A 49,940-nucleotide genomic window follows, 5' to 3' on the forward strand; every position below is an offset into this window, starting at 1 on the left:
CCGCACCGCCCCGCCGGTTGTGGGGCCCCCCCCCCGCGGCACCGCCCCCCCCCCCCCCCCCCCCGCCCGGGGGGGGGGGGGGGGCCCCGCGCCCCCCCCGCCTCCCGTCCGTCGGTGGTCCCGCGCGTCCGCCGCGCACGCCCGGTTTCGGCCTGAGCGACAGTTCACGCGCTCCGGAGCGCGTGAACTGTCGCTCAGCGCGAAACGCGCCGCGCTATGCGACAGCGACCTCCGGCTCCGGCTCGGCCGACCGCTGCTGCACCCGCTGCCCGACCACGGCGGACACGCCGTCCTGCCGCATCGAGACGCCGTAGAGCGCGTCCGCGATCTCCATCGTGCGCTTCTGGTGCGTGATCACGATGAGCTGCGACGACGCCCGGAGCCGCTCGAAGACGCTCAGGAGCCGCCCGAGGTTGGCGTCGTCGAGCGCCGCCTCGACCTCGTCCATGATGTAGAACGGCGACGGCCGGGCGGTGAAGATCGCCACGAGGAGCGCCACCGCCGCCAGCGACCGCTCGCCACCGGACAGCAGCGTCAGCCGGTCGATCTTCTTGCCGGCGGGCTTCACCTGCACCTCGATGCCCGTGTGCAGCAGGTCGTCGGGGTTCGTCAGCGTGATCGACCCGGAGCCCCCGGGGAAGAGGATCGGGAAGATGACGTCGAACGCCTCCTTCGTGTCGTCGAACGCGGACTCGAAGATCGTCTGCATCTTCCGGTCGAGCTCGTCGATGATCGTCATGAGATCGGTGCGGGTCTTCTGCAGGTCCTCGAGCTGCTCGGCCAGGAAGGCGTGCCGCTGCTCGAGCGCCTGGAACTCCTCGAGCGCGAGCGGGTTCACCTTGCCGAGCTGGCCGAGGTCGCGTTCGGCCGCCTTCAGCCGCCGCTCCTGCTCCGCGCGCACGTACGGCACGGTCTCGACGTCCGCGGGGTCGACGTCGTCGGTGGCGTCGAACTCGGGCAGTGCGGGGCCACCGGGCAGCGTCGACTCGGCGTCCACCAGTTCGGGCAGGTCCCCGTCGGCGTCGCCGTCGGCGGTCGGGTCGACGTCGGAGACGGGGTCGGCGCCGGTCGGCGAGTCGTCGGACGGGAGGCGCGGCTCGGCCCCGTCGGCCACGGTCGCGTCCGGCGCGATGGCGTCCAGGGCCGCGGCAGCGGCCGCACGCTCGGCGTCGCGGTGCTTCCGCGCGAGGACGCGGGGGTCGATCAGGACGTCCACCGGCACCGGCACGTGCGGGCCGTACTCGGCGACCAGCACGGCCTCGACCAGCCCCAGCTCGCTCTGCGCCCGGTCGAGCACGCCGGACACGTGCAACTTCTTCTCGTAGATCTCCATCTCGAGCGAGTGCACGCCGTCGGTGATCGACTGCAGGCGGTCGCGGAGTTCGCGCTCCTCGTTCCGGATCGTCTGCAGCTCGGTGTTCCGCTTCGACCGCTCGGACTCCTCGGTGGCGAGCTGGACGCGGGCCTCGGCGAGCGATCGGTCCACCGCGCCGAGCAGTCCGGGCAGGTCGGCCAGCACGTGCTCGGCGACCGCGATCTGCCCGCGACGGATGACGGCGAGCCGGGCCGCCTCGGCAGCCGCGGCACGCTCCGCCTCGAGCTGCCGCGCCAGCTGGTCGGCGCGGCTCCGCTCCGCGCGCACCCGCTCACGGACGGTCTCGACCTGGATGCGCTGCTCGATCTCGGCGGCGCGAGCGGCCTCGAGCGCGTCCTGCAGCGCGGGTCGCTCCGACGCGTCGACGACGGGTCGGGGGCGGTCGGCGAACTCCTGACGTGCGCGTTCCGTCTCGGCCAGGACCGCCTCGGCCGACGAGGTCGCACCGTCCGTCTCGGCGAGGGCCGCGCGGAGTCGCTCGACCTCGGCCGCGGCGTTCTCCACCTTCGCGCGGGTGGACGCGCTCGTCCGGTCGTAGTCCGCCTTCGCTCGGGCGTGCGCGCGCGAGGCGGCGTCCGCCTCGTCGGCGACACGACGGGTCTCCTCGACGGCGGTGCGGGCGGCCCGGAGGCGCGTGGCCTGGTCCTCGGCGTCCCGCGCGATCGCTTCGCGGCGGGTGACGGCGTCGTCGCGCTCGGCGACGAGCTCGATGCGCGAGGTCACGCGCTCCCCGCCGCCGGTCACGCGGACCGCGCGCACGAGGTCACCGGAGCGCGTGACCACCGTGGCCTGCGGGGCGGCGGCGAGCACTGCCTCGAGGTCGACCGCGTCGGTGTCCGCGACGAGCGTGTCCCGCAGGATCGCGGCGATCGCCGGCGGCCCGTCGACGAGGTCGAGCGCGCGTCGGACACCGGCCGGCAGTCGCGTCGGCAGGTCCGACGGCAGGGCACCGGCGTCGGCGACCACCACGTCGATGCGGCCGATGTCCTCGGCGCGGGCGTGTGCCACGGCGTCGAGGGCGACGGTCCGGTCGTCGGCGAGCACGGCGTCGGCGAGGCCGTCGAGGGCGATCGCGATCGCCCCCTCGAACCCGGGGATCACGGTCAGCCGGTCAGCGAGGCGACCGACGATGCCGTCGCGACCGGCGTCGATGAGCGCCTGCGATCCGTCGCGGACGGCGATCGACATGCCGAGGGCGGCGACACGGGCGTCGAGGGCGTCCCGTTCGCGTTCGAGGGCGTGCAGGCGGTCGCGGAGTTCGTCGCGCGCGGCCTGGGCCGCCTCCTGCTGCTCGCGTGCGGCGTCGAGCGCCGTGGTCATCGCCTCCTCGTCGACGCCCTCGGAGGGGTCGGTCCCGAGTTCGGCGAGGGCGGCCGCGGCACGGTCCGCGCGGTCCCCGGCCTCGGCCAGGGCGCGCTCACGACGTTCCCGGTCGGCCACCGCGGACTGGCGCTTCGAGGTCGCGACGTCCACCGCCGAGGCGAGGCGCTGGGCCTCGAGGTCGTGCTGCGAGACGAGCGCAGCCTGGGCGGCGATCCGCTCGTCGAGGGCGTCGAGGGCCGCGCGGGCGGCCTGCACGCGCTGCGCCGCCAGGGCCGTGCCGCCCGCCATGTCGGCGGCCTGGGCCTCGAGCCGGTCGGCCTCGTCCCGCACGCCCTGCACCTGCTCCGGGGTGATCGTCGGCCCCTGCTGTGGAGCGTCCGCCTGCTGCGCGAGGAACATCAGCCGCTGGTTCGCCAGGCTCGACAGCCCGCGGAGCCGCTCCTGCACGCTCTCCAGCCGGTGCACGACGGTGCGGGCGCGGTCCACGTCGTCGCCGACCATGCTCTGCTCGACGTGCTGCTGACGGGCACGGGTCTGATCGAGACGCTCCTGCAGCACGATGCGCTCGGACTTGCGGCCGGCCTCGACCTCCTGGTGCTCGTGGAGCTCGCGGCGGAGGCGGACGACCTCGTCGGCGAGGATGCGGGCCTTGGCGTCACGGGCGACCGCGGCGACGGACTGGGCCTTGCGGGCGACCTCGGCCTGGCGACCGAGCGGCTTCAGCTGGCGGCGGATCTCCCCCGCGAGGTCGGACAGCCGCGTCAGGTTCGTCTGCATCGCGTCGAGCTTGCGGAGGGTCTTCTCCTTGCGGCGACGGTGCTTCAGGATGCCTGCGGCCTCCTCGATGAAGCCGCGGCGGTCCTCGGGGGTGGCGTGCAGGACCTTGTCGAGCTGGCCCTGGCCGACGATGACGTGCATCTCACGGCCGAGGCCGGTGTCGCTCAGGAGCTCCTGGACGTCGAGCAGGCGGCAGTTCTCGCCGTTGATCGCGTACTCGCTGCCCCCGTTGCGGAAGAGCGTGCGCGAGATCGTCACCTCGGAGTACTCGATGGGGAGCAACCCGTCGGCGTTGTCGATGGTCAGGAGCACCTGCGCGCGCCCGAGCGGCCCCCGCGTCGAGGTGCCGGCGAAGATGACGTCCTCCATCTTGCCGCCGCGGAGCGTCTTCGCGCCCTGCTCCCCCATCACCCAGGCGAGGGCGTCCACCACGTTGGACTTGCCCGAGCCGTTCGGCCCGACGATGCACGTCACGCCGGGCTCGAACGCGAACGTCGTCGGCTGCGCGAAGGACTTGAACCCCTTGATCGTCAGGCTCTTCAAGTACATGCGGTCTCCGGATGCTCTGGTTGGGCGTCAGGCTAACGCGTGCGCGGGCGTGGACGCGGTTGGCACACGGGGCAGATGTGGCTCGACCGGTTCATGAAGGCCTCGCGCACGATCGTCGTGCCGCACCGGGGACACGGCTTCCCCTGCTGTCCGTAGACGTTGAGTCGCTGCGAGAAGTACCCGGACTGCCCGTTCACGTTGACGTACTGCGCGTCGAAGCTCGTGCCGCCGTCCTCGAGCGCCCGGCCGAGCACGTGCCGGACCTCGGCCAGCAGACCACGGAGGTCGCCGCGCGTCAATCGCTCCGCCGGTCGGTCGTAGTGCAGCTTCGCGGCCCAGAGGGACTCGTCCGCGTAGATGTTGCCGATGCCGCTCACGACCCCCTGGTCGAGCAGGATCCGCTTGATGCCGCTCGACCGCTTCCGGGCCGCGGCGATGAAGCGGTCGTCGTCGAACGCGGGGTCGAGCGGGTCGCGGGCGATGTGCGAGACCTGCTTCGGGATGCTCCGGCGCCACACGGCGTCCGGATCGGTCTCGTCGACGTGCCCCGCTGACCCGGCGGGGGCGCCGTCGATCGTCGGGACCATCTCGTCGATCGCCATCGAGCCGAAGGTGCGCTGGTCGACGAACTCGAGCTCGACGGGCGGCTCCGGCGTGCCGTCGCGGCCGGTCGCCGCCGGCTGGACGTCGAGGAGGATGCGGCGGTGCTTCGCCGCCTCACGCCCACGGCCGAGCAGGATCTGGCCGCTCATGCCGAGGTGCGCCACGAGCGCCTCCGGCCGGTCGCCCTCGTGCTCGGGCCGCAGGGGCATCCAGAGGAACTTGCCACGGCGGACCGCGGCCGCGATGGTGCGACCGGTCAGCCGCTCGGCGAAGTCCTCGGCGGGGCCGTCGTGCCGGGTGAGCGCACGGTCGTCGACGACGTCCACGTGCAGGACCCGCGCGCCGCTGACGGCGGGTTCGAGGCCGGCGCGGACGACCTCGACCTCGGGGAGTTCGGGCACGCGGTCAGGCCGCCCGGCCGGAGAGCTGCGTCCACGCCTGGAGCGCTGCCGCCATCTCGGCGGTCTTCTTGCTCGACCCGGTGCCGGTGGAGACGTCCTCGCCCTGCAGCACGACCGTCGCGTGGAAGGTCTTGTCGTGGTCGGGACCGGCCTCGGTCACGCGGTACGACGGGTTGCCGAGCGACAGGCTCGACGCGAGTTCCTGCAGGCTGGTCTTCGGGTCCATCGCGGCGCCGAAGCGGTCCGGGTCGACGAGGAGCGGCTCGACGAGCCGGAGCACGAGCTCGGTCGCGGGGTCGGGGCCGGCGGAGAGGTAGGTCGCGCCGATCACGGCCTCGACGGTGTCGGCGAGGATCGACGACTTGTCGCGGCCGCCGGTCTGTTCCTCGCCCTTGCCGAGGCGCAGGTACGCGCCGAGCCCGATCATGCGGGCGATCTCGGCCAGGGCGACCGTCGACACCAGGCTCGCACGCCGCTTGGCGAGGTCACCTTCGTCGAGGTCGGGGAAGGACCGGTAGAGCTTCACGGTCACGGCCTGGCCGAGGATCGAGTCCCCGAGGAACTCGAGGCGCTCGTTGTGCCCGATGCCGCCGTGCTCGTACGCGTACGAGCGGTGCGTGAGGGCGAGCTGCAGGAGCTCGAGGTCGATGTCGGCCCCGAGGATCCCCTGCAGGCGAACGACGTCCGGCCCCACGGGGCGGGACCCCGTGGTGCCGGACGTCGCGGTCATGCGTGTGGTCCGATCAGACGTCGGCGACCTTGCGGCCCTTGTACTCCATGTACAGGGGCGTGCCGGCGGAGTCCTCGACGACCTTGGCACGGTGCGGGAGGCTGTAGGTGACCTTGCCGTTCTCGATCGTCTTCACGAGCTGGACCGGCGCGGCCTTCCACTGCGAACGACGGGCGTGCGTGTTGGCACGGGACTGCTTGCGCTTGGGAACGGCCATGGTGGTTCTCTTTCGGTTGGTCGGTGGTCAGTGGCGAGGGGCGGCGGTCAGTCGGCCTGGTCGGCGTCGGACCGCTCCTGACCCTCGGTGGTCTGGGGCGTGGTCGTGCTGGCTGTGTCCGGGGTCTCGCCGCCGCTCGTCGCGTCGTCGAGGGTGAGGCCACCGAGGGCGGCCCACCGCGGGTCCAGGACCTCGTGAGCGCGCTGCTCGCCGATGTCGGCCAGTCGCTCGCCCGTCACCGGGTCGAGTCCTGGGCAGTCCGGTCGGCAGACCGGCTGGAACGGCAGCGCCAGCACCACCGCATCTCGAACGACCTGTTCACAATCCACGTGGTCATCGTGAACGAAGAAGTCGAAATCCTCCGAGGCATCATACGCGAACAGCTCGGCGAAATCGACCTCGACGGGTTCGCTGATGTCGATGAGGCACCGTGAGCACTCGCCCTCGGCCTCGGCGCTGGCGTGCCCGGAGACCAGGACGCCCTCGTGCAGGCCCTCGAGCCGGAGGTCGATGCGCATCTCGGCGCCCTCGCGGACGGCGATGACACCGGCTCCCATCGCATCGGGCACCTCGATGTCGAGCGAGTGCTCGCGCATCTCACCCGGCCGGTGCGCGAGGTCGCGCACGCGCAGGGCGTAGGGGCTGTTCACGTGGGAAGACACGATCGACGAGCCTACAGCCCTGCGGCCTGCGAGTCGAGGCGGGGACGGGCGTGTCCCGAGCGGGTCAGCGCCCGGTGTGCGCGTGCAGGGCCGCCGCGACGACCGCCGGGACGTACGGGGCGACGTCACCACCGAGGGACGCCACCTGGCGGATGAGCGAGCTCGACACGTGCGCACGCGCGGCCTCCGGCAGCAGGAACACCGTCTCGACGTCGGCGAGGTGCCGGTTCATGATCGCCATCGGTGTCTCGTAGGCGACGTCCTCGCCGGAGCGGACGCCCTTGACGAGCACCTTCGCCCCGACCTGCCGGCAGTAGTCGACGAGCAACCCCGAGGTCCACTCCCCCACGCGCACATTGTCGGACACGCCCGTCTCGACGAGCGATTCCTCGATGAGGCGGACGCGGTCGACGGCGTCGAACATCGCCGGTCGCTTGTCGGGGTTGTGCACGACGAGCACGTGCACCTCGTCGAAGAGCCCCGCGGCACGCCCGATCACGTCGAGGTGCCCGAGGGTCACGGGATCGAACGAACCGGGGACCACCGCGATCTGCGCCATGGCAGCGACGATACCCGGCGTTCAGTTCTTGCCGAGGAACGCGGCGTCGGACTCGTCCAGCCGTCGCGCCAGGGCGTCGCGGAGCGCCGGGTGGCCGTCGAGCTGCGGATCGGGTCCGAGGACGCGCTCGGCCTCCTCGCGCGCGTCCATGATGAGGTCCGCGTGCTCCACGACGCGCAGCAGGTTGAGCGACGACCGACCGCCGGACTGCCGTTCGCCGAGCACGTCCCCCTCGCGCCGGAGCTCGAGGTCGACGCGTGCGAGCTCGAAGCCGTCGTCGGAGGCGGACACGGCGTCGACGCGCTCCCGCGAGGTGGTCTCGGACTCCGCCGTCGTCACGAGCAGGCACACGCCGGCGTACTGGCCGCGGCCGATGCGCCCGCGGAGCTGGTGGAGCTGCGAGACGCCGAAGCGGTCGGCGTCGAGCACGGCCATCATCGAGGCGTTCGGGACGTCGACCCCGACCTCGATCACGGTCGTCGCGACGAGCACGTCGACGGCTCCGGCCGCGAACGACGTCATCACGCGGTCCTTCTCGTCCGCCGACATGCGGCCGTGCAGCACCTCGATCCGGCGGTCGGCGAGCACCGGCATCGTCCGCATCCGCTCCGCCGTGGCGAGGACGGTGGCCGGCGCGTGCTTCGGCGTGTCGTCGTCGGGCTCGGGGTCGGGTCCGCCGTCGTCCTCGGCGTGGGCGTCGTCGATCGCCGGGCACACCACGAACGCCTGACGACCGTCGGCGAGTTCCTCGGCCATGCGGGTCCAGATCCGGGACTCCCAGCCGGGGTGCTCGGCGAGCGGGACCGTGAACGTCTCGACGCCGGCACGTCCGGAGGGCAGCCCGGTGATCGTCGAGACGTCGAGGTCGCCGAACACCGTCATCGCCACCGTGCGCGGGATCGGCGTGGCGGTGAGGACGAGCACGTGCGGTGGCGTCACCCCCTTGGTGCGGAGGGCCTCGCGCTGCTCCACGCCGAACCGGTGCTGCTCGTCGACGACGACGAGCCCGAGCTCGGCGAAGTCGACCCGGTCGCCGAGGAGCGCGTGCGTGCCGACCACGAGTCGCGAGCTGCCGGACGCCGCCGCGAGCAGTGCCCGGCGCCGTTCGTCGGTCGACTGCGACCCCGTGAGGATCACCGGCCGGAGCTCGGCGGCGAGGTCGGGGCCGAGGAACTTCACGATCGACCGGAGGTGCTGCGCCGCGAGGACCTCGGTCGGGGCGATCAGCGCGGACTGCCCACCGGACTCGGCGACCGTCAGCATCGCCCGGATCGCCACGAGGGTCTTGCCGGAGCCGACCTCGCCCTGCACCAGGCGGTGCATCGGCCAGTCGCCGGCGAGGTCGTGGGCGATCTCGGCCCCCACCGACCGCTGGTCGTCGGTGAGCGTGAACGGCAGCGCCCGGTCGAAGCGTTCGAGGATCCCGCCCGGTGCGGCGGACCGTGCCGTGGCCGCGGTCGCGCGGGCCGCGATCCGACGCTGCACCAGGGCCGTCTGCAGCACGAACGCCTCGCGGTAGCGGAGGGCATCCTCGGCCCGTTTGAAGTCCGCGACCTTCTCGGGGCGGTGCAGCAGCTCGAGCGCTCGGCGGAACGGCACGAGGTCGAGCCGGTTCCGGACGCGCGCGGGGATCGGGTCGTCGACGTCCGGGAGCGTGTCGAGCACGATCGCCATCGACTTCGCGATCTGCCACGAGGTGAGCGTCGACGTCGCCGGGTAGATCGGGATCGGCTGGCGCGACCACCGGATGGCTTCTTCCGACTCGGGGTCGGCGGTCGCCCGGGGGTCGTCGCGGTCGAAGAGCTCGTAGTCGGGGTGTGCGAGCTGGCGGGCACCCCGGTAGTCGCCGACCTTGCCCGAGAAGATCCCCCGCGCGCCCGGCACGAGGTCCTTCGTGCGCCAGCCCTGGTTGAAGAACGTGAGCGTGAGGAGCCCCTTGCCGTCGCCGATCTTCGCTTCGAGGATCGAGCCGCGACGAGCACGCATGGTGCGTTCCCGGACGTCGACGACCTCGGCCACGATCGTCACCGACTCGCCGATCGCGAGCGAGTCGAGCGCCGTCAGCGCACCGCGTTCGGCGTAGCGCCGGGGCGCGTGCTCGAGGAACTCACCGACGGTGCGGTACCCGAACGCCTTCTCGATCGCACCCGCGGTCCGGCCGCCGAGGACGTTCGCGAGCCGCGCGTCGAGCGGGGCGGGGCCGAGGTCCGGCACCGCGTCGTCGGTCGTCGTTCCGGTCGTCACCACACGTCAACGGTACCCGGCGGCACCGACGCGATCCGCGCCTCCCGGACCGCCTGTGGAGAACGCCTGGAGCGTCCGGCGGCCCGCTACGGTGGCAGCATGACCCGCATCATCGCCGGTGCCGCCGGCTCCACGACGCTCCGGGTGCCGAAGTCCGGCACCCGACCGACGAGCGACCGCGTGCGCGAGGCACTGTTCTCCTCGCTCGAGGCACGTGGGCTCGTCGACGACACGTCGGTCGCGGACCTGTACGCCGGCACGGGGGCCCTCGGGCTCGAGGCCGCGTCGCGCGGTGCGGTCGAGGTCGTGCTGGTCGACCGGGCGTCGGCGGCGGCCGAGGCCTGCCGGGCGAACGCGAAGGCCGTGCAGCGGCGGGTCCCGGGCGTGCGGATCGACGTGCAGCCGCAGCCCGTCCTCGGGTACCTGCGCGGGACCGTCCGGACCTTCGACCTCGTGTTCATCGACCCGCCGTACGACGTGACCGAGCACGAGCTCGCCGAGGTCCTCGAGACGCTCGTGCCCCGGCTGACGGCAGCCGCGGTCGTGGTCGTCGAGCGGAGCAAACGCTCCCCCGAGCCGACGTGGCCCGCGGGGCTCGAGGCCTTCAGCAAGCGCAGCTACGGCGAGACCGTCGCGTGGGAGGCCGTGGTGGCCGCCGCCTGACGCAGGTGCGGCCTCGGGGGTTCGCTGGTGGCGCGCCCGCTGTGGTGCGACTTCGTCGTCGTCGTACGACATCGGTGATGTCGCATACCCGCGCTCGCAACAGTTGCACGCGCGCAGCGACGACTTCGTCGTTGTCGTACGACGTCGACGATGTCGCATACCCGCGCTCGCAACAGTTGCACGCGCGCAGCGACGACGTCGTCGTCGTCGTACGACGTCGACGATGTCGCACGCCCCGCAGCCCCGGACACACACGCCGGACGACGCGCGTGCCACGCCGCTCAGCCGGCGGCGCCGTCCCAGTCGGCGTAGGGATCCCAGCCGGTCGTCGGCACGGGGACTCCCCCGCGCACCAGGTCGTCGTCGCCACGGTCGAGGACGATGCCGACGCGGCGGAACCCTCCGGGCAGCGGGACGTCGGGCGGGAACGTGGCGAGCAGCCCGTGGTCCTCGCCGCCGTGCAGCGCCACCTCGTCGAGGACGGCCGTCCCCTCGGACCGGTCGGCGTCGAGCGAGAGGGTGACCCGGCTGGCCCGCGCGAGCCGCCCGGCGTCGATCGCGAGCCCGTCGGACAGGTCGAGCATCGCCGTCGCGCCACCGGCAGCAGCGGCCGGGCCGTCCGCGATCGGCGGGACCGGCCGCCGCTGTCGTCCGACGTCGGGGTCCGTGTCCGCACCGCTCGCCACGGCCGCACGGCGAGACGGCTCACCGTCGGCGTCGACGCCCTCGCGGAAGAGCCGCGTCAGCCCACGCGCCGCCGGCCCGAGCTCCCCCGAGACGGCCAGGACGTCGCCGGGGCGGGCTCCCGAGCGGACGACGGGCGCACGACCCCCGAGGTCCCCGAACGCCGTCACCGACACCGTGAACGTCGCCGACGTCGAGAGGTCGCCGCCCACGACGCCGCAGCCCGGCACCAGGGCGTCCACGGCCAGCCGCACCCCGTCAGCGAACGACTCGAGCACCGCCACCGGGGTGTCCTGCGGCGCCGCGAGGGCGATCACCAGGCCGGTCGGCACCGCGCCCATCGCGGCCACGTCGGACAGGTTCGTCGCCGCAGCCTTCCACCCGACGTCCTCGGGCGAGGACCACGCCCAGCGGAAGTCCGGTCCGTGCACCATCATGTCCGTCGTCACCACGAACCGGCCGTCCGGCGCCGCGACGACCGCGCAGTCGTCCCCGGGACCGAGCAGCGGCGACCCGACCGGCAGTCGGCGCACGATGCGGTCGAGGACGACGAGTTCGCCGAGGTCCCCCACGGTCGGTCCGGCCCAGGCGTCGTACGTCGCGTCCACACGAGAACGGTAGCCTGGACGTCGATGGACACCGTGCGCCGCCCCCTCCGGAAGCTCGCGACCGCGGGCGTCGTGATCGCCGTCGCCGCCGGGCTGACCGGCTGCACGAACGCCGTCGCGATGTCCCCGGCCCCCTCCGCCGACGCCGCCGCGTGCGCCGCCGTCCAGGTCCGGCTGCCGGCGGCGGTCGACTCGAAGTTCGACCTGCGGAACACGAACGCCCAGTCGACCGCGGCGTGGGGCGATCCCGAGGTGGCGCTGTACCACTGCGGCGTGGCGGTGCCGACGGTGTCCGACCTGCCGTGCTTCTCGCTCGGCGACGTCGACTGGATCCGCGACGACCGCGGGAAGCAGATCGTCTACACGACCTTCGGTCGGTCCCCGGCGGTCCAGCTCGTCATCGACGCGACGAAGACCACGAACCAGGTCGTCCAGGACGTCACCGACGCGGTGTCGACCCTGCCGAAGGACGGGCACCGCTGCCTCGACCCGTCCGACGTCACCGGCTGAGCCGCGGGCACGTCACCGGCTGAACCGCGGGCGCGGCTCCGGCCGCACGCGGGTGCAGGCACCTCAGCGGACCGCCGCGCGCCCCAGCTCGATGAGTTCGCGGACGAGCTCGCCGTAGGACACCCCGGACGCCGCCCAGCAGCGCGGGTACATCGACAGCGGCGTGAACCCCGGCATCGTGTTGACCTCGTTCACGACGAAGCCGTCGTCGGTGAGGAAGCAGTCGACCCGGGCGAGGCCGGCGCCGCCGATCGCCTCGAACGCACGGGCACCGATCGAGCGGATCTCGTCGGTCTCCGCCTCGGTCAGCGGGGCCGGGCAGAGCAGCGACTCGTCGCCGCCCAGGTACTTCGAGGGGAAGTCGTAGAAGCCGTCCTCGGCGACGACGATCTCGCCCGGCAGGCTCGTGCGCGGCACGCCGTCACGGCCCTCGAGCACCGCGACCTCGACCTCACGGCCGATCACGCGGGGCTCGACGATGACCTTGGAGTCGTGCTCGAACGCCAGGTCCATCGCCGCGCCGAGCTCCTCGGGACCGTCCACGCGGGACACACCCATGCTCGAACCCGCACGCGCAGGCTTCACGAACAGCGGCCACCCGTGCGCGGCGATCGTCTCGGCGACGTCGACCGGGTCGGCCGACCACTCGCGCCGGAGCACCGTCGTCCACGGCGCGACGCGGAGCCCGGCGTGCTCGAGGACCGCCTTGGCGACGTGCTTGTCCATGGCCAGGGCGCTGGCGAGCACCCCGTCCCCGACGTACGGCAGACCGGCGATCTCGAGGAGGCCCTGGACGGTGCCGTCCTCGCCGAACGGACCGTGCAGGATCGGGAACACGATGTCGACGGCGATCGTCGAGACCGATCCGTCCGGGTGCGACACCACGAGCTCGTTCGACGCGGGCGAGGTCGGGAACGCCACGCGGGTGCCGTTGTCCGGGACCGTGGGGAGCGTGCCGCCCCGCAGCGCCCACTGCGCCGGGTCGTCGGACTGGAGCGTGAACGCGCCGTCCTTCGTGATGCCGATCGGGACGAGGTCGTACTCGGCCCGGTCGACGACGTCCATGATCCCGCCCGCGGTCACGCAGCTGATCTCGTGCTCGCTCGAACGGCCACCGAACAGCACGGCGACGGTGGTCGTGGACACGGGTGTCTCCTCGGCGATCGTGGGCATGGCAGTCCTCTTGGTGGTCGGGGCCGGACCGGTCACTCGCCCTGGGGCTCGTCGGTCTCGGTGAGGTGCGGCGCGATGTTGCGCGGATCGAGCCTACCGGCGAGGACCTCGGCGACCTGCCCCACGATGGGCATGTCGACGCCGTTGGCAGCGGCGAGCTCGAGGATCGGTGCGACCGACGCCAGCCCCTCTGCGGTCTGGTTCATCTGCCGGACGACCTCGTCGAAGCGGTACCCCTGACCGAGCAGCCGGCCGGCGGTGTTGTTCCGCGAGAGCGGGGACTGGCAGGTCGCGATGAGGTCGCCGAGGCCGGCGAGCCCGGACAGCGTCGACGGCTGCGCGCCGAGCGACACCGCGAAGTCGGTCATCTCGGCCAGACCCCGGGTGATGATGGACGCCTTGGTGTTCTCGCCGTAGCCGACACCGTCGACGATGCCGATCGCGACGGCGATGAGGTTCTTCAGCACCCCGCCGAACTCGGTGCCGATGACGTCGGTGTTGATGAACGACCGGAAGTACGGGTTCGTGGCGACGGCGGCCACCGCGCTCGCGGTCTCGGCCGACGACGACGACACGACGGCCGCGGTGGGCTGCCGCCGGGCGATCTCGAGCGCCAGGTTCGGGCCGCTCGCCACCGCGATGCGGTCGCGGTCGATGCCGAGGCCCTCGTGCAGGACCTCGCTCATGCGGAGTCCGGTGCCCTTCTCCACGCCCTTCATCAGGCTGACGACGGGGACGTCCGGCGCGAGCAGCTCGCGGATCGCGGCGAGGTTCGAGCGCAGGGACTGCGACGGCACCGACACGTACACCTGCGACGCGCCGTCGAGCACCTCGGCGAGGGACGTCGACGCGGTGAGGGTGCGGGGCAGGTTGATCCCGGGCAGGTAGTCCGAGTTCCGCTTGGTCTCGGTGATCTCCCGCGCGACCTCGGCCCGCCGCGCCCACACGACGGTCGACGCTCCGCCCTCGGCGAGGACCTTGGCGAACGTGGTCCCCCAGCTGCCGGCGCCGATGACGGCGACGCGCGGCTTGTCGGTCGACTGCATGACCACGCGGATCGCGGCCGTGTCCACCGCTCCGGGGGCTGCGACCGCGGGGTCCGGGTGGTCGTCGTGCGGGCGGAGGCCCGGTCCGTGCTCACTCAAACCGGCCGGTCTCCTTCTGGTTGTTCGCCGCCGGGTCCCAGCGGGTCTCGGGCGCCTGCTGCCCGCGGATCTCCTCGAGCAGCGCGGTGATGTGCTGCATCAGGAGCTCGGTGGCCGCGACGAGCGTCTGCTGGTCGATCGGCTTGCCGCGGTACGGCGAGAGGTCGACGGGGTCGCCGACGATGACGTCCACGCGGGACGGCGGGATCAGCCGGAGCTTCTTGCCGTACCGCGCCATGATGTTCTGGGTGCCCCAGTGGGCCATCGGGATGAGCGGGACGTCGTTCTCGAGGGCGATCCGCACCGCACCGGTCTTGCCGCGCATCGGCCACAGGTCCGGGTCACGGGTGAGGGTGCCCTCGGGGTAGACGATGATCGCGCCGCCCTGCTCGATGAGCGACCGGCCGCCGCCGAGCGGGTCGCTCAGCCGGGTGCGCCCGGAACGCTCGACGGGGATCTGGCCCATGCCGGACATGATCTTGCCGAAGACCGGGACCTTGAACAGCGACGCCTTCGCGAGGAAGCGCGGCGCCCGACGGGAGAGCCAGACCGCCGTGCCCACGACGAGCGGGTCGATGTTCGTGAAGTGGTTCGGTGCGAGCACGAACGCGCCCTCGGCCGGCAACCGGTTCGGACCGTGCCAGTGGTACCGCGCCGAGAAGCGGAAGGTCGGGATGACCACGGTCGCGAGGATCCGGAAGGCCGTGTTCAGCTCGCCACGGCGCCACCGGCGCCCGGGGACGGGCATGCCGGTGGTGACCTGCGAGGCGAAGGCGCGCCGCGCCTCCTGGCCGTCACCAGCGGGAGTCGACACCGCGCCTACCCCGCGAAGTCGAAGTCGGCGCCGAGCTTGCGGAGCTTCGGGATGAAGTGCTCGTAGCCGCGGCTGATGATGCCGACGTTGGAGATCCGCGACTCGCCCTCGGCGGTCAGGGCCGCGATGAGGTGGCTGAAGCCGCCGCGCAGGTCCGGCACGCGGACGTCCGCCGCGTGCAGCGTCGTCGGGCCGGTGATGACCGCGGCCTGCTCGAACGGACGACGGGCGACCCGGCGGTCGTGCCCGGGGAGCCCCTCCTTGTGGACGACGATGTCGGCGCCCATCTCGTTCAGCGCATCGGTGAAGCCGAAGCGGTTCTCGTACACGGTCTCGTGCACGATGCTCTGCCCGTCGGCCTGCGTCAGCGCCACGATGAGCGGCTGCTGCCAGTCGGTCATGAACCCGGGGTGCACGTCCGTCTCGACGACCACGGGGCGCAGGACCTCGCGCTCGCGGTAGAAGCGGATGCCGTCCTCCTGGATGTCGAACCCGCCGCCGACCTTGCGGAAGACGTTGAGGAACGTCATGAGCTCCTGCTGCTTCGCGCCCTCGACGAAGATGTCGCCGTTGGTCGCGAGCGCTGCGGAGGCCCAGCTGGCGGCCTCGTTGCGGTCGTTGATCGCACGGTGGGTGTACCCCCGGAGCGACTCGACGCCCTCGATGAAGATCGTGCGGTTCGGCTCGACCGTGACGATCGCACCCATCTTCTGCAGGATCGCGATGAGGTCCATGATCTCGGGCTCGATCGCGGCGTTGCGGAGCTCGGTGACGCCCGTGGCGAGGACCGACGAGAGCAGCACCTGCTCCGTCGCCCCGACGCTCGGGTACGGCAGCTCGATCTTCGCGCCCCGGAGGCCGTCCGGCGCGGTCAGGTGGATGCCGTTGACCTGCTTGTCGACGACCGCACCCATGGCGCGGAGGGCGTCGAGGTGGAAGTCGATCGGGCGGTCGCCGATGCGGCAGCCGCCGAGGTCGGGGATGAACGCCTCGCCGAGCCGGTGCAGCAGCGGGCCGCAGAACAGGATCGGGATGCGGCTCGAGCCGGCATGGGCGTCGATCTCGGCGAAGTGCGCCGACTCGACGTTCGACGGGTCGAGGATGAGCTCGCCTCGTGCAGGATCGGTGATGCGCACGCCGTGCACCTCGAGCAGCCCGCGGACGACCTTGACGTCGGAGATGTCCGGGACGTCCTTGAGGATCGACGGGGTGTCACCGAGCAGCGACGCCACCATGGCCTTGGTCGCGAGGTTCTTCGCCCCACGGACCTCGATGCGTCCCACGAGCGGCTTGCCCCCGCGGATGACGATCTCGTCCGACTTGAGGCCCACGCGCGCCCCTGCGGCCGCTGCGTCCTGTACGAGAGAGTTCACTACTTCACCGGCAATGTCTTCGGCCGCCATCTGGAGCGGCGGGATTCGAACTCCGTGATCGAGGTCTCGTCACGGAGGGTGAGCCCGATGTCGTCGAGCCCTTCCATCAACCGCCAACGAGTGTAAGCGTCGATCTCGAACGGGACGTCCACCTCGCCGAGCGACACGCGCTGGGCCACCAGGTCGACGGTCGCCTCGATGCCGGGGTTCGCCGCGATCTCGGCCCAGAGCCGCTCGACTTCCGGTTCGGTCACGATCGCGGTGACGAGGCCCTGCTTGCCCGCGTTGCCCTTGAAGATGTCCGCGAACCGGGGCGAGATGACGACCCGGAACCCGAAGTCGCGGAGCGCCCAGACGGCGTGCTCGCGCGACGACCCGGTGCCGAAGTCCGGTCCGGCGACCAGCACCTTGGCGCGCTGGTACGCGGGCTGGTTCAGCACGAACTCGGGGTCCTGACGCCAGCCGGAGAACAGGGCGTCCTCGAAGCCCGTCTTCGTCACCCGCTTGAGGTAGACGGCGGGGATGATCTGGTCGGTGTCGACGTTGGACCGCTCGAGCGGTGCCGCGATGCCGGTGACGGTCGAGATCTTGTCCATCAGTGTGCCCCTTCCAGGACGGCGTTCGACTCGGACGTCTCCAGGTCCCACGGGCTGGAGAGCGTTCCGCGCACGGCGGTGGCCGCGGCGACGAGCGGCGACACGAGGTGGGTGCGACCGCCCTTGCCCTGGCGTCCCTCGAAGTTGCGGTTGGAGGTGCTCGCGCAGCGCTCCCCCGGCGCGAGCTGGTCGGGGTTCATGCCGAGGCACATCGAGCAGCCGGCGAACCGCCACTCGGCACCGAAGTCCGTGAACACCTTGTCGAGTCCCTCGGCCTCGGCCTCGAGCCGCACCCGGGCGGACCCCGGCACGACCATGACCCGCACGCCGTCGGCCTTCGTGCGGCCCTTGATGACCGACGCGAAGGCCCGCAGGTCCTCGATCCGGGAGTTCGTGCACGAGCCCATGAACACCGCGTCGACCGCGATCTCCTTCATCGGGGTGCCGGCGACGATGTCCATGTACTCGAGGGCACGCTGCGCTGCGGCCTGGTCGTTGGGGTCGCTGTAGCTGGCCGGGTCCGGGACGTTCTCGGAGAGCGAGACGCCCTGACCGGGGTTCGTGCCCCAGGTGACGAAGGGCTCGAGGGCGTCGGCGTCGATGAACACCTCGGCGTCGAACACCGCGTCGTCGTCGGTCGACAGGGTGTCCCAGTACGCGACGGCGTCGTCCCAGTCCTGCCCCGTGGGCGCGTGGTCGCGGCCCTGCACGTAGTCGTACGTGGTCTGGTCGGGGGCGACCATGCCGGCACGGGCACCGGCCTCGATCGACATGTTGCAGATGGTCATGCGGCCCTCCATCGAGAGGGCACGGATCGCCGAGCCGCGGTACTCGAGCACGTAGCCCTGCCCGCCACCGGTGCCGATCTTCGCGATGACGGCGAGGATGATGTCCTTCGCCGTGACCCCGGGTCGGAGGGTGCCCTCGACCGTGATCGCCATGGTCTTGAAGGGCTTGAGCGGCAGGGTCTGGGTCGCGAGGACGTGCTCGACCTCGCTCGTGCCGATGCCGAAGGCCATCGCACCGAAGGCCCCGTGGGTCGAGGTGTGCGAGTCGCCGCAGACGACCGTGATGCCCGGCATCGTCAGGCCGAGCTGCGGGCCGACCACGTGGACGATGCCCTGCTCCTTGTCGCCCAGCGAGTGCAGGCGGACGCCGAACTCCTCGCAGTTGCGGCGGAGCGTCTCGATCTGGGTCCGGCTGGTCGGGTCCGCGATGGGACGGTCGATCGCGAGCGTCGGGGTGTTGTGGTCCTCGGTCGCGATGGTCAGGTCGAGGCGGCGCACCGGCCGACCGGCCTGGCGCAGGCCGTCGAACGCCTGCGGGCTCGTGACCTCGTGCACGAGGTGGAGGTCGATGTAGAGGAGGTCGGGGTTGCCGTCCTCGCCCTTGACCACGACGTGGTCGTCCCACACCTTCTCGGCGAGCGTCTTTCCCATCGGGTGCGACCCTTCCTCGTTGTCGTCGACGAACCGCTGTCGCGGTTCGGTGCGGCGAGTCTAGCAGGTTGGTATACCAACGTGCTCCCGCGCCGACCGGCGGCCTGGAGGCGCGGGCCGACTCCGCGACACCCGTCGCGGTGGGAAGATGGTCACGACATGACGACCCCTGCGCACTCGACCCGGACCATCAACCTCGAGGGCGCGGCCCGCGCCGCGGTCGCCGGCGGCGCCCCGCTCGCACTGCTCATCGCCCTCGACATGCCCGGGTACGCCGCCTTCGCCATGTTCGCCGGGTTCACGGCGATCTTCGGCGCCACCGAGCCCTACCGGCAGCGCGCGGTCACCACCGGGGTCGCCGGCGGCATGCAGGCACTGTGCATGACCGCGGGCATCGGGGTCGCCCTCGCCGGCGGGCAGCTCTGGATGCAGGCCGTGGGGCTGGTCCTCGTGCTCGTCGTCGCCGTCGGCACACTGAGCGTGCTCCGCACGATCCCGGCCCAGCCGATCTTCCCGGTGTTCGCGTTCCTCGTGTCATCGCTCGTCCCGGTGCGCCCGGCGGACGTCCCCGTCATCGCGACGATCATCGTCTGCTCGGTCGTGTGGGCGTGGCTCGTGGCGATGTCCGGCTCGGTGCTCCGGCTGGTGCTCCACCCGCGGGCACCCCACCGGTTCCGGCCGCTGGCGGAGCGCAAGCACCGTTCGCTCGCGGTGCTCCGGACGCCCGCGCTGTGGGAGACCGTGGCCCTCAACGTGGTCGGAGCGCTCGTCGCCGGGGCCGTCGCCGAGACGATCCCGGGGCTCGGGCACCCGTACTGGGCGGTCATCGCGGTCGTGTCGACGCTCCCCGCGCTCCGGCAGCGGCACACGGTGTTCCGCGCCTTCCAGCGGTTCATCGGCACGATCGGCGGCACCGTGATCGCCGTGGGGATCCTGCTGCTGGAGCCGTCGGCGTGGTGGATCGTCGTGATCGCCGTCGTCGGCCAGTTCTTCGCCGAGATCTTCGTCGCCCGGCACTACGCCGTGTGCCTGCTCTTCCTCACACCGCTCGCCCTCGCCGTGTCGTGGCTGAGCCTGCCCGAGGCGCCGGAGTTCCTCGCGCTCGACCGCGTCGCGCAGACCACCCTCGGAGCGCTCGTCAGCGTCGCACTGTTGTTCGTGGGGCGTGGGATCGAGCGGCGGCGCGGTCGCGCGCTGGGCGCGACGAGCGCGATCCGCACCGTCTGACCCGCGCGGTCGCGCCCGACGTACCTGGTCGAATCGGGCGTACCTGGTCGTTCCTTCCGACCAGGTACGCCCGGTTTCGCTCGCCACCGCGTGCGACATGGGAAGGAACGGGCGCTGACGACGGACGGGAGGCGCGTGGCGGCGCCGACCCGCGCCTCCCGTCCGTCCGTGGTCGCGACCACCGCGCCGTGCCTCCGCGAGGCGGACCACCGCGTCAGTCGCGCGGCTGGATGTTCCAGGCGTCGATGACCGGGCGGCCGTGCTCGTAGCCGAGGACGCTGACGGTGGCCGTCCCGAGCTTCAGCACGGCGCCGTCCTGGGGGGCGAGCCGGATCCACGCGGCGCCGAGGGCACGCAGGACGTGACCGTGCGCGACGATGACGGCGTCCTGCCCCTCGGCGAGCACCGGCCGGACCTGGTCGAGCACCCGCTCCACGCGCACCCGGACCTCGGCGGCGTTCTCGCCGGGGGTGTCACCCGCGGGGACTCCATCGGCCCAGAGGTCCCACGGGCCGTGCCGGAGCACCTTGATCTGCGGCGTGGTGAGTCCCTCGTAGGCGCCGTAGTCCCACTCGTAGAGGTCCTCGTCGAGCTCCGGGTCGAGCCCGATCAGGGCGGCCGTGTCTCGGGCGCGCTGCAGCGGGCTGGACAGCGCCAGCGCGAACGTGCGGTCCGCCAGGTACCGGCCGGCGCGCTTCGCCTGCTCGATGCCGTTGTCGGTGAGCGGGATGTCGGTGCGGCCGGTGTGCTGCCCGCTCTTCGACCACTCCGTCTCTCCGTGACGGACGAGGACGAGTTCGCCGGGGCGTTCCGAGGTCATGTGTTCCTTCCGAGCCAGAGGCCGAGCGCAGCTGCGCCGACCGAGACGACGAGCATCCCGAGGCCGTTCAGGACGGCGAGCCGGGGCTTGCCGGATCGGAGGAGCTGTACGGTCTCGACGCTCGCCGTCGAGAACGTCGTGTACCCACCCATCATGCCCGTTCCGAGCACGGCGACCGACGCGAGCGGGATCGTCCCCGCCTGGCCGAGGCCGGTCAGGACCCCGAGGACGAGCGATCCGGTGACGTTGATGACGAGGGTGCCGAGCGGGAAGCCGGAGACGCGGGCCTTCACGGCGCCGTCGAGGACGAACCGCAGCGCGGCACCGACGCCCCCGCCGACCGCGACGAGGAGCAGTTCGAGGGGGCTCACCGGTCGCCCCCGGTGGTGTCCGCGGACCGCGCCGGTGCGGCGGTCGCCCGGGGCCGGACGAGCGCCGCGACCCACAGGCCAGCGACGACCGCGACGAGCCCCGCCGCGACGCTGAGCAGCGCGTACCCGCTCCCGGCGCCCCAGCGTCCGGCGTCGAGCAGCTGCGCGGTGTCGTCCGCCAGCGTGCTGTAGGTCGTGAAGCCGCCGAGCACCCCGGTGCCGACGAACAGCCGGAGGGTCCGGCGTCTGCCGACGTCCGGCCCGCGGTGGGCGAGTGCCTCGAGCAGCAGCCCGAGGACGAAGGCCCCGGTGACGTTGATCGCGAGGACCGCCCAGCTGACGCCGTCGTGCGCCGGGAACGCCTCGGCGAGGACCGCGCGGACGCCGGTGCCGAGGGCGCCGCCGACCGCGACCGTGGCGAGGGCGGACCAGCGGAGGTGGACCGGTCGGTCCGGACGGGTGTCGGTCTCCTCGACCTCGACGTCCGGGTCGATCGGGATGCTGCCGGAGTCGGTCGGGCGTCGTCGGTGGTCGTCGGTCACGGTGCTCCTATCGCCGAGCACGCCGGATCGTCTCCGCGCGTGCGGTGTTCTCGGGATAGGGACCGTTGGCGGGTGACCGCGGTTGGGTCCGGCAGGCCCCACTGCCGGGTCTGACGACGGGATCAGACTAGCGCGTCGGCGCGGGGTGGTCCGCGACGGCCGCGATCCCCTCGATCTCGACGAGCTGGTCGTCGTACCCGAGGACGGTCACCCCGAGCAGCGTGCTCGGCACGTCGTGGTCACCCATCGCGGCGCGGACGACCTGCCACGCCGCCACGAGGTCCGCCTGCCGCGTCGAGGCGACGAGGACCCGGGTCTGCGCGAGGTCGGTGACGCCGGCACCGGCCGCGGCGAGCGCGGTCGTGAGGTTCTCGACGCACTGCGCCGCCTGGGCGCGGACGTCGCCCACGCCCACCGTGCGGCCGTCGGCGTCGAGCGGGCAGGCTCCGGCGAGGAAGACGAGCCGGCTGCCTGCGGGGACGGACGCGGCGTCCGCGTACTCCGCGACGTCGCTGAGGGCACCGGACCGGATGAGCTGCACCACACTGGTCATCGGCCCAGTGTGGCCGACCCGCCGATCGGCTGGCACCGTGGGCACCACCAGACCCGGCGCGGCGGCGATCCGGGGCGCTCGACGTCGTCACGTGCCAGGACGGGCGTCCGGCACCGCAGGCACGGTCGGCCGGCGCGACCGACGACCCAGTGGCGGGTTCCGCGGCCCGGGCGCCCGGTGGTGACCTGGTACGCGGACGGCACCGTCGCCGAGTGCACGAGCATCCGGCGGGCGAGGTCGAGCATCGCCGGCAGGTCGACCCGCTCCACCGGGGTGTCGGGGTGGACCCCGCGGAGGAAGCAGAGCTCCCCGACCCAGAGGTTGCCGAGCCCGGCGACGGTGCGCTGGTCGAGCAGTGCGGCGCGGATCGTCCGGCCCGGACGAACGGCGAACCGGGCGACGGCGGCGTCCCGGTCGAAGTCGTCGTGCAGCAGGTCGGGTCCGAGCGGTCCGAGCACGCATGCCTCGTCGGCGGTGGCGACGTGCTCGACGACGGGGAGTGCGATGCCCCACAGCGTTCGGCCGTCCTCGAACGCCATCCGCACCCGAGCCTCGGCCACGGCGTGCGCGGGGAGCCGTCGACCGGGTGCGGTGAGCGTCCACGAGCCCGTCGTGCGCATGTGCGTGTGCAGCGTCGTCCGGTCGTCGAACCGCGTGAGCAGGTGCTTGCCGTGGGTCGCGTGGCCGACGACGGTGCGGCCGCCGAGCGCGCGACCGGCAGTGGGCCCGCCACGGAGTTCGCCGGACCGGATGAGCGCACCGTCGACCTGCCGCAGTCGCGCGGCGAGGCGGAACACCGAGTCGCCTTCGGGCATGCGGCGACCGTACCGGGGGCGACTGACACCGGCGACGGAGCCCCGTGGACGACGAAACGCCCCCCGGCGGACCGGAGGGCGTTCGTGGTGGTGTGACCCCAGCGGGATTCGAACCCGCGTTACCGCCGTGAGAGGGCGACGTACTAGGCCGCTATACGATGGGGCCGTCACACATGGGAATCCCCCGCCCTGGAGCGGGGGTCATGGTCGTTGCCGGAGTCGGAGGCTAGCCACCTGTGGTGACCCCAGCGGGATTCGAACCCGCGTTACCGCCGTGAGAGGGCGACGTACTAGGCCGCTATACGATGGGGCCGTTCCGACAACTCGACAAGTATGGCACAAGCGGTCCGCCGTGCCAAAACGAGGCGTGTCGCCCGGGTGCGCCGCCATGCCGCGGCGGGCATGTGCGCTCAGATCGTGAACGATTCGCCCGGCTGCAGCACGACGAGTGAGCCGGACGGCTCCACCGCCTCGCGGAGGCGACCGGTGTGCATGTCGAGGCCGACGTCGGACAGGGTCGCCTCGTGCACGGGGTAGGCCCGCCGGGGTGCGACCGCGAGCACGTAGTCCATCATCTCGGCGACCTTGAGCCACGGGGCACCGACGGGCGCGGCGAGGACCTCGACCGGCACGTCGGGGACGGTGTACGAGTCACCGGGGTGGAACAGCCGGCCGTTCACGAGGACACCGGTGTTGTCGACGACCGGGACGCTCGAGTGGATCACGTTGTGCCGCGTGCCGTGGAAGGTGAGGCCGAACGGGCCGACGGTGCGCCGGTCCCCGGCCGTGACGACGTCGACCGCGACGACCCCGTCGAGGGCACGCGCGACCCCGGCGGGGCCGATGACGACGGCTCCGGGACTGCCGTCGAGGATGCGCCGGACCTGGTCGGGCGTGACGTGGTCGGGGTGCTCGTGGGTGACGACCACGGCGACGACCCCGGTGACGTCGACCGGGCGGGTGAAGCCACCCGGGTCGAGGACGAGGCGTGCGGTGCCCTCGGTGACGACCTGGCAGGCGTGCTCGAGCTTGGTGACCTCCATGCCGGCGACCCTACGCGGCCGGTGGGTCCTGGAGCCGAACCGGCCCGGTCGTCGACCGCACCACGAGGTGTGCCGGCGACGCCGACAGCGGGCCCGCGACGCCGCCGTCGACCTCCTCCAGCACCGCCCGGGCTGCGACGCGCCCCTGCGCCACCGGGTCCTGGGCGATCGTGGTCAGACCGGCGACCTCGCCGTACTCGTGGCCGTCGATGCCCATCACGGACACGTCGCCGGGCACCTCGAGGCCGGCTCGACGTGCGGCGAGGACCACCCCGAGCGCCATCTCGTCGGACGCGCAGAAGACCGCGGTCGGGATCGCCGCACCGCGGGTCCGGTCGAAGAGCGCCGCTCCGGCGTCGGCTCCCCCGGCGAAGGAGAACCGGCCGTCGAGGATCCAGTCCTCGCGGACGGCGATCCCCCGTGCAGCCAGCGCGTCCACGAAGCCGTCCCGCCGCAGCCACGGCACCGCGACGTTCATCCCGGCCTCGTCCTGCCCGCCGACGTACGCCACGTCCCGGTGGCCGAGGCCGCACAGGTGATCGACGGCGACGGCGGCGACGACGACGTCGTCCACGCCGACGTTCCGGAGCCCGGGCGCCGGCCCGCCGATCACGATCATCGGGTGGCGTGTGAGCTCGAGCTCGGCGCGCTCGGTCTCGTCGAGCACGAGCGAGAGCAGCACGAGCCCGTCGACGCGGTGCCGGAGCATCGAACGGCGGAACGCCCGGTCCCGGTCACCACCAGGACCGCCGAGGTTGTACAGCACCAGGTCGTAGCCGGCCCGCCGCAGCTCGGCGTCGACCCCGCCGAGGGCCTTGACGTAGAACCACCGGTCGATCACGGGGACGACGACGCCGATCGCCCGCTGACGTCCGGTGGCGAGACCGGCCGCCGCCGAGCTCGGGACGTACCCGAGCTCGTCGGCGACCCGTCGCACCTCGTCGATCGTGGTGTCCGCGACCGTCGACATCCCCCGCAGTGCGCGGGAGACCGTGGACTTCGACAGGCCCGTGACGGTCGCGATCTCCTGGATGCCCATGGACCGGCCCGGGAGGCCCGTCACCGGTCCGACGGCCGCCGCACGTCGGCGACGGGGCCGGCCTGCGCTCGCGCGGACGTCGGCGCACGGTCCGCCCCGTGGAACGCGTCCGCGTCCCGGCGCGTCCGGACGGCCCGGCGACCCGCGGGTGCGAGCTCGTCCCACCCGACGTGCCGGTGGACGCGTCCGTCCGGGCTGGAGGACGTCCGACGGACCGGGACCGCCGGTGCCGCGGGGGCCCCGCCGATGCCGTCGGTCGACGCCGTGCGGCGGAGCACCGACACCCGCCACCGGTCGAGGGCGACCACGCCGAGGACCGAGGCGAGGAGGGTGAGCGCCCAGCCGAGGGCCGGCCGGCCGGTGACCTCCGAGAACACCGTGACGCCGAGGAACAGGACCCCGAACATCCCGACGAAGCCGATGGCCTCCTCGATCCGGGCCGTGGGCCGGGTGGGACCGCGCTGCGCCATGACCGTCAGCCCTTCACGCCGCCGGCGGTGAGGCCGGCCACGATGCGCCGCTGGAACACGAGCACGAGGATCACGAGCGGGATCGTCACGATCGTGCCCGCCGCCATCACCGCGGTGTACGGCTCCTGGTGCGGCTGCGACCCGGCGAACGACGCGATGGCGACGGTGACCGGCTGGGTGGCGTCGCTCGAGAGCTGCGACGAGATGAGGTACTCGTTCCACGACGAGATGAACGCCAGGATCGCGGTCGTGAACACGGCGGGCGCGGCCAGCGGCATGATGATCCGCCGGAACGCCTGGATGCGCGTGCACCCGTCGATGCGTGCCGCCTCCTCGAGGTCCCACGGCATCTCGCGGAAGAACGACGCGAGCGTGTAGACCGTCAGCGGCAGCACGAACGAGATGCTCGGCAGGATGAGCGCCTGGTACGACCCCATCCACCCGATGTCCGTGAAGAGCTGGAACAGCGGGGAGATGAGCGCGACGCCGGGGAACATCGACGCGGCGAGGATCGCGCCGGCGATGACCGACTTGCCCTTGAACTCGAGGCGGGCCAAGGCGTACGCGGCGCTCGTGCCGACGAGCAGCGCGATGATCGTGACGACCGCTCCGATGAACACACTGTTGAGCAGTGCGCGTCCCAGGTGGTTGCCCAGGGCGGTCGAGAACGCCGTCGCGTAGTTGTCCAGCGTGACGTGCGTGAACCACGGGGTCGGGTCGAACGTGAACCCGACGTCGCGGAAGCTCGTCACGACCATCCAGTAGAACGGCAACAGGCACCAGACGGCGATGACGGTCGCCTGGATCCCGGTGCGCAGCTTCCGCCCGGTGTGTCGTTGCACGCGCACCTCGGTGCGGTCGACCTCGCGCTCGCGGGACCGGGTGGCGGATCGGGGTCGGTCGGCTGCGAGGCTCATCGGAGTTCACCCTTCTGCTGTGCTGCCTGGGTCTGGACGACGTTCGCGCCGAGGAACCGGACGAAGACGAACGCGACGATGAAGACGACCAGGAAGGTGATGGTGGACAGGGCCGACGCGGAGTTGAAGCCCTGCCGGATCTGGTCGACGACGAGCACCGAGAGCGACACGGTCGCGTTGCCGGAGCCGCCGCCACCGCCGGTCATGATGGCGATCAGGTCGTAGATGCGGAGGGCATCGAGGACACGGAAGAGCACCGCGACCATCAGCGCCGGCTTCACGAGCGGGAGGGTGATGTTCCAGAACCGCTGCATCGTCGACGCGCCGTCCATCTTCGCGGCCTCGTAGACCTCGTCCGGGATCAGCTGGAGCCCCGCGAGGATGAGCAGCGCCATGAAGGGGGTCGTCTTCCACGTGTCGGCGATGATGATCGCCCACCGGGAAGCCCACTCGCCGGAGAACCAGAGGACCTGGTGCCCGATCACGTGGTTGAGGACACCGTTCGCGTCGAAGATGAAGTACCAGAGCTTCGCGGTGACGGCGGTCGGGATCGCCCACGGCACGAGGATGGCCGCGCGGACGAAGGCGCGACCCTTGAAGTCGCGGTTCATGATGATCGCCATCCACACGCCGATCACCGTCTCGAGGGCGACGGTGACGACCGTGAAGAAGAACGTGTTGCCCATCGCGGTCCAGAACTGCGAACCGAGGTTGCCGGGCGGGCAGGCGGTGTTGCCGCACTGCTGGCCGAGCCAGTGCACGTAGTTGGTGACGCCGGCGAAGCCGCCCTGCACGAACAGGCCGGTCGCCTTGTCGAGTCCGGCGTCGAGCTGGAACGACTGGATGACCGCGCTGACGACGGGGTAGCCGATGACGACGGCGAGGAGCACGATCGTCGGACCGATGAGGTACACGGCCCATCGGCCGTGCTCGGCGTTGAGTCCGCCCTTGCGCCGCTTGTGCGGCTCCATGCCCGTCGGGTTGGGGATGGCGGCGGGGATCTCGGTTGCTGCTGACACGTGACGGCCTCCTTGCCGGGTGTCGGGACGCAGGATGAGGAGGACGGGAGGCGCGGGGCGGGGTCGACCCGCGCCTCCCGTCCGGTGCGGCGTGCGCCGCGGTGGACCGGCTAGTTGCCGTTGCCGCTGGTCGCCGTCTTCAGGGCGTCCTGCATGTCCTTCAGGGCTTCGTCGACGCTCTTGGAGCCCTTGAGGGCGGCGTAGGTGTTGTCCTGGATCGCCTTGGTCACGGCCGGGTAGAACGGCGTGACCGGGCGCGGCTCGGCCGACTCGATCGACTTGAGCAGCGTCGGCAGGTACGGCAGCTTGCTGGTGAGCTCGGAGTCCGTGTAGAGGTCACCGACGACCGGGGCGAGCGAGCCCTGGGTCGCGAAGAACTTCTGCGTCTCGTTCGACTCGAGGAACTCCAGGAAGTCGTGCGCGGTCGCCTTGTGCTTCGAGTACACGCTGATCGCGGCGTTGTGCCCGCCGAGCGTCGAGGCGCCGGTGCCGTCCTTGCCGGGGATCGGCGCGATGCCGAAGGTGTCCTTGACCTTCGACGAACCGTCGGTCTTGGCGAGGTTGTACACGTACGGCCAGTTGCGCAGGAAGAGCAGCTTGCCGGACTCGAACGCGGTGCGGCCCTGCTCCTCCTGGTAGGTGATCGCCTCGGCCGGGATGTTCCCGTCCTTGAACGCGTCGACCAGGTTCTGCAGACCGGCCTTGGCGTCCGACGAGTCGACGTCGGGCGAGCCACTCTTGCCCAGGACCGAGCCGCCGGAGCCGTTGATCGCCTCGGAGGCGTTGACCGTGAGCCCCTCGTACTTCGCGAACTGGCCGGCGTAGCAGCCGATGCCGGCCTGCTTGGCGATGTCGCAGTCCTTCATCATGTCCGCCCACGTGGTCGGGGGCGTCTTGACGAGGTCCTTGCGGTAGTAGAGCAGCGCGCCGTCGGAGGTCTGCGGTGCCGCGTACAGCGTGTCGTTGTACGTCGCCGTCTTCACGGTGGCCGGCAGGAGCTTCGACGTGTCGATCTTCATGCTGCCGGTGAGCGGCGTGAGCCAGCCCTTCGCGGCGAACTCGGCGGTCCAGACGACGTCGACGTCGACGACGTCGTAGTTGGCGTCCTTCGCCTGGAAGTGCTGGACGAGGTCGTCGTGCTGCTGGTCGGCCTGGTCGGACTGCTCCTTGAAGGTGACCTTCTCGTCCGGGTGGGCCTTGTTCCACTTCGCGATCAGCGGGCGGACGACGTTCGAGTTGTCCTTGCCCTGCACGTAGGTGATGGGTCCGCGGCTGTCCTGGCCGCTCTTGGCGTCGTCCGATGCCGAGCTGCCGCTCGAGCACCCGGTCAGCACGAGGCCGATGACCGCGACCCCAGCAACGGATGCGAACCGCACCCTGGCGCGTGTTGTCTTCACAGCGATGTCTCCTCATCGAGATCACCAGGAGACGTCGATCGGGTGACGACGACGCTGCCTGGAGCAGGCGACGCTGCCTGCTGGAGGAGGAAGCTACGCCCGCTCTCAGCCGTACGCAACCGGTTGCAACGACTCCGTGACCTGGTCGTGACCTCCGTGCGATGTTCGGTTTTCCAGAGTGAGCGCTCACCGTTCCCGCGCCGACGTCGCCCGGTCGTGCGGGGTTCCGCACGATCACCGCCAGCGGCACCGCTGCCCGTTGTCGCGGTCACCCCGGCCGACCTAGCGTCCACACCATGGCCACCACCAGCACCGCTCGTGCACTCCCCGCACCCCGACGCGTGATCGACGTCGACCTCGACGCGCCGCTCCCCCGCCTCGTCGCGGACGGGACGGGTTCCTCCGCGCTGGTGATCGGCTACCGCGGCGGACACCCGACGGGCACGCTCGACGTCGAGCTGACCGACGACCCCGCGGACGCAGCCCGGGCCCTCGGAGCACTCCGCGAGACGGTGCTCGCCGACGTCGAGCCGGTACCGGACGCCCTGCTGCCGGTGATCTCGGTGGTCGTGTCCACCGTCGTCGACCGCGTCGAGGACCTCGGCGACCTGCTCGACGTGCTCGAGCACCTCGACTACCCCGACCACGAGGTCATCGTGGTCGACAACCGGGTCCGCGTACCCGCCGACGACCGGCTGCCGGCACTCCTCGCCGGCCGGGACGTCCGCCTCGTCACGGAGCGCCGGCCAGGACTGTCCGCCGGCCGCAACGCCGGCGTCGCGGCCGCGCGCGGCGATGTGGTCGCGTTCACCGACGACGACGTCCGGGTCGACCCGCAGTGGCTGCGGGCGCTCGGCGCACGGTTCGTCCGCGAGTCCGACCTCGACGCGGTGTCCGGCGTGATCCTCCCGACCGAGCTCACGACCCCCGCGCAGATCTGGTACGAGGCGTACTACGGCGGGTTCAGCGGCGAGCGCACCTTCGCACCCGTCACGATCGTCCCCGACGACGTCCCCGGCACCATGCGGCACGCGCGGGTGCAGGCGGTCCGCCCGGACGGCTCCGTCGCGAAGCACTTCGCCGTCTACGGCATCGGTGCCTACGGCGCCGGTGCGAACATGGCGTTCCGACGGTCGGTGATCGAGGCCGTCGGCGGCTTCGACACCACGCTCGGCGCGGGTTCACCGGCCCGCGGCGGCGAGGACCTGGCGATGTTCGTCGAGACGCTCTGGCGCGGCGGACGCGTCGGCTTCGAGCCCCGGGCGGTCGTGCACCACCGGCACCGCCGGACCATCGAGGACCTGCACAAGCAGCTGCACGGCAACGGCGTCGGGTTCACCGCGCTGATGTGCGCCCTCGCCGCCAAGGACCGCCGCCACGTCGCGGTGCTCGCCCGGCTCGTGCCCGCCGCCGCGATGGTGAAGCTCCGCGAGACGATCGGCCGCCTCCGCTCCGGCAGCGCCCCGGCCCCGGCTCCCGCGACGGCCAGCGTCGACACCCCGCGCGTCGACACCCCGCGCGTCGACACCGTGCCGGTCGCGGCCGTCCCGGACGCCGGTGTGCCGCGGTCGCTCGCGTACCACGAGCTCCGGGGGTTCCCGGCGGGCCCGGCAGCGTGGTTCCGCAGCCGCCGTCGGTGGCGCGACGTCGAGGCCGGCCGCTTCCACGCCGGCTGAGCGCCCTGCCGCCGCCGGACGCGCGTCCTCCTGCCCCGTAGGATCGGTGCAGTCACCCGTACCGGACGGGTCGGAGGAGGACGCATGCCGCTGGGGCCCACACCCGTGCTCGAGGCGACGACCGCGCCGGTGCTCCGGGTCGCGACCGAGACCGCCGTCTGCGTGTGCGGGCACGTGCAGGACGCCCACGAGCACTACCGACCGGGCAGCGACTGCGCCCTCTGCGACTGCCCGCGGTACCGTCGCAGCCGGTGACCGCCGCGGGCTGCGTCCCGTGCGGACGGTGACGGTCCGGACGTCACCCGCTGCGGGAAACCGCCGCTTCCCCGCACCCGCCCCGGAGCCGCCTTGTCGGTGCCCGGACGGCCCTGTTCACTCGAGACATGGCCAACTCCCCCGCGTCGCTCGCGTGCATCGTCCTCGCCCACGAGGACCCGCAGCACGTCCGCCGACTCGTCGAGGCTCTCGACCCGTTCCCGGTGTTCCTGCACGTCGACGCGCGGACGCCGGCGGAGGTGCACCGCGCCATGACCGCGGGACTGCCGGACCGCGTCCGGCTGCTCCCTCGGCTCCACACCGGCTGGGCGAAGTGGGAGAACGTCGCCGCCGAGGTCTCCGGCTACCGCGCCGCGCTCGCTGAGACCGGCGCCGCGCACGTGGCGGTGCTCACCGGCAGCGACTACCCGCTCGCGAACCCCGCCGAGATCACCGCGCTGCTCGACGCCCACCCGGACGAGTCCTTCCTCATCCCGCACCCGCTCCCGCACGCGGCGTGGGGCGCCAGCGGCGGGGTCGCCCGCATGCGGTACCCGCACTGGGCGTGGCGGAAGCACATGATCCGCGTGCCGATCCCCCGCCGGATCCCCCGCGACGTCACGCTCACCGGTGGGTCGCAGCTGAAGGTCCTCAGCGCCGCCCACGCGGCCGCGGTGGTCGAGGTCGTCGACACCCGCCCCGACCTCGTCCGGTTCTGGCGCCGCACCTGGATCGCCGACGAGTCCTTCGTCCCCACGGTCCTGAACTCGCCGGCACTCGTCGACGGCTTCGCCGAGGAGCACGTCCCGCACACCCTGTGGTGGATCGGGTGGGACGGCTCGAAGATGAAGAGCCCGCCGTGGCTCACGCTCGCGCACGCGGGTCGGCTGCTCGAGCGCTGGACCTCGGACCCGACCGCGATGCCGCACCTCTTCGCCCGGAAGTTCTCGACCGCTGCGAGCTCGGAGCTCCTCGACCTCGTCGACCAGGCGTTCGAGCTGCGCCAGCACGTCCGGACCCCGGAGGTGGGTGTCTCGTGACCGTTCCGCAGACCCGTCGCGAGGCCCGCCACGCCGCGGACTCCCCGCTCGACGCCGCCACCGCTCCCCCCACCGCCGCCTCCGCTCCCGGTGCCGCTCCCACGGCGAGCGCCCAGGCCGCCGCAGTCGAGGCGGGCGAGGCGGCTGCCGCGGTCGAGGCCGCCGCGCACGCCGTGCCGGACACGGGCAGCACCGCCGTGCAGAAGGGCGCCTCGGTGCTCTTCGGCCGCGGGCTCCTGTACGTCGTCGTGTGGTCGATGCAGCTCGTCGTGAGCTCCCTTATCTCGCCGATCCTCGCGCACCTCATGCCGCTCTCCGAGTTCGGCGTGCTCGCCTCCGCGATCGCGCTGTACCAGGCGCTCGTCGTGCTCGCGGTCGCGGGACTCGACCAGGCGTCCGTGCTGCAGCGTGCCGAGGACGGTGACGACCGCAAGGCCCGTGGGCTCATCGCGGTCGGCATCGTCCTCGCGGCGGTCGTCACCGCGACCGCGATCGCCACGATCCCGGTCTGGGGCGACATGGCCGGGTTCGTCGACGAACACCCGATCCTGCTCGTCGCCGTCCTCTGGATCTTCCCCGCCGCGGTCGTGCAGCTGTCCCTGGCGATCCTGGTCGCCCAGGACCGGATCCGCGTCTTCGCGGTCACGAGCCTGCTCTCGTCCGTCGGCGGCTCGATCATCGGGCTCGGCCTGCTCGTGTTCGTGCACGCCGACGCCACCACGTACGCGTGGGGCGGCGTGTTCGCCCAGGCCGCGGCCATGGTGATCGGCTTCGCGGCGACGCGGCCGCGGTTCTCCGGCCTGCTCGACCGCCGGACCACCGCCCGCGCCTTCAAGCTCGGCATCCCGATCGCCCTCGGCAACCTGTCCTACTTCGTGCTGAACGCCGGCGACCGCATCGTCGTGCAGCGGCTGCTCGGCCCCGACGAGGTCGCGCGCTACCAGATCGCCTACGTCGTCGGGTCCGCCGTGATCCTCCTGCTGACCTTCACCAACCAGGCCTGGGCACCGCACTTCGCCGCGCTCCGGGACGCCGTCGCCCGCCGTCACCTCGCGCTGCACGCCCGCGACCAGCTCTACCTGCTGCTCGCCCCGGTGCTGCTCGCGGTGACCCTCGTGTCGCCCGTGGCGCTGCCGATCCTCGCGCCGGCGTCGTACCGTGTGCACGAACTCACCGTCGTGGTCTTCATCGTCGCGCTGACCGCCTTCCCGGTGATCGCGAGCGGTGCGACCGGACGCCTGCTCCTCGTGGAGCGGCGCGGCGTCGCGGTCGGCGTGATCGCGGCCGTGGCCGGTGCCGTGAACATCGGCGCGAACCTGCTCCTGGTCCCGCTGCTCGGCATCGCCGGCGCCGGGGTGTCCACGGTGGTCGCGTACATGGTGCTCGCCGCCCTGCAGCAGTTCTCGCTGCCCGACCGCCGTGAGTGGCGCGGCCCGCGGGCGCGCACGGTCCTCGTGCTCGCCGCCGTCGTGGTCGTCGCCGGGGTGTCCGTCCTCGTGCCGCAGGACCTCGCGTGGAACATCGTCCGCGTCGTCGGTGTCGTCGGCTGCCTGCCCTGGTTCGTCAGCCGTCTGAAGATCGCCCGCGGAGGGACGCCGTGACGGACTCGCCGCCCCGCTCCGGGCGCCGGCTGCGGATCGCCGCCGTCACGAACGGGCTCGCCATCACCGGCGGGGTCGAGCGCTGCGTCCTCGAGGACACCCGCGAACTCGTCCGCGCCGGACAGGACGTCGAGGTCTGGCACCGAGGCCACCTCCCACCCGCGACGGACGGCACCGAGCCCGGCAGCGAGCTGTACGACGACCTCGGCGTCACGACGCACCCGACGCGCGACCGGTCCTTCGGCGTCCGCACCGCGGCCCGCGACGTCTGGAGGTTCGTCCTCGACGGCGTCCGCCTCCGCCGCTCCCGCCCCGACGTCATCTGGCTGAACCGGCCGGAGCACCTGCCGTGGGGTCGTGTGGCATCGGTGGTGTCCGGCGTCCCCCTCGTCGTGCACCTGCACCACGCACCGAACTACCGACGGCTGGGCCCGATCGCCGGGGGCCGCACCCACTACCTCGCGGTGTCGCACGCGATGGCTCGCGCCTGGGCCGCAGCCGGCGTCCCGGCCGCCCGGATCACGGTCGTCCCGAACGGCGTGGACACCGCGTTGTTCCCCGCGGCGACGCCGTCGGCCGCCCTGCGTGCCCGCCGGTCCCTCGGCCTCGACGACGACACCCGCACCGTGCTCTACTACGGACGACTCACCCGGTCCAAGGGTGTCCTCGCGCTCCTCGACGCCTGGCGTCTCGTGCTCGAGCACGACGCCGCGCACCAGCGTGCGGTCGTCGCACCGACGCCCGCCGAGGGGCGCTCCTCGACGCCCGGCCCCGTCCACGCACCCGCCGCCCTGCACGCTCGTCGCCCGCCCGTGCTCGTGCTCGCCGGCGCGGCTGGCCCGGACGACGCCGAGGAGGTCCGACGCGCCGTCGCGTCCCTCCCCGCGGGCTCCGTCGTGCTCCTGCCGGAACGGGACGACGTCGTCCCCCTGCTGCACGCGGCGGACATGGTCGTCGTCCCCTCCATCGAACCGGAGGGCTTCGGCCGGGTGGTCGTCGAGGCGATGTCCGCCGGACGGCCGGTCGTCGCCGCCGAGAGCGGTGGCACCGGCGAGATCCTCGCCGGTGCGTGGGCCTCGTCGACCGTCGACCCGACCGACCCCGAGGCGCTCGCCACGAAGATCCTCGAGACCCTCGACCGCGCCGAGCGCGACCCCTCGGTCGGCGATCGCTGCCGCGCCTGGGTGCGCGACCACTACGGTCGGGGCCCGCACATGGCGGGTCTCCTCCGCGAGCTCCTCGCGCACGCCCGCCACGCGGGCCGACCCGAGCAGGTCCACTGAGCCAGACGATGTGAGAGAGTTCGCCCATGACGTCGGAATGGGACGGGGTGGGTGCTGCGCAGGCGTACGGGGCGACCCTGCTCGAAGGGGATCTCGTGCGGTTCCGTGCCCTGGACGATGACGACCTCCCCGACCTGGTGCGTTGGTGGCAGGATCCCGCGTGGGCGGTGCTCCAGCAGATCATCGTCCGTCCCCGCCCAGCGGACTCGATCACCGAGATGTTCCGCAACTGGAGCAAGGGCGAACGCAGCGGCGACGTCGGCTTCAGCGTCGTCGACCGCACCTCGGACACGCTCGTGGGGCACGTGACGCTCTTCGGCGCGACGCTCCCGGTCCGCGCCGCGACCCTCGCGGTCATGATCGGCAGCGAGCATGCTGGACACGGCTACGGCACGGACGCTGTCCGCCTCCTCACCGACTACGGCTTCCGTGAGATGGGACTGAACCGGATCGAGATCCAGGTGCACGCGTTCAACGACCGAGCACGCGCCGTGTACGCCAAGGTCGGCTACCACGTCGAAGGCGTGCGTCGCGAAGCGACCTTCCACGACGGTCGCTTCCACGACGAGGTCATCATGTCCGCACTGGCACGTGACTGGTCGAGCGAGCCATCCGGCACGACGCCCTAGACACCGCACCGCACCGCACCGCACCGCACGGACGGAAGGTCCTGTCGCGTCGGCAGTGTTCCCGTGGCACGACTGACCGTTCCGGTTCACGATCGTCGGTGATCACGAACCGGAACGGTCACAGAGCCGGCAGGAAACCGCCGTCCCCGGTCCGCACGGGTGGTCAGCCGGCGAAGGCCCGGACCTCAGCGAGACCGACGTTGCGGGTGCTCGCCGACACCCCGGTGACCGTGAAGCGGACCCAGGTGACGTTCCGCGCGGCGAAGTCCACCGTGAGCGGCGACGCGTCGTTCGGGAGCGTCCCCACGGGCACCTGACTTCCGTCGGAGAACGTCAGCGTGCCGCTGGTGACCTGGTCGTCGCCGTTCGGGCGGTCGTACAGGACGACGCGGCTCAGCGCCTTCGACGAGGTCCAGTCCAGCTGCAGCCAGACCCCGGTCGTGCCCCAGGGCGCGACCCACTCGGCCGAGGTGTTGTCCGGGTACCCGCTGACGATCCCGTCGATGGCCTTCGCGGCGGTCTGTCCGGTCGAGGCGTCGTCCCAGGCGGCGGTCGCGGTCGCCGAACCGGTGACGTCGGTCGGACCGGTCGGGGTCGGGGTCGGGGTCGGCGTCGGCGTCGGCGTCGGAGTGGGCGTCGGCGTCGGCGTCGGCGTCGGAGTGGGCGTCGGCGTGGGCGTCCCTGTCCCCGGTGCGAACGCCCGGATCTCGGCGAGCCCGACGTTGCGCGTCGTCTGGCTGACAGCGGTCACGGTGAACTTCACCCAGCTGACCTGGCGCGACGAGAACGTGACGCGGGTGAACGCGCCGCCGTTGTCGAGCGTCGGCACCGCCACGCTGCTGCCGTCGGAGAACGTCAGCGTCCCCGCGGTGACCTGGTCGTCGGCGTTCGGACGGTCCGACAGGTCGACGGCCCCGAGCGTGACCGGGCTCGACCATGCGAGCTGGAGCCACGAACCGGTCCCGCCGCCGCGCGTCGCCCACTCGGCGGTCGGCGCGTCGGGGTAGCCGCTCGCGACGCCGTCCACGGCCTTCGCGGCGGTCTGTCCGTCCGCAGGGTTCTCGCTGCTCGCCGTGACGGCGGCACCGGCGGTCACGTCCGCGCCGACCGAGCCGCCCGACCCGGTCCCCGGGTCGGTGGGGGTCTGGGTGCCGACGGTGTACTCGCGGCTGAGCCACGATCCCTCCGGCCGCGAGGAGCAGGCCGCGACCGACGCGCACGTCTCGGCGTCGTGGGCGGAGTAGGCGAAGAACGCGTTCCCCTTCGCCTGCGTCTGCGCGGCGGTGAGGTTCGAGGGCTTGTCCGCGATCGGGTACCCCATGTACCCCGTGAGCGTGCTGGCGGTGGTCAGCTGCTGCTGCGCGGTCTTGGTGAGGTACGCGACGGTGTGGTGGTCGCTGTGGTCCCCGTCGCCGTAGGTGCCGACGTGGTCCAGCGTGTGCACCTCCTGCGGCGCGTACCCGTTCATCAGCGCGAGGACGGTCGCCTGGAGCTGCGCGAGCGTGTAGCTGGTCGGGTAGTTCGCGCCCGACACGGTGCTCATGCTCGTGATCGACCGCTGGTACAGCTTCTGCAGGCTCTGGTACCGGGTCGCGGCGAAGCCGGAGCCGTCGATGTTGCCGTCCGGCAGCTGCAGGTACACCAGGCTGAGCCGCGGGGCCGCGGTGAGGGTCCGCGTCACGACGGTCTTGCCGCCGGCACTCACCGATCCCGACGTCCACGCGTTCGCCACGCCCGCGAGGTTCGCGTACGCGGCCTCGAGGCCCGTCTGACGGCCCTTCCAGTAGGTCGCCGACTTGCCGGCGTCGCCGGCCGTCACGATGACCGAGCGGACGCACTTGCCCGCGTCGATGTCCTTCCGGAGCTCCGTCCCCTCGAACAGCAGGTCGTCGTCGGCGTGCGCGACGACGGTCAGGACGCGACCGGCGCTGCAGTCCGCGGTGGTCGCCGCACCGGCGCTCGACGAGGCGACGAGACTCGGCGCGGACACGACGCCGCCCATCACGACCGCGGCCGCGACCGCGAGGGCCACCTTCCAACGGCGTCGGATGGTGGCACTCGGGGTCGTGGCGTCTCGCGGCATCTCGGTCTTCTGTACGGGTGGCGGGTGGTCGGTCCGGTGGTGACCGGTCAGGGGGTGTGGACGGGCTGCTGCGCGGGCGCGGCGACGGGCGCGGGGGCGCGGACGACGACGGTGCCGAAGACCCGGCCGACGGCGTAGCCGAAGACGGTCGAGACCGCCGAGGTCAAGATCGCCAGGGCACGCAGCCCGCCGCCGCGGCCGAGGGCGCCGAGCTCCCGGAGCACGGCTCCCGGCAGCACCCGGGTGAGGTACGTCGACTCGCTGGAGAGCGAGTCACGCGCACCGACACGGCGGCTGAGGACGGCCTTGGAGATGCCCTCGTAGTAGCTCCGGCGACGCAGGTACCGCATCGTGACCCGGTCCGGGGAGACCCGGTGCGACACGTTCGAGCGCGGCTCGAAGCGGATCCGGGCGCCGGGACGGATCCGGGCGATGCGGATGCAGAGCTCGGTCTCCTCGCACCCCAGCGGGTGGTTGCCGACACGGCCGATGCCGGAGCGGAAGCCGCCCGCGGCGAGCACGACGTCGCGGTGGAAGGCCATGCTCGACCCGATGACGTTGCGGACGTCCGCGGACTCGGTGGGGAGGCCGGCGTAGCTGCAGCCGACGATCCAGAGCAGCTCGTCCGGGTACGGACCGGCACCGGTGGCGGTCGGCCACGACGGCGTCGCACGCCCACCCACGCCGACGACGTCCGGCAGCTCGAGCGCCTCGACGAGGTGCATGAGCCAGTCCGGGTCGGCGGTGGCGTCGTCGTCCAGGAAGGCGACGACGTCGGCGTCGGCCAGGGCGACACCCGTGTTGCGTGCGCCCGAGAGACCACGGTCCTCGGTGTTCTCGACGACGCGGAGTTCCGGCCACCGGGCGGCGGCACGGCGGAACAGCTCCGGCTCGTGGTCGATCACGACGATCACCTCGGTCGCGTCCGGCTGTCGCTTCGCCGACTCGACCGCGTCCTGCAGGTCACCCCAGCGCTGCTGCGTGTAGGCGCAGATGACGACGGCGACCGTCGCGACGCTCACGCCGCTTCCTCGTCCATCGCCGGCACGGCGGCCGGGACCACGAGGCCCGAGACCGGGGTCGGCATGAGGCGCATGCGGGCCTTCGCCTCGCGGGCGCGGCGACGCTCGTGCATGATCGACTTCAGGACGCGGATGCCGTCGCTGACCGCGTTCAGGTTGCTGGTGCCGTGCACGCGGAGCTTCTCGTGGCTCGGCACCTCGGTGATCGCGAACTCCGCGGCGGACCAGCGGCAGGTCAGGATCGTCTCGATCTCGAAGCCGTCGCCCCAGCGCATCGAGCCGTCGGTCGGCTGCGGGAGCGTCGACGACAGGAGCCCGATGGTCGGCAGGGTGTCGGCCCAGAAGGCGTTGTAGCCGTAGCAGAGGTCCGTGTAGCGCGCGCGGAGCAGCACGTTGGAGATCATGTTGAGCCCCTTGTTGCCGAGGCCGCGGATGATCGTGATGTCGTCGCTGCCGCCACCGGGCGCGTAACGGGACCCCTTGGCGACGTCGGCGCCGTCCACGAGGGCCTGCACGAAGCGGGGGATCTCGGCGGCGTCGGCGGAGCAGTCCGCGTCGAACATGACGACGACGTCGCCCGTCACGGCCTCGAAGCCGCAGGCGAGCGCGTTGCCCTTGCCCTTGCGCGTCTGCTGCACGACCTTGATCGTCGGCATGAGGCGCTGGGCGGTGGCGATGGTGTCGTCCACCGAGTTGCCGTCGACGAGGATGACCTCGTACACGGGCGGGAGCTGCGGGAGGATGATCTCGAGGTTTCGGGCCTCGTTCCTCGCGGGGATGACGACCGAGACGCGGGGGTCTCGGGGTCGGGCGGTGCTGGCGGACATGGTGCTCCTGTCGGTTTCAGGCTGCATGCGGAAGTGGTCGAGGGAGGACCCGGCGCTGGGTGGGCGTCGGAACGGGGGTACACCGTTCCCTGGGCTTGGACCAACCATCGTCCGGCCTGAGGGGCTGGTCAATGCGGGTCGGCAGGGGTTGCGGACCCCCGAGTGCGGATACGGAAACCCGCAAGGCACGGTCGGTGGGTGTGTCGGGACGCACGACGGCCCTGGAGGCGCGGGGCGGGCCCGCCCCGCGCCTCCAGGGCCCGTGCTGGTCACGTCAGGGACGCGACGCGTGCGTCGTGAAGGCGTCGCGCAGTGCCGTCGCCAGCTCGGCGACGTGCGGCTCGCGGAGGAGCGAGCTGTGCTCGCTCTCGATGCGCACCGTGGTGGTGTCCCCGCGGAGCACGTCGCTCCAGCCGTCGACGTCCGGGTTGCCGTCGGCCAGCACGAAGGTGGCCGCGCCGTCGTAGGGCGTCGGGGTGTGCCGCCTGGTCACGATCGTGGCCTGATCGAAGAGCGCGTCGAAGTCCTTCTGACCGCCGTAGCGGAGGACGCCGGCACCGTACGCGCGGACGCGCTTGGCGAACTCCTCGCCCACCGGCACCCCGGCGGGCAGGATCCGCTTCGCCGCCCGGTCGAGGCCGCGCTTGAGGGCCCGGAGCGCCGGGTTCCGGACCGGGCTCTCCGCCATCCGACCGAAGTGCAGCTGGGCCTGCTCGCTGCTGCTGCGGGGCAGGTAGGTGTCGAGGATCGCGACGTGCTCGACGCGTTCGCCGCCCTCGGTGAGGAGCCTCGCGACCTCGAGGGCGACGAGTCCGCCGAGCGAGTGCCCGACGAGCAGGTACGGGCCGCGGGGCTGCACGATGCGCATGAGCTCGACGGTGCGCCTGGCGGTGCGCTGGATGCTCCAGTCCGGGATCGCCCGGCGTTCGAGTCCGTGCTGCTGGAACGCGTAGACGTCGTGCTCCGGCAGGTACCGGGACAGCGGCAGGAACGTCAGCCCGAGGGCACCGGCGCCGCTCAGGCAGAACACCGGCGGACGTCCGGGCTCGCGTGCCTCGGAGACCTTGACGACGTCGGGGTGGCTCGGCAGGGACTTCGAGCCGGTGCGCACCCGCCTGGCGAAGGCGCGCAGCGTGGGCTGCTCGAGGAGCTCGGACGCGCGGAGGTCCACGCCGAGCCGGGTCTGCACGATCGCGAGCATCTCCTCGGCCGAGAGCGAGTCGCCGCCGAGCGCGGTGAAGTCCTCGTCGAGGTGCACACCGCGGAGTCCGAGCACCTCGGCCCAGATCTGTCCGACGACGAGCTCCCACTGGTCGTACTCCCCCTCGACCATCTCGACCTCGAGCGACGGCGCACCGGGCAGCTTCGCCCGGTCGACCTTGCCGCGCTCGTTGCGGGGCAGCTCGGGCATGGGGACGATCGCCGCGGGCACCATGTACTCGGGCAGCGTCGCCCGCAGGGCACGGCGGAGCGCGGCCGGCGCCGGGGTGCGTCGACCGGGACGGCCCACGACGTAGGCGACGAGCCGGGTGACGGCGGGCGGGTCGACGAGCGCGGTGACCACGACGTCGTGGACGTCCTCGACGGCGCGGAGCGCGGCCTCGACCTCGCTCGGCTCGACGAGGTAGCCGCGCACCTTCACCGCGTCGTCGTCGCGACCGAGCAGGACGAGGCAACCGTCCTCGTCGAGGCGGGCCAGGTCGCCCTGCCGCCACAGCGGGGTGCCGTCCACGTCGACGGAGAGGTGCTCGGCCGTCTTCTCGGGCGCGCCCCAGTAGCCAGCGGTCATGCCGTCGGCGACGACGACCAGCTGGCCGGTCTCCCCCGCGGCGGCCGCCGAGCCGTCCTCACGGAGGACGCGCGCGGTCTTGCCGGGCGACGTGTAGCCGGCCGGCACCACGCCGGTCGGGACCTCGTCGTCCGGGCCGACCGAGAAGTACGACACGGCACCCATCTCGCTCGAGCCGAAGCCGTTCCAGATGACCGTGTGGGCGCCGAGGACCGGTCGGGCGGCGTGGACGTCGGTGCCGGTGATGGGCTCGCCGACCGTCATGATCAGCCGGAGCCCGGCGAGTGCCGGGTGCAGGTCCGCGCCGCGGTCGCGGACGGTCGAGACGACCGAGCGGAGCAGGTGCGGCGTACAGACGACCGCGGTGACGTGCTCGGCGGCCATGCCCTCGAGGAGCCGCTCGGTCCCGAGGTCCCGTGCGTCCAGGAGCACGGCGGCGGCCCCGCTCAGCAGGCTGTCGAGCGTGGTGAGGATGCCGGCGGCGAAGGACAGCGGCAGCACCACGCCCACGTGGTCGCCGGGGCGGTAGGCGGCACTCCAGGCACCCTGCTCGACGTTCCGCAGGAACTGCCGGTGCGTCATCGCGACGCCCTTCGGCAGGCCGGTCGAGCCCGAGGTGAACACGATCGCGGCGGGGTCAGTGCCTCCGGGGCGGGACGACGCCGCACGGTCGGTGCCGGTCGCGCGCTGCTCGGTGCTCGTCGCGATGAGGGCGTCGAGGTCGTGCACGGTGCCGTCCGGGCCGAGGACCGCCGCGGCGAGGTCCGTTCGGGTGGCGTCGGCGAGCACCTCGCCGATGCCCGCGAGCGTGACGACGTGCTGCAGACGCGCCTCCGGGAGGTGGTCGTCGAGCACGACGATCGTCCGCCCGGCCGCGACCAGCGCGAGCATCCCGACGACGGTCTCGGTCGTGTGCCCGGCCATGATGCCGACCGGGACCGAGGCCCCGGTGCGCTCGGGTCCGACGCCGGCTCCGGTCCGGTCGTCGGGGCGGAGCACGTCGCCGAGCCGCGCAGCGAGCGCTCGGACGGTGCGGTCCGTCTCGGCGAAGGTGCGGGCGGTCCCGGCACCGGCGAGCGCCGGGGCGTCGGGGAACGCGGCGACGACACGGGTCCACCGGTCGAGGAGCGAGTGGTCGTCGGACGCCGGGACGGCCGGTTCGACCGTGCGGTGGCGTGCTGTCGGGTGTGTCGGACGCATTGCTTCTCCCCTTGGTCGTGCGGGCCGGTGGTGCGCTGGTGCGCGGGTCCGGCGCTGGTGGTGCGCTGCTGCGGCACTGGTGGTGCGCAGGTGTGGCGCTGGTGCTCGCCGCGTCGGTCGCTCCCGAGGACGGTAAGCCGACCGTGCCCCCGCGATCGAGGGTCCGGCGACGGCCGTGCGGGGATCCTGCGGTTTGGCGCATCCTCGCGATCCGCCGTGGATCTCCCGTGACGGGCCTATCGATCTGCTGTGCGCTCCCGTGCGCGGACGGTGCGGCGCGAGCGGGCGTACCGGAGGACACCGCGGCCGACGGCGAGGAGCTCGACCCACCGCATCCGCCCGACTTCGCGGAGGAAGGCAGCGTCGTCGAGCGGCGCGGTCACGGCCTCGGTGGCGGCCGGCGCCGGGGCCTCGACCTGGGCCGTGGTCGGTTCGGCCGCGGTCCCGGTGAGCAGGTGGCGTACGGCCCGCGGCGCCCGCTGCAGTGCCATGCCGAGCGTGTGCGGGTGCAGGGCGATCTTCGTCAGCCAGGCGCCGAGACCGGTGCCGTAGCCCTCCGCCTGCTTCCGGAGCGCGGGGAGGTCCGCCCGGTGCCGGTGCCACACCAGCGCCGCGGGCTCGACGACGAGCGCGGCGCCCGAGAGCACCACGCGGGCGAACATGTCGATGTCCTCGCCACCGCCCGTGACCGTGCCGACGCCGAGCGCCTCGTCGAAGCCGCCGAGCTCGGTGATGGCCGACCGGCGCATCGCGAAGTTCGCACCCGTGCCGTAGTCACCCACCGCGAACGGGAAGAGCGGCCGGTCCGCGGGCGGCGCCGACAGCCGGTGCACGCGGGGCTCGAGGTTGCGCGACCACGTCACGCGTTCGTCGAAGTACCGCTGGGTGGGGGTCCGGAGCTCGCCGCTGGCGACGAGTCCGCTGACGCACACGACGTCGTCGCCCCGGGAGAAGCCGGAGGCGACGGCGCGGAGCCACGACCGGTCGACCACGACGTCGTCGTCGGTGAACGCGACGATCTCGTACCGCGCCGCGCGGACGCCGGCGTTCCGTGCGCTCGACAGCCCGGGGACGGGTTCCCGCACGTACCGGACGCGCTCGTCGTCGAGGGCGTCGACCAGCAGGCGGGTCGACTCGTCCGACGGGGCGTTGTCGACGATGACGACCTCGAAGTCGGGGTGGTCGAGCGCGAGCAGCGAGTCGAGGGCCGCGCCGAGCTGGTCGGCTCGGTCACGGGTGCAGAGGACGACGGAGGTGCTCGGCAGGCGGACCGGGATCGGCGGCTGCGGCACGGCCGGCAGCGCGGCGACCGCGGCGCGGAGGGCGGCGACGTCGAGTGTGCCGTCGGAGACGGGCAGGTCGACGAAGCCGAGCGGGGCCACGCCGTCGCGGACGAGGAGCCGGGCCGATCGGTGGCCGGCGGCGTCGTCGAGCAGCACCGTGCCGGCGTCGTCCCCGGGGACCTCGGCGAGGTCGACGGCACCGACCCACACGGCACCGATCCACGTGGGGTCGGCGGCGCTCGACATCGGGCGGGCGAGCTCGACGCGGGGCGGGAGCGAGCGCTGGATGGTGTCGGTCATGGGAGAGCCTGTCTGGTGTCGGGGACGTGCACGGTCACAGCCGGCCACCACCACCGTCGCCGCGGGGACGACGGGGGTCAACGGCCGGGCGGAACCGTGCGGTTTCTCCTCGCGCCGCGGCCGCGACGCGTGCGTGATCCCGCAATGCCGCAGGGCCTCCGCACTTCCCGTCCACTGCTCTCCCGGGTGGCCGCCGGCCGCGGTTAGCGTCGTCAACACCCGCAGGCCGGAGCACGTCGCCGGCCCAGACCCGAAGGGACGCTCGATGCGTCAGTCGATCGCGGTGGTCGATCAGTGACCGCCACCACGACCCCCACCCGGATGTCGATCCGCCACGGATCCCGTGTGCTCCCGACCTCACCGGTGCCGTCCCTCGTCGCGGCGGGACTCGGGTTCGCCGCCGCCGCCCTCATCGCCGCCGACGCGACCGGTCCGCTCCGCACCGCCGTCGTGCTCGTCGCGCTCCTGGTCGTGCCGGGCCTGCCCGTCGTCCGGCTGCTCGGACTCCGCGAGCCGATCGGCCGCGCCGGTCTCGTCGTCGCGACGAGTGCGGCGATCGACGCGGTCCTCGGGCTCGTGATGGTCTGGACCGGGCAGTGGGTCCCGCTGCCCGCGGCCGGACTGCTCCTGCTCGTCGCCGGCTGGGTGTCGCTCGGCCAGGGCGTCCAGGTCGCGCGCACCGTCCGCCGGCCGGACCGCGTGCGGGCGGCCCTGCCGACCGCGGTCCTCGTCCGCACCGTCGCCGCGTCCGGCGTCCTCGTCACCGGCGCCGCGCTCTGGGCGGTGGGTGTCGCGCAGACGGACTCGACCGCGCTCGGCGAGTGGGGCCTCCTGACCGCCCTGCCGGCCGCCTGGTGGGCCGGTGCCGCCCTGGTGTTCCTCGTGGCGCTCGTGACCATGCTGGACCGGCGCCACCACGTGGTGGTCCGCACCGTGTCCTCCGGCGTCCTGCTGCTCGTCATGTACGGCACGTCCAACCTCATCGCCGCCGAGCCCCGTCCCCCGTGGGTGTTCAAGCACATCGCGGTGACGGCGTACATCCTGCAGCACGGCGCCGTCGACCCGTCCATCGACATCTACAACCGCTGGCCCGGGTTCTTCAGCGTGAGCGCGTTCCTCGGCGCCGCCACCGGCACCCTCGACGCCGCCGACCCGGTGCGCTGGACCGAACTCGCGTTCGCCCTCGCCGACGGCGCGCTCGTCCTCGGGATCGCCCGGGCGCTGGGCGCGCGGGGACGCTGGGCCTTCGTCGCCGCGGTCCTCTTCAGTGCCGCGAACTGGGTCGGCCAGGACTACTACTCGCCGCAGGCGTTCGCGTTCTTCCTGTTCCTCGCGGCGGTCCTCGTCGCGCTCACCGTCCTCCGCGGCACGCCGAACGCCGTCGGGCGGTGGACCGCGACCGTCACCGGCAGGCTGCTCCGCGCGCGCCGCGCACCCGTCACCGTGACGGTCGCGACGCCGACGCGTGCGGCGACCGTGGCGGCGGTGGCCCTCGTCGTCGTCCTGCAGTTCGTGATCACCGCATCGCACCAGCTCACACCGTTCGTCGTCGTCGCCGCGTTCGTCCCGCTCCTCATCCTCGGGTACCTCCGCCCCTGGTGGCTGGCGGTCCCGCTGACGCTCCTGCCCCTGCTGTACCTCGTCCCGAACCTCGACTACATCCAGGAGAAGTTCGGGCTGACCACCGGCTTCGACCCGGTGAGCAACGTCACCGCCGCGTCGACGTCGATCGCGATCCCCTCGATCGCCACGACCCTGCAGTCCCGCGCCGTCCTCGGCATCACGGCGCTCGTCGCGGTGTGCGCCCTGGTCGGCCTCGTCCGGCTGGTCCGCGGCGGGCACGCCCGACGTGCCCTCGTCCTGCTGTGGCTCGCGGCCTGCCCGGTGGTACTCGTCCTCGGACAGAGCTACGGCGGCGAGGCGAAGTTCCGCGTCGTGCTGTTCTCCGCACCGTTCCTCGCGATCGCTGCCGTGCACGCCTTCCACGGCCGGCGGCTCCGGGTCGCCGCCGCGGCACTCGTGCTCACCGTGACCACGGCGCTGTTCCTCGGCGCCACGTTCCAGACCGAGCAGGCGAACCAGACCGCACCGGCCGACGTGGCCGCGGCGAACTGGCTCGACGGCCGGTTCCAGGCGGACGACACGCTGACCACGGTCGGCAGCTTCCCGTCGATCATCGGCGGGAACTACGAGAACTACCTCCGACACTGGGGGCAGGTCGACTCGCTGCAGAGCGAGGCCGCCTGGTTCCCGAAGGGCATGACGGCGGACGACCTCGACGGCGTCCTGCAGGACCGCGACCAGGGCGGGCACGCCTGGTTGGTGTTCTCGGCGGCGCAGCGTGCCGACGCCATCACCCGCGGGACGCTCACCGGCGCGCAGATCGACGCGATCGAGCGGTCCGTCGCCGACGAGGGGACGCTCCGGTACGACCGGGACGGTGTCCGGATCTACGAGGTCCGCGATGCAGCATGAGCCCGGGGCACGGCACCGCGACCCCAGCCGGCGGACCTTCCTGCGGCGCGGCGTGACGATCGCCGGCGTCCTCGGGGTCGCCGCCGTCGCCGGGACCACCGCCGTCGTGCTCCCCGCACGGGTCGGCCAGGGGTCAGCGCGTGCCGAGACGATGCCGACCGGCGCCGTCGAATCAGAGGGCACCCGGTGGATCCCCTACCTGGCGCAGGACTTCGACCTCGACGCCGCGCTCGGCGACCTGCTCGCGGTCTACCCGAAGATGGCGGAGTACAGCGGGATGCGCGACACGTCGGGCAAGGGGCTCTACGCACCCGACCAGGTGGTGTCCGTGCACGACTCGGTGCTCGACTTCCACCTCCGCAGCAGCGGATCGCAGCCCCTCGTGGCGACCGTGCTGCCGGCCGGCTACCGGGCGTACACGCACCAGCGCGTCTCGATCCGTTACCGCGCGGACGAGGTGCCCGGGTACAAGTTCGTCATGATCCTGTGGCCGCTGTCGGGCGACTGGAACGAGGGCGAGATCGACTGGCCCGAGGGCGACCTCACCGGCGACGTCCGACCGGTGTCCGCGATCCCCGGCAGCTACGACGCCGAGACGCAGGCGATGACGTTCTTGCCGGAGGACCCGACCGTGGTCCCCGGCGGACAGACCGACTGGCACGTCGCGACCGTCGAGTGGACCGCCGACGCGGTGCGCTTCTACTGGGACGACGAGCTGCTCGAGACGGTCACGGGCGCCGTGCCCACGACGCCGATGCGCGTGACGCTGCAGGCCGAGACGATCATCCACGACGCCGATGTCCCCGAGGACGCCTCCGGCCACGTGCTCGTGGACTGGGTCGTCGCCTACCGCCAGAGCCGAGCCCGTTCGTGAACTGATCCGGCGCTCCGGCGTGTCCGGGCGTGTCCGGGTGTCGGGTCCGGGTGTCGGGTCCGGCGTGTCCGGGCGGCGCCGGCGTGTCGCACGGATCGCATGCTGCAGGAACGGAACAAGCCCCCGGGATCATCCCGGGGGCTTGTTGCACGAGTGCTGGGGTACCTGGACTCGAACCAAGAACGACGGTACCAGAAACCGCTGTGTTGCCAATTACACCATACCCCAAAGGCCCGGAAGCCTTCGGTCCCGGTTGCCCGGGGCACGATCAACTACTGTACAGCATCCCGGAGGTCCGTGAGACCACCCACGAGATCTCGGTGCACCGCGGCGGCCGTGACCGCTCCGTGGCCGGCCGCGACGATGAGCTGTTCCGGTCCGGGTGGCGTCACGTCACCCACGGCGTAGACGCCCGGCACGCTGGTCCGACCGCTGCGGTCGACGATGACGAGCCCTTCGGCGTCGCGGTCGAGGTCGGCGTCGACCCAGTCCAGGTCGGCGTGCCACCGGGGCCGGACGAACCCACCCGTGCGCGGCTCCACGTGGCCGTCAGCGAGGCGAACGCCCGTCATCCCGGACCGGTCCCCCTCGAGGTCCGCCACGGCCCGCTCGTCGACGCGCACGCCCGCGGCGGCCAGGCGCGCACGGCCGGCGTCGTCGAGCGTCGCGACGCCGTTCGTGTAGACGACCAGGTCGTCCGCCCACGCCGCGATGAGCAGCGCGCGGTCGACGACGTCGTCCGTCTCGCAGATGAACGCCAACGGCTCGGCGGCCTTCTCGTACCCGTCGCACTCGACACAGCTGTGAACCGCCGTCCCGTAGAAGGCACGGAGCATCGGCAGCGCGGGGAACTCCTCGCGGAGACCGGTCGCGATCACGACGGCCCGGGCGGACGCCTCGACCTCGGTACCGCGGAAGGCGCCGTGCACGAGCCAGCGATCGCCGTCCGGGACGACCCGGTCGACGACCGTCTGCACGACGGTCGCCTCGGGGTAGGACTCGACCTCGGTGCGCCCGAGCTTGCGGAGCTCGAGCGGCGAGATGCCGTCCCGCGTCAGGAAGCCGTGCGACCGCAGCGTGGCGGCGTTCCGAGGCCGGTTGGCGTCGACGAGCAGCACGGTCCGCTTCGCGCGGACGAGGTTGAGCGCGGCGCTGAGGCCGGCCGGACCGGCGCCCACGACGACGACGTCGACCAGCAGCCGCCCGGCCGCATCCACCTGCCGCTCGGCAGGACCGGCCGCGCCGGCCGGCAGATCGGTCACGCCGGCTGTGCCGGCCCGCCGCTCGGCCACGTCAGCGGTCCGCGAGGCGGCGGAGGCGCGTGATGGTGGACTCCTTGCCCAGGATCTCCATCGACTCGAACAGTGGCGGGCTGATCCGTCGGCCGGAGACCGCGACGCGCAGCGGACCGAACGCGAGCCGGGGCTTGAGCCCGAGCCCGTCGATGAGCGCGGCGCGGAGGGCACCCTCGATCGACGCCGTCGTCCAGTCGTCGAGCGGCTCGAGCGCGGCGATGCTCGCGCGCAGGACGTCACCGGCGTCGGCCTTGAGGGTCCCCAGGGCGTCGTCCTCGACGACGAGCGCGTCATCCGCCGTGAACAGGAACGCGAGCAGGCCCGGAGCCTCGCCGAGCAGCTGCATGCGTTCCTGCACGAGGGGCGCCGCCTGCCGGAGGACCTCGAGCTCGTCGGGGGTCGGCGGCTCGGACACGATGCCGGACAGGTACGGCAGGAGGCGGTCGCGGAAGTCGTCGGCGGCCAGCAGGCGGATGTGGTCGCCGTTGATCGCCTCGGCCTTCTTGTGGTCGAACCGCGCCGGGTTCGGGTTCACGTCGGAGACCTCGAACGCCTGGACCATCTCGTCGATCGAGAAGACGTCGCGGTCCGCACCGATCGACCAGCCGAGCAGCGCCAGGTAGTTGACGAGGCCCTCGGGGATCATCCCCGCGGCACGGTGATGGAACAGGTTCGACTCGGGGTCGCGCTTCGAGAGCTTCTTGTTCCCCTCCCCCATGACGTACGGCAGGTGACCGAACACCGGGATGAACTCGGCGATCCCGACCTCGTACAGCGCCTCGTACAGGGCGATCTGCCGCGGCGTCGACGACAGCAGGTCCTCGCCGCGCAGCACGTGCGTCACCCCCATGAGCGCGTCGTCCACCGGGTTGGTGAAGGTGTAGAGCGGCTTGCCGTTCGGGCGGACGACGACGAAGTCCGGGAAGGTGCCCTGCTTGAACGTGATCTCACCGCGCACGAGGTCCTGGAAGCTCAGGTCGCGGTCGGGCACGCGCAGCCGGAGCGCCGGCTCACGGCCCTGGTCACGGAAGGCCTGCCGCTCGGCATCGCTGAGGTCACGCTCGTGGTTGTCGTAGCCCTGCTTGGGGTCACGGCCGGCCGCGGTGTTCCGGGCCTCCATCTCCTCGGGCGTCACGAAGGACTCGTAGACGTGCCCGGAGGCCTTGAGCTTCGCGATGACGTCGTCGTAGACGTCCGATCGCTCCGACTGCCGGTAGGGACCGTGCGGCCCACCGACCTCGACGCCCTCGTCCCAGTCGAGACGGAGCCAGCGCAGGGCCTCGAGGATCTGCTCGTACGACTCCTCGCTGTCGCGCGCAGCGTCGGTGTCCTCGATGCGGAACACGAGCTTGCCGCCGGTGTGCCGTGCGTACGCCCAGTTGAAGAGGGCGGTACGGATGAGTCCGACGTGCGGCGTGCCGGTCGGGCTCGGGCAGAAACGGACACGGACATCGGAGCCGGAGGCGGTGGTGAATGGCGCAGTCATGACACCACGATCCTACCGGCCGGGACCCTGCCGAACGAGGCACGGCAGATAGCGTCGCGGGCCCCGGTGAACGCAGAAAACCCCTGACCAGTACTGGTCAGGGGTTCCCTGGTGTTACCAACGTTGAGTCCGGCGGCGTCCTACTCTCCCACAAGGTCCCCCTT

At 72.5% G+C, this 49,940-nt stretch carries 43 protein-coding genes and 3 tRNA genes; 11 read left to right on the plus strand and 35 right to left on the minus strand.

Features of this window, described 5'->3' with window-relative positions; genetic code table 11:
• Window positions 1-214: 214 nt before the first annotated feature.
• From ACIQUC_RS04500 to ACIQUC_RS04530, 7 genes are all read right to left on the minus strand, one after another.
• Window positions 215-4,024 (minus strand): AAA family ATPase, encoded by a 3,810-nt coding sequence (locus ACIQUC_RS04500; RefSeq protein ID WP_402263699.1) that lies wholly within the window; start codon window positions 4,022-4,024, stop codon window positions 215-217.
• 32 nt (window positions 4,025-4,056) lie between these two features.
• Window positions 4,057-5,028 carry a bifunctional DNA-formamidopyrimidine glycosylase/DNA-(apurinic or apyrimidinic site) lyase gene (gene mutM, locus ACIQUC_RS04505; protein ID WP_402263702.1) on the minus strand — a complete coding sequence of 324 codons (972 nt, stop codon included), beginning with the start codon at window positions 5,026-5,028 and terminating at the stop codon, window positions 4,057-4,059.
• Window positions 5,029-5,032: 4 nt separating this feature from the next.
• Complete coding sequence (gene rnc, locus ACIQUC_RS04510) at window positions 5,033-5,758, minus strand: ribonuclease III (protein ID WP_402263704.1); 726 nt, start codon at window positions 5,756-5,758, stop codon at window positions 5,033-5,035.
• 13 nt (window positions 5,759-5,771) lie between these two features.
• Window positions 5,772-5,975: a 50S ribosomal protein L32 gene (gene rpmF / locus ACIQUC_RS04515; protein ID WP_022905230.1), complete on the minus strand. Its 204-nt coding sequence runs from the start codon at window positions 5,973-5,975 to the stop codon at window positions 5,772-5,774.
• 47 nt (window positions 5,976-6,022) lie between these two features.
• The gene (locus ACIQUC_RS04520; protein ID WP_042723422.1) at window positions 6,023-6,625 is read right to left on the minus strand and encodes a DUF177 domain-containing protein; all 603 of its coding nucleotides are present in this window, start codon (window positions 6,623-6,625) and stop codon (window positions 6,023-6,025) included.
• 76 nt (window positions 6,626-6,701) lie between these two features.
• A complete protein-coding gene (coaD, locus tag ACIQUC_RS04525) occupies window positions 6,702-7,196 on the minus strand; it encodes a pantetheine-phosphate adenylyltransferase (protein WP_022905228.1) in 495 nt (164 codons plus the stop codon).
• 21 nt (window positions 7,197-7,217) lie between these two features.
• On the minus strand, window positions 7,218-9,440 hold the full coding sequence (locus ACIQUC_RS04530) for an ATP-dependent DNA helicase RecG (protein ID WP_402263849.1): 2,223 nt from the start codon (window positions 9,438-9,440) through the stop codon (window positions 7,218-7,220).
• 99 nt (window positions 9,441-9,539) lie between these two features.
• On the opposite strand from ACIQUC_RS04530, the gene ACIQUC_RS04535 reads away from it, so the two are divergent.
• Window positions 9,540-10,103, plus strand: coding sequence for an RsmD family RNA methyltransferase (locus tag ACIQUC_RS04535; RefSeq protein ID WP_031260807.1), 564 nt, complete (start codon window positions 9,540-9,542; stop codon window positions 10,101-10,103).
• Between the two features lie 281 nt (window positions 10,104-10,384).
• Here the strand turns inward: ACIQUC_RS04535 and thiL are convergent, their stop codons facing one another.
• Complete coding sequence (gene thiL / locus ACIQUC_RS04540; RefSeq protein ID WP_402263709.1) at window positions 10,385-11,395, minus strand: thiamine-phosphate kinase; 1,011 nt, start codon at window positions 11,393-11,395, stop codon at window positions 10,385-10,387.
• Window positions 11,396-11,419: 24 nt separating this feature from the next.
• Here thiL and ACIQUC_RS04545 point away from each other — a divergent pair, with 24 nt between their 5' ends.
• Window positions 11,420-11,905 carry a DUF3515 family protein gene (locus tag ACIQUC_RS04545; protein WP_031260804.1) on the plus strand — a complete coding sequence of 162 codons (486 nt, stop codon included), beginning with the start codon at window positions 11,420-11,422 and terminating at the stop codon, window positions 11,903-11,905.
• A 63-nt stretch (window positions 11,906-11,968) separates the two neighbouring features.
• Here ACIQUC_RS04545 and ACIQUC_RS04550 read toward each other — a convergent pair whose 3' ends face one another.
• The 6 genes from ACIQUC_RS04550 to leuC all read right to left on the minus strand — a co-directional run bounded on the left by ACIQUC_RS04550 (window position 11,969) and on the right by leuC (window position 18,445).
• Window positions 11,969-13,078: a D-alanine--D-alanine ligase family protein gene (locus tag ACIQUC_RS04550; RefSeq protein WP_402263712.1), complete on the minus strand. Its 1,110-nt coding sequence runs from the start codon at window positions 13,076-13,078 to the stop codon at window positions 11,969-11,971.
• Window positions 13,079-13,110: 32 nt separating this feature from the next.
• Window positions 13,111-14,124 (minus strand): NAD(P)H-dependent glycerol-3-phosphate dehydrogenase, encoded by a 1,014-nt coding sequence (locus tag ACIQUC_RS04555; protein ID WP_402263851.1) that lies wholly within the window; start codon window positions 14,122-14,124, stop codon window positions 13,111-13,113.
• Between the two features lie 91 nt (window positions 14,125-14,215).
• A complete protein-coding gene (locus tag ACIQUC_RS04560; protein ID WP_402263714.1) occupies window positions 14,216-15,037 on the minus strand; it encodes a lysophospholipid acyltransferase family protein in 822 nt (273 codons plus the stop codon).
• 5 nt (window positions 15,038-15,042) lie between these two features.
• On the minus strand, window positions 15,043-16,410 hold the full coding sequence (murA, locus tag ACIQUC_RS04565; RefSeq protein ID WP_402263717.1) for a UDP-N-acetylglucosamine 1-carboxyvinyltransferase: 1,368 nt from the start codon (window positions 16,408-16,410) through the stop codon (window positions 15,043-15,045).
• Entirely contained in the window at window positions 16,410-17,006 is a 597-nt protein-coding gene (leuD, locus tag ACIQUC_RS04570) for a 3-isopropylmalate dehydratase small subunit (RefSeq protein WP_402263720.1), read from the minus strand. The genes murA and leuD overlap by 1 nt, the downstream gene beginning before the upstream one ends.
• Window positions 17,006-18,445 (minus strand): 3-isopropylmalate dehydratase large subunit, encoded by a 1,440-nt coding sequence (gene leuC / locus ACIQUC_RS04575; RefSeq protein ID WP_402263723.1) that lies wholly within the window; start codon window positions 18,443-18,445, stop codon window positions 17,006-17,008. The genes leuD and leuC overlap by 1 nt, the downstream gene beginning before the upstream one ends.
• A 159-nt stretch (window positions 18,446-18,604) precedes the next feature.
• Here leuC and ACIQUC_RS04580 point away from each other — a divergent pair, with 159 nt between their 5' ends.
• Window positions 18,605-19,672 (plus strand): FUSC family protein, encoded by a 1,068-nt coding sequence (locus tag ACIQUC_RS04580; RefSeq protein ID WP_402263726.1) that lies wholly within the window; start codon window positions 18,605-18,607, stop codon window positions 19,670-19,672.
• Between the two features lie 214 nt (window positions 19,673-19,886).
• Here the strand turns inward: ACIQUC_RS04580 and ACIQUC_RS04585 are convergent, their stop codons facing one another.
• From ACIQUC_RS04585 to ACIQUC_RS04645, 13 genes are all read right to left on the minus strand, one after another.
• Complete coding sequence (locus ACIQUC_RS04585) at window positions 19,887-20,492, minus strand: histidine phosphatase family protein (protein WP_031261749.1); 606 nt, start codon at window positions 20,490-20,492, stop codon at window positions 19,887-19,889.
• Complete coding sequence (gene crcB / locus ACIQUC_RS04590; RefSeq protein ID WP_022906291.1) at window positions 20,489-20,863, minus strand: fluoride efflux transporter CrcB; 375 nt, start codon at window positions 20,861-20,863, stop codon at window positions 20,489-20,491. Before crcB ends, ACIQUC_RS04585 begins: the two co-directional genes overlap by 4 nt.
• Window positions 20,860-21,405: a fluoride efflux transporter FluC gene (locus ACIQUC_RS04595; protein WP_402263730.1), complete on the minus strand. Its 546-nt coding sequence runs from the start codon at window positions 21,403-21,405 to the stop codon at window positions 20,860-20,862. Before ACIQUC_RS04595 ends, crcB begins: the two co-directional genes overlap by 4 nt.
• Window positions 21,406-21,532: 127 nt before the next feature.
• Window positions 21,533-21,958 carry a RidA family protein gene (locus tag ACIQUC_RS04600; RefSeq protein ID WP_031261747.1) on the minus strand — a complete coding sequence of 142 codons (426 nt, stop codon included), beginning with the start codon at window positions 21,956-21,958 and terminating at the stop codon, window positions 21,533-21,535.
• Window positions 21,955-22,773 (minus strand): DNA-formamidopyrimidine glycosylase family protein, encoded by an 819-nt coding sequence (locus ACIQUC_RS04605; protein ID WP_402263733.1) that lies wholly within the window; start codon window positions 22,771-22,773, stop codon window positions 21,955-21,957. Before ACIQUC_RS04605 ends, ACIQUC_RS04600 begins: the two co-directional genes overlap by 4 nt.
• A gap of 93 nt (window positions 22,774-22,866) precedes the next feature.
• Window positions 22,867-22,939: transfer RNA gene (locus ACIQUC_RS04610), tRNA-Glu, on the minus strand.
• 71 nt (window positions 22,940-23,010) lie between these two features.
• Window positions 23,011-23,086: transfer RNA gene (locus ACIQUC_RS04615), tRNA-Glu, on the minus strand.
• 97 nt (window positions 23,087-23,183) lie between these two features.
• Window positions 23,184-23,816, minus strand: a complete 633-nt coding sequence (locus ACIQUC_RS04620) for an MBL fold metallo-hydrolase (protein WP_402263736.1) — start codon at window positions 23,814-23,816, stop codon at window positions 23,184-23,186.
• Window positions 23,817-23,826: 10 nt separating this feature from the next.
• Complete coding sequence (locus tag ACIQUC_RS04625) at window positions 23,827-24,879, minus strand: LacI family DNA-binding transcriptional regulator (RefSeq protein ID WP_022906286.1); 1,053 nt, start codon at window positions 24,877-24,879, stop codon at window positions 23,827-23,829.
• Window positions 24,876-25,325, minus strand: coding sequence for a hypothetical protein (locus ACIQUC_RS04630; protein WP_022906285.1), 450 nt, complete (start codon window positions 25,323-25,325; stop codon window positions 24,876-24,878). Before ACIQUC_RS04630 ends, ACIQUC_RS04625 begins: the two co-directional genes overlap by 4 nt.
• A 5-nt stretch (window positions 25,326-25,330) precedes the next feature.
• Window positions 25,331-26,242: a carbohydrate ABC transporter permease gene (locus tag ACIQUC_RS04635; protein ID WP_022906284.1), complete on the minus strand. Its 912-nt coding sequence runs from the start codon at window positions 26,240-26,242 to the stop codon at window positions 25,331-25,333.
• Window positions 26,239-27,213 (minus strand): carbohydrate ABC transporter permease, encoded by a 975-nt coding sequence (locus ACIQUC_RS04640; protein WP_022906283.1) that lies wholly within the window; start codon window positions 27,211-27,213, stop codon window positions 26,239-26,241. The genes ACIQUC_RS04635 and ACIQUC_RS04640 overlap by 4 nt, the downstream gene beginning before the upstream one ends.
• A 158-nt stretch (window positions 27,214-27,371) precedes the next feature.
• Window positions 27,372-28,658: an ABC transporter substrate-binding protein gene (locus ACIQUC_RS04645; protein WP_402263741.1), complete on the minus strand. Its 1,287-nt coding sequence runs from the start codon at window positions 28,656-28,658 to the stop codon at window positions 27,372-27,374.
• 296 nt (window positions 28,659-28,954) lie between these two features.
• Between ACIQUC_RS04645 and ACIQUC_RS04650 the strand changes: the two genes are divergently transcribed.
• The 6 genes from ACIQUC_RS04650 (at window position 28,955) to ACIQUC_RS04675 (ending at window position 35,142) form a co-directional block, all read left to right on the plus strand.
• The gene (locus ACIQUC_RS04650) at window positions 28,955-30,334 is read left to right on the plus strand and encodes a glycosyltransferase (protein WP_402263743.1); all 1,380 of its coding nucleotides are present in this window, start codon (window positions 28,955-28,957) and stop codon (window positions 30,332-30,334) included.
• A gap of 84 nt (window positions 30,335-30,418) precedes the next feature.
• Window positions 30,419-30,589 (plus strand): hypothetical protein, encoded by a 171-nt coding sequence (locus tag ACIQUC_RS04655; RefSeq protein ID WP_402263746.1) that lies wholly within the window; start codon window positions 30,419-30,421, stop codon window positions 30,587-30,589.
• Between the two features lie 128 nt (window positions 30,590-30,717).
• Window positions 30,718-31,629 (plus strand): beta-1,6-N-acetylglucosaminyltransferase, encoded by a 912-nt coding sequence (locus ACIQUC_RS04660; RefSeq protein WP_402263748.1) that lies wholly within the window; start codon window positions 30,718-30,720, stop codon window positions 31,627-31,629.
• Complete coding sequence (locus tag ACIQUC_RS04665; protein ID WP_402263751.1) at window positions 31,626-33,230, plus strand: lipopolysaccharide biosynthesis protein; 1,605 nt, start codon at window positions 31,626-31,628, stop codon at window positions 33,228-33,230. The genes ACIQUC_RS04660 and ACIQUC_RS04665 overlap by 4 nt, the downstream gene beginning before the upstream one ends.
• Complete coding sequence (locus tag ACIQUC_RS04670) at window positions 33,227-34,513, plus strand: glycosyltransferase family 4 protein (protein WP_402263754.1); 1,287 nt, start codon at window positions 33,227-33,229, stop codon at window positions 34,511-34,513. Before ACIQUC_RS04665 ends, ACIQUC_RS04670 begins: the two co-directional genes overlap by 4 nt.
• A gap of 26 nt (window positions 34,514-34,539) precedes the next feature.
• The gene (locus ACIQUC_RS04675; protein WP_402263757.1) at window positions 34,540-35,142 is read left to right on the plus strand and encodes a GNAT family N-acetyltransferase; all 603 of its coding nucleotides are present in this window, start codon (window positions 34,540-34,542) and stop codon (window positions 35,140-35,142) included.
• Between the two features lie 163 nt (window positions 35,143-35,305).
• Here the strand turns inward: ACIQUC_RS04675 and ACIQUC_RS04680 are convergent, their stop codons facing one another.
• The 5 genes from ACIQUC_RS04680 to ACIQUC_RS04700 all read right to left on the minus strand — a co-directional run bounded on the left by ACIQUC_RS04680 (window position 35,306) and on the right by ACIQUC_RS04700 (window position 43,646).
• Entirely contained in the window at window positions 35,306-37,225 is a 1,920-nt protein-coding gene (locus ACIQUC_RS04680; RefSeq protein WP_402263760.1) for a discoidin domain-containing protein, read from the minus strand.
• Between the two features lie 47 nt (window positions 37,226-37,272).
• Entirely contained in the window at window positions 37,273-38,247 is a 975-nt protein-coding gene (locus ACIQUC_RS04685) for a glycosyltransferase family 2 protein (protein ID WP_402263762.1), read from the minus strand.
• Window positions 38,244-39,074: a glycosyltransferase family 2 protein gene (locus tag ACIQUC_RS04690; RefSeq protein ID WP_022906273.1), complete on the minus strand. Its 831-nt coding sequence runs from the start codon at window positions 39,072-39,074 to the stop codon at window positions 38,244-38,246. Before ACIQUC_RS04690 ends, ACIQUC_RS04685 begins: the two co-directional genes overlap by 4 nt.
• A 274-nt stretch (window positions 39,075-39,348) precedes the next feature.
• Window positions 39,349-42,063: an alpha/beta fold hydrolase gene (locus ACIQUC_RS04695; protein WP_402263766.1), complete on the minus strand. Its 2,715-nt coding sequence runs from the start codon at window positions 42,061-42,063 to the stop codon at window positions 39,349-39,351.
• Window positions 42,064-42,299: 236 nt separating this feature from the next.
• Window positions 42,300-43,646: a glycosyltransferase family 2 protein gene (locus ACIQUC_RS04700; protein ID WP_402263769.1), complete on the minus strand. Its 1,347-nt coding sequence runs from the start codon at window positions 43,644-43,646 to the stop codon at window positions 42,300-42,302.
• Window positions 43,647-43,940: 294 nt separating this feature from the next.
• Between ACIQUC_RS04700 and ACIQUC_RS04705 the strand changes: the two genes are divergently transcribed.
• Both ACIQUC_RS04705 and ACIQUC_RS04710 read left to right on the plus strand, forming a co-directional pair.
• Complete coding sequence (locus ACIQUC_RS04705) at window positions 43,941-46,121, plus strand: hypothetical protein (protein ID WP_402263772.1); 2,181 nt, start codon at window positions 43,941-43,943, stop codon at window positions 46,119-46,121.
• On the plus strand, window positions 46,111-46,995 hold the full coding sequence (locus ACIQUC_RS04710; protein WP_402263775.1) for a glycoside hydrolase family 16 protein: 885 nt from the start codon (window positions 46,111-46,113) through the stop codon (window positions 46,993-46,995). The genes ACIQUC_RS04705 and ACIQUC_RS04710 overlap by 11 nt, the downstream gene beginning before the upstream one ends.
• A 156-nt stretch (window positions 46,996-47,151) precedes the next feature.
• Here ACIQUC_RS04710 and ACIQUC_RS04715 read toward each other — a convergent pair.
• From ACIQUC_RS04715 to gltX, 3 genes are all read right to left on the minus strand, one after another.
• Window positions 47,152-47,223, minus strand: a tRNA-Gln gene (locus tag ACIQUC_RS04715).
• Between the two features lie 44 nt (window positions 47,224-47,267).
• Window positions 47,268-48,212, minus strand: coding sequence for an NAD(P)/FAD-dependent oxidoreductase (locus ACIQUC_RS04720; protein ID WP_402263855.1), 945 nt, complete (start codon window positions 48,210-48,212; stop codon window positions 47,268-47,270).
• Between the two features lie 76 nt (window positions 48,213-48,288).
• Complete coding sequence (gene gltX / locus ACIQUC_RS04725) at window positions 48,289-49,776, minus strand: glutamate--tRNA ligase (protein ID WP_402263778.1); 1,488 nt, start codon at window positions 49,774-49,776, stop codon at window positions 48,289-48,291.
• Between the last annotated feature and the right edge of the window lie 164 nt (window positions 49,777-49,940).

The organism is Curtobacterium sp. NPDC098951 (genome assembly GCF_044759965.1).
Lineage (GTDB): Bacteria > Actinomycetota > Actinomycetes > Actinomycetales > Microbacteriaceae > Curtobacterium.

Bases quoted from the DNA above. Each gene is read 5' to 3' on its own strand.
- ACIQUC_RS04500 (WP_402263699.1), bottom strand. From the start codon at position 4,024: ATGTACTTGAAGAGCCTGACGATCAAGGGGTTCAAGTCCTTCGCGCAG.
- rnc (WP_402263704.1), bottom strand. From the start codon at position 5,758: ATGACCGCGACGTCCGGCACCACGGGGTCCCGCCCCGTGGGGCCGGAC.
- rpmF (WP_022905230.1), bottom strand. From the start codon at position 5,975: ATGGCCGTTCCCAAGCGCAAGCAGTCCCGTGCCAACACGCACGCCCGT.
- coaD (WP_022905228.1), bottom strand. From the start codon at position 7,196: ATGGCGCAGATCGCGGTGGTCCCCGGTTCGTTCGATCCCGTGACCCTC.
- ACIQUC_RS04535 (WP_031260807.1), top strand. From the start codon at position 9,540: ATGACCCGCATCATCGCCGGTGCCGCCGGCTCCACGACGCTCCGGGTG.
- ACIQUC_RS04545 (WP_031260804.1), top strand. From the start codon at position 11,420: ATGGACACCGTGCGCCGCCCCCTCCGGAAGCTCGCGACCGCGGGCGTC.
- ACIQUC_RS04550 (WP_402263712.1), bottom strand. From the start codon at position 13,078: ATGCCCACGATCGCCGAGGAGACACCCGTGTCCACGACCACCGTCGCC.
- ACIQUC_RS04555 (WP_402263851.1), bottom strand. From the start codon at position 14,124: ATGCAGTCGACCGACAAGCCGCGCGTCGCCGTCATCGGCGCCGGCAGC.
- leuD (WP_402263720.1), bottom strand. From the start codon at position 17,006: ATGGACAAGATCTCGACCGTCACCGGCATCGCGGCACCGCTCGAGCGG.
- leuC (WP_402263723.1), bottom strand. From the start codon at position 18,445: ATGGGAAAGACGCTCGCCGAGAAGGTGTGGGACGACCACGTCGTGGTC.
- ACIQUC_RS04580 (WP_402263726.1), top strand. From the start codon at position 18,605: ATGACGACCCCTGCGCACTCGACCCGGACCATCAACCTCGAGGGCGCG.
- ACIQUC_RS04585 (WP_031261749.1), bottom strand. From the start codon at position 20,492: ATGACCTCGGAACGCCCCGGCGAACTCGTCCTCGTCCGTCACGGAGAG.
- ACIQUC_RS04600 (WP_031261747.1), bottom strand. From the start codon at position 21,958: ATGACCAGTGTGGTGCAGCTCATCCGGTCCGGTGCCCTCAGCGACGTC.
- ACIQUC_RS04605 (WP_402263733.1), bottom strand. From the start codon at position 22,773: ATGCCCGAAGGCGACTCGGTGTTCCGCCTCGCCGCGCGACTGCGGCAG.
- ACIQUC_RS04620 (WP_402263736.1), bottom strand. From the start codon at position 23,816: ATGGAGGTCACCAAGCTCGAGCACGCCTGCCAGGTCGTCACCGAGGGC.
- ACIQUC_RS04630 (WP_022906285.1), bottom strand. From the start codon at position 25,325: ATGGCGCAGCGCGGTCCCACCCGGCCCACGGCCCGGATCGAGGAGGCC.
- ACIQUC_RS04635 (WP_022906284.1), bottom strand. From the start codon at position 26,242: ATGAGCCTCGCAGCCGACCGACCCCGATCCGCCACCCGGTCCCGCGAG.
- ACIQUC_RS04640 (WP_022906283.1), bottom strand. From the start codon at position 27,213: ATGGAGCCGCACAAGCGGCGCAAGGGCGGACTCAACGCCGAGCACGGC.
- ACIQUC_RS04650 (WP_402263743.1), top strand. From the start codon at position 28,955: ATGGCCACCACCAGCACCGCTCGTGCACTCCCCGCACCCCGACGCGTG.
- ACIQUC_RS04655 (WP_402263746.1), top strand. From the start codon at position 30,419: ATGCCGCTGGGGCCCACACCCGTGCTCGAGGCGACGACCGCGCCGGTG.
- ACIQUC_RS04660 (WP_402263748.1), top strand. From the start codon at position 30,718: ATGGCCAACTCCCCCGCGTCGCTCGCGTGCATCGTCCTCGCCCACGAG.
- ACIQUC_RS04675 (WP_402263757.1), top strand. From the start codon at position 34,540: ATGACGTCGGAATGGGACGGGGTGGGTGCTGCGCAGGCGTACGGGGCG.
- ACIQUC_RS04680 (WP_402263760.1), bottom strand. From the start codon at position 37,225: ATGCCGCGAGACGCCACGACCCCGAGTGCCACCATCCGACGCCGTTGG.
- ACIQUC_RS04690 (WP_022906273.1), bottom strand. From the start codon at position 39,074: ATGTCCGCCAGCACCGCCCGACCCCGAGACCCCCGCGTCTCGGTCGTC.
- ACIQUC_RS04695 (WP_402263766.1), bottom strand. From the start codon at position 42,063: ATGCGTCCGACACACCCGACAGCACGCCACCGCACGGTCGAACCGGCC.
- ACIQUC_RS04700 (WP_402263769.1), bottom strand. From the start codon at position 43,646: ATGACCGACACCATCCAGCGCTCGCTCCCGCCCCGCGTCGAGCTCGCC.
- ACIQUC_RS04710 (WP_402263775.1), top strand. From the start codon at position 46,111: ATGCAGCATGAGCCCGGGGCACGGCACCGCGACCCCAGCCGGCGGACC.
- gltX (WP_402263778.1), bottom strand. From the start codon at position 49,776: ATGACTGCGCCATTCACCACCGCCTCCGGCTCCGATGTCCGTGTCCGT.